The following is a 40,431-nucleotide window of genomic DNA, read 5'->3' on the forward strand; positions in this document are numbered from 1 at the left end:
AATTTTTTCAGGCAGATTCTTGCATATTGTAAATAAAATGTCGTATTTTGCGTTATGAAATCTAATGCAGGCTCACACAAGCCGTGACTTCGTCATGTCCCAAGGTCTGATCATTGGCCTCTCAGGAAACTCTCTCGTATTACTTAGACATCTAAAAATCAATCATAAAGACTTAATTATAAACCATCAGAAATATAATAATAGACAATCAATATGAAATTCCGTACATTCTTTTCCTTCGTCCTCGGAGGTATGGCCATGACCGCTTTCGCACAGGGCGGCGGTTATCAGGACGGCGTTGACTACTACAACGCCGAGCGTTTTGAAAAAGCTAAAACCATTCTTGAGAAAACCCTCAACGACCCCTCGACCGACAAGGCTGTATCCTATTTCTACCTCGGTTCACTCGAACTTGACAACAACAACGCATCTGCAGCCGCCGACTTCTTCAACAAAGGTGTGCAGGCAAATCCCGCCTATGGTTATAACTATGTAGGTCTCGGTCAGATCGCCCTCAAAAACGGCAACAAGAGCGAGGCCGAGCGCAACTTCAAGCAGGCTTTCGAGTCAAACAAGAAGGACGCATCGCTCATGGCAGCTATCGCACGCGCTTACTTCAACGTAGATCCCACCACATACGCAAAAGAGATCGACAAGTACATCGCCAATGCGATGAAAGTTTCCAAAAACAAGGAAGCACAGATCTACGTCCTCAAGGGTGACATGGCCAAGGGTTCTGACATCGGTCAGGCTGCCGGTTTCTACGAGCAGGCCATCATCTATGACGAGGAAGGTGGCGACATCAACCCGCAGGCTTACGTGAAGTATGCCAACCTTTACAATAAAGTAAATCCTGAATTCGCTATCGGCAAGCTCGTCGAGCTCAACCAGAAGCTCCCCAACTCAGCCCTCGCACAGAGCGAGCTCGCCGAGAAGTACTATGACGGCAACCAGTTCACCAAGGCTGCTGAGCAGTACGGCAAATATATCAAGAACCCCAACCACTTCCAAGGTGACGAGCAGCGTTACTCAGGTCTCCTCTACTTCGGCAAGAAGTATCAGGAATCACTCGACGTGGCTAATCAGGTGCTTGCAGCTGACCCCGACAACGAATACATGCAGCGCATGGTGATGCTCAACAAGGCAGCCCTCAATGACTACGCCGGCGCAGAGGAAGCAGCCAAGAAGCTCTTCGCTCACACCAATGCCAAGTTCACAGCTACGGACTACACTACATACGGTGACATCCTCGGCGAACTCAAGCGTCCGCAGGAAGCTGTCGAGGCCTACACCAAGGCTTACGAGCTCAACCCTGAAAAGAACAAGCAGATCCTTGCCAACATCTCGTCTATGTACACCGATCTTGAGGACTATCAGAAGGCTGCTGAGTTCATGCAGAAATATGTAGATGCCGGCGATGCATCGCTCAATGACTACTTCCTTCTCTCGAACCGTTACAAGAACCTCGGTGTGTCACTCCCCGAAGGATCACCCGAACGTGCAGAAGCCGCCAACAACGGTATCAAGTATGTGGAACTTGCCATCGAGTCAGCTGCCAACAAGGGTCCCCTCTACCGCAACAAGGCCACTCTCATGATGATCCGCGACGGTGCTGAAATCACTCCCGATCTCGTTGAGACTTATCAGCAGATGCTTGCAGCTTACGATGAGAATCCTGAGAACAAGACCAAGTATGCCGACGCTTACAAGAGCGCATACAACAACCTCGCCAACTATTACCTCAAGGCAGGTGACAAGGAGCAGGCCCGCGCATACTTCGAGAAGTTCCTTGAAGTAGATCCCGAAAACGAGGCTCTCCGCGAATATCTCAAAAAGTTTTAATGACTGCGGCTGACATGCCGTAACATTCATTCAACCCACACCAAACCCGGAACTGACGGATGCGGACACCGCAACGCAGTTCCGGGTTTGCTTTTTATCAGTCGGTCATCACTGGGAAGCGACACAAACGGAAAATGAGATTTGGATATTCGGGCGTTTTTTAGTTATTTTGTATCATCCTTATGGATTCACGTTTCAAAAGAGCTGTCAGCCAAAAACAATGGTCTCGTAATCAGCGTTAGAAGTGTGTGAACATACTTCATTAAAAAGTCAACTTTTATTTATGAGCAACGATAACCTACTCAATATATACGCTGCAAGTTTCCGCAAAAACTGGGAGCTTCCGGCTCTTTCGGAGTTCGGTATGGGCCAGACGATGACTTACGCTGATCTTGCCCGCAGGATTGCCGCACTCCATCTCCTGTTCAAGGAAAGCGGGATCCGTCAGGGCGACAAGATAGCCCTCATGGGTAAGAACTCATTCTCTTGGGTGGTGGTCTATATGGCCACTCTCACCTACGGTGCTGTTGTCGTGCCCGTGCTGAACGATTTCAATATTCAGGATGCCCAGCATATCATCAACCACTCCGACAGCGTGATGCTCTTCATCAACGAGAGTATCTTTGACAGCATGGAGTTTGAAAAGATCCCGAAAGTAAAGTCTGTACTGTCGCTTGACCGGCGCGCTGTGCTTGCCGAACATCCCGTCACTAACCGTGTAGCAGAAAAATTCCTTGCCAAACTCCCGGAAAAAATGCGGCGCACTTATCCTCACGGATTCACTACCGCCGACATCGACTATCCTGAGATCAGCGAAGACAAGCTGGCGGAGATCAACTATACATCCGGAACCACGGGGTTTTCAAAAGGCGTGATGCTTACGCTCGGAAATCTCGGCGGCAACGTGCGTTTCGGTATTCGTTCGCGTCTGCACTATCGCGGTTCACGTGCGCTTTCATTCCTTCCGCTGGCCCATGCCTACGGATGCGCGTTCGATATGCTGACACCCCTCGCTACCGGTACGCATATCACCATCCTCGGTAAACTCCCGACACCCAAACTCCTTCTCAAAGCCTTTGCCGAGGTAAAGCCCAACCTCATCCTCTGTGTGCCGTTGATCCTTGAGAAGATCTACCGCAACAAGCTGCGTCCGATTCTCGACAAACCGGCCATACGCCGTTCGCTCAAGATACCCGGACTCAAGACCATCATCTTCCGTAAGATCCGTTCGCAGCTCATCGAAGCCTTCGGTGGAGAGTTTGAGGAAGTGATTGTCGGCGGTGCGCCGTTGAACCACGAGGTGGAAGAATTTCTCCATCGCATCAAATTCCCCTTCACGGTAGGCTATGGCATGACTGAATGCGGCCCGCTCATCAGTTACACTCCTTGGCGTAAATTCCTCATCGGATCATCAGGCCGGACACTTCCCAATATGGAAAGTAAGATTGCCGACAGCAATGATCCGGAGCATATCCCCGGCGAGATCTGTGTCAGAGGTGAAAACGTGATGCAAGGCTACTTCAAGAATCCCGAAGCGACGGAGGCCGTGCTCGATGCTGAAGGCTGGCTTCACACGGGCGATATGGGCACGATCTCACACGACGGAACAATATTCATCCGTGGACGCTACAAGACCATGATTCTCGGTGCAAGCGGACAGAACATTTATCCCGAAGAGATCGAAGCGAAGCTCAACAATATGCCATACGTTGCGGAGAGTCTCGTCGTAGAGCGCGGAAAGCATCTCATAGCCCTTGTATATCCCGACTATGAGGCAATGGACCGCGACAAGATCACAAACGAGAAACTTCCTGAGATCATGGAGCAGGTTCGCACGGATCTCAACAAACTTGTCGCTCCCTACGAGCGTATCGATCGCATCCAATTGATCGCCAACGAGTTTGAAAAGACCCCTAAACGTTCGATCAAACGCTACTTATATAATGCTTAATTCTTATTTTCATGCATAATTCATAATGGGCCGACACAATCAACTGCCGATGCCTCTGACAATTATGGATGCATCGCCCATCAACCAAATATTATGAATTATGTATTGTGCATTATGAATTGACCAGATATGGATTATGAATTAAAGATAAAAGTCCGCGATTATGAGGTTGACTCACAAGGAATAGTCAACAACGCGAACTATCTGCACTACCTTGAGATAACCCGACATGATTTCTGTGAATATGCCGGGACTTCTTTCCGCGCAATGCAGGAACAGGGTCTCGATCCGGTAGTGAGAAAAATAGAAATCGAATACCTCACGTCACTGACGCTCGGCGAGACAATGACATCACGCCTGAGCATGAAGCGCGAAGGTGCGCGTTTCATCTTCGTTCAGGACATCTATAACGCCGCTACGGGAGCACATGTGGTCCATGCTCTCGTGACGGTGGTCTGTCTGGAGAATGGCCGTCTGTCACGTGGCGACCTCCTTGCCGAAGCGTTCCGCGAATATCTGACATGAATACGGATGAGCTGACATACCGCATCGCTTTCGCATCCCTGCGATCGCTGACTCCCGCTCTTGCAACGTCGATCCTCGACCGTGCCGGATCGGAAGAGAACTTTTTTGAGTTCTCGGAGTCACAACTGTCAGCCATGATGGGCTTTTCCAACCGCCTCTTCAAATCATCCACCCGCTCCGAGGCTCTTGAAGCCGCAAAGACGGAAGTCAGCTTCATAACTGAAAATTCAATCTCCGCCACCTACTTCCGCGACCATGACTATCCGCACCGTCTGCTGGAATGTGACGATGCCCCTCTGATGATCTACGGCCTCGGTGACTGTGACCTTAACCATTCGCACTTCGTCTCGATCGTAGGTACCCGCCATGCCACGGCTTACGGCGTTGATTTTGTCAACCGGCTTGTCGAGGATCTGTCGGCACTCATTCCCGAAAAAGTGATAATTGTCAGCGGGCTTGCCTACGGAATAGACATCGCCGCCCACAGGGCTGCCCTGAATGCCGGACTTCCTACCATCGGTGTGCTCGCCCACGGCCTCAATACCATCTACCCGGCGCAGCACCGCCAGACCGCCGTGGAGATCATACGCAGCGGTGGAATGCTACTGACTGATTATCCATCGTCAGCTCAGGTTCACAAAGGTAATTTCCTTGCACGCAACCGTATCATAGCAGGTCTGTCCGACGCGCTTGTGGTAGCCGAATCCGCGTCCAAGGGTGGCGCGCTCGTCACCGCCCGGCTTGCCGCCGGCTATAACCGCGATGTGTTCGCGCTCCCCGGCCGCACATCCGACCGATATTCGGCGGGATGCAATGCACTGATCGCCGAAAACACGGCGGCACTCATCACCTCTGCCGAGGATCTATGCCGACATCTCGGCTGGCAGATGGCCGATGCAAAGGCCGAGACTCCAAGCCTCTTCCCTACCCTGACTCCCGAAGAGGAAGCTGTGATCGATGTAATGACCGCGCGCGGCGAAGTCACGCTTCCCGAACTCAGCAGCCGCATAGACATGCCTATCCCCCGCCTGATGGCAATGCTGATCGACATGGAATTCCGGTCACTGATCATGAATATCCCCGGTGGCCGCTATCGCCTGCGGTGATCAGGGTTCACGGCTACTGTATCATACTTCCACCATTCAAAAAAACACTTCTGTATAAAGACACACATAAAAAAATACCACTATCATGGAAAAACAAATCATACCACCCTCCGAACTCATTATCAACCCTGACGGGTCAGTGTTTCACCTCCATCTCCGTCCCGAACAGCTCACCGACCGTGTGATCCTTGTCGGTGATCCCGGCCGCGTCAACATGGTGGCATCGTTTTTTGACACCACTGATTTTGAGGTGTCTTCACGTGAATTTCACACCATCGGCGGTACTTTCAATGGCAAACCTATCATGTGTCTCTCACACGGCATCGGCCCTGACAACATAGACATCGTGATCAATGAGCTTGATGCACTTGCTAACGTCGATTTCAAGACCCGTGAGGTCAAGGACGAGAAACGCCGGCTCACACTCGTACGCATAGGCACCTCCGGTGCACTCCAGCCGGAACTGAAATTGGGCACTCCTGTCATTGCCGAGAAGGCTATAGGATTTGACGGCGTGCTCAACTATTATGCCGGACGCGACCTCGTGGCAGATCTTGACTTCGAGCATGATTTCTGCGAGGCCGTCGGATGGAATCCTCTTTGGGCCAAGCCATACGTGGTCAATGCCGATGAGGAACTTGTCAATCAGATCGGCCGTGACGACATGGTGCGCGGCAATACCATTTCAGCCGTCGGTTTCTACGGACCTCAGGGGCGCAAACTCCGTCTGCCGCTCGCTAATCCAGATCTCAACCGCCGCATCGAGGAGTTCCGTCACAATGGTCGTAAGGTGACTAACTATGAGATGGAATCGGCGCCGCTCCAAGGTCTCGGACGCCTCATGGGACATCGTGCGATGACCGTATGCTCCATCATCGCCAACCGCATGAACAACGATGCGAATCCCAATTACAAGACAGCCGTTCAGGATCTCGTGGCCACAGTCCTCGAACGCATTTGACGTCAATCGTGATCTTGTGATCAGGTTAATGCATCCTACTCTCAAACAATAGACACTAAACAAAAAAACATGCTCCGTTCCGCTTCCGATCTTGAGACCTGCGTGCTTGAACTCGGTTTCCTACCATTCTTCCGTAACTCCGTGCGTGGTTTTTCCATTGAGGAAATGGTCGATCCACGTCTCTGGTTTTCAGAGGAAGAAGGTCCTTGGGAGTGGAAAGGACAGGTGATACGCAATCTCAATTGCGCCTACGGTAAATTTTTCAACGGCAAAGCCGGGTACATCAGCCTCGACTGGTTTCCCGACTTTGCCAATCACCGTCGCGCTCTTCATCCGGTCACTTCCACGGTAGCCGATCCGGAGACAGGCATAAGCGAAAAAATGATCCTTGAAACAGTCAGGGCACATGAATCACTGCTGTCCAAGGAACTGAAAGATCTCTGCGGACTGACATCAAAACGCCGACGCCGCTCATTTGACCTCATCGATACCCTTGAACCTATCCCTGTAACCAAAAACCGCCGGCGGGGAGGTCTTGAACCGGCCTTGACCGGACTTCAGATGGCAACGCGTATCGTTATCGCGGATTTTGAATACAACATTTCCCGATCGGGCGAGCCATACGGCTGGGGTATAGCCCGCTACACAACTCCTGAAGCCCTTTATGGCGAAGAACTTCTGTCGAACTGCGAAGGGCGTAGCTCCGATGAGTCGCGACAGCGTATCCTCAGCCATTTATTATCCTTGTTTCCTGACGCGCCGCAATCAAGGCTATTAAAACTAATAGAATAAATTAGCACCTAATATTGTTAATTTAATTAAAATCTAATACCATCACCTTGCGCATAGTAGATTTTGGCTATAATTTTGTGCATCGTTAGATTTAGTCAATCACCCATATTTATAACCCATCACAAAAATCAACTATTTTTTTCTACCATGAGACTTCCTCTCTTTTTCACTCTCCTCCTCTCTGTCGTGATGAATCTATCCGCTTCCGACACGACGAACTATACGCTCGATGTCCAGTTCAAAAACATTCCCGACAGCGTACGCTTTACCCTCGGCTCCGATGATGACGCCTACAAACAGAAAGTCTCCACCTCCGGCAACCGTCTGCATTTCGCGCTTGATATTTCAGAGAATTATCCTGTCCGTTTTTATCTTATCGGTAAAAATCCCGCTGATCCGAAAAACGACCGCTTCCTCATCCATTTTTATGGAATGAAAGGTCTCGATCAGATCATCGTTTCAAACGCTAACGGTTTCTCAACTGACAGCATCGTTTATTCAGGCACTCCATGGGATAAAGCAAAAATGAAATGGGAAAGATACCGCGACCAAAACAATCGCGAAAAGACAAGGATAAGAGAGGAGAGTGACCGGTTGAGTAAAAATTATCTTATTGAAGGATCGGAAAGCAGGGTTAAATTTGATTCTATCGGCAAAATAAGATTTGATTCACTGTCCAATATCATTTTTAAGCTTCAGGATGATTATTTTGCGACGCAGCATGACCACATACTGGCTAATCCCAATAGTCCGGATGCCTTATCAGATCTGAAATGGAGATACAAATACTTCACAGATGATGAAATCGGGACTATCCTGCCGAAGATACCGGAATATATGAAAGGTAGCCCTGAAGAAGCGTATGTCAATAAAATTCACTCCACAAAGAGGATCAAAATGGGCGATAAACTTGACAACTTTGACATTGTCGGTGAAAATGTGGATGGGACTCCAATCCGGCTCTCACAGTTCACTACCCCCTACATCATTGTCGATTTCAATTCACTCGGATGCGGGGCTTGTCGCGGCGCCGCTAAAAAAGAGCTGCCGGGCTTCGTTGAAAAATACGGCGACACGGTCACGGTCGTCAGCTACTCGACCGATGAAAGCCGCAAAGATATGGAACGCACACATGAAATAGACAAAGCAACATGGCCTACCATCTGGGACGGCAGCGGACCTGACGGCGAAACCTGTCTGAAATATGGTGTTACAGGCTACCCGACGTTCTTCATCTTCGGTCCGGACCGCACTCTTATAGATGCTTGGTCAGGTTGGGGACCCAATATTATCACACACAAATTCAACAGTGCTGTCAAGAAATATGAAGATAAGGACACTAAAACAGTTGATCTCCATTAAAGGGATTGACCACAAAAGAGTCCGGACTTCTACACATCCGGTATAATATTTCTAACGTAAACGGAAGCACACCGGTAAACAACTATTTACCGGTGTGCTTCTTGTAAACGCGTGTAAAATAATAGGGATCGGTGTAGCCGCAAGCCTCAGCGACTTCTGCCACCGGTCGAGTACCGTCGGCGAGTAGGGCTGTAGCGCGGTTCATACGCGCTTCGAGAAGAAGGCGCGCGGCTGATACACCCATCAGCGACCGCAGGCGACGGTTTAGCGTGGCGCGGCTCACTGCCGAAGCCTCTGCCATACGGTCGATATTAGCTTCAGGATTAGAAATATTTTCCTCGATATACGCCTGTACCCGCTTCAGGAAGGCTGCATCCTCAGCTGATTCCACCACAGGTACTTCCTCCGGTTCGGACGTAACAGCCGCCACCGGAGCTTCAAGGAGTGCCATATACTTGGCGAGGAGTTCGCGACGCTGACGGTTGACGCGGCGTATATAAACCGCGAGCCATACTCCGGCAGCTACCGCTGAAACTCCGACAAGGATAAACAGTATCATTGCCCACCAAGTCTCATACCACAACGGTGACACATTGACCGTGAGCGTAAGCGTATTGTCGATCCGTCGGCCATAACGGTCAGTCGATTGCAGTTCTACGGTATGACCGCCGGCTGAAAGATTAAAGAGCGTCAGGGTGCGTGCGGAACGTAAGGCCGACCACGGAGAACCATCGACACGATAGCGGTAAAGAATATGGGTATTATCCACGTAGTCTATCGCGGCAAAACGCAAAGTGACATTGCGGCTCCGACTGTCGAGATCGAGACACCCCTCAGGCAGAAAGTTAAGCCGATACGGCCCACCGTTGACCGATACGGCCGTGACAACGAGAGGGGGTATATATTCACGCGAATAAAGCGAGCGTGCCGAGGCGGTCAGCACGCCGCTTGAAGTCGCGAAAGCCCACGAACCATCCGGCAGTCGGGCGGGCGTACCTTCGACAAAAGTAAGATCCTCGCCCCAGAACGGCATACTATAGCCTGTACTGACACCGGTGGCAGGATTGAGGATAGTCACCCTGTCCGGCCCGGTAATGATTAGGGTGGTATCGTTTTCGATAGCCATACCATAGATCTCATCGCGGTCAAGTGACGAGTTTCCCACATTATAATGGCTGAATGCAGGTTTGTGACTGAAAAGCGACTCTTCAGTCACACGGCTTACGCCCGAACTCTCGGTTGCCACATAGATATTCCCTGCTGTATCCTGCGCAAGACTCATGGTAGCATTAGAACTGAGACTCGCCTCATCGGAGGGGACACGGCGAACTATTCTCACCGTCAGGCTGTCGATGGTGACGGCGATAAGCCCGTCGGAAGTTGCCGCCACGAGATTTCCACCGCGTGTCGCAAGGATATTCCTCACTTTGCGCCCCACACCGAGGGGAGTGACAACGGGATTAGTCCCTGCCGCATCTGTGACATACTTCAGACCCTCGCCCCATGTGGCGATCCACAGCCGTCCGGCATTATCTTCGGCAATGTCATAGACCACATCGTCACTTATCTTCTTTCCGTCGCTTCTCACGAATCCACCGGGCTTACCTCCGATGAATATTGGTCCGGCCGAACTTTCATATATACAATACGGTGTAAATCCGAGCGACAAAGAATCGATCCGCACATCATTTTCATATACCGAAAGCTGTGGATAATCCCGCGCTCCTACCCACAGCCTCCCCATGTGGTCAGCCATTACTGACCGCGGTGCTGTCCCGTCGCTTCCCGCCAAGAGCCGGGCCGGGTTATGAGGTTCAAATTCCTTACCGATACCATTTGTCGAACCCGTCCAAAGAATATCTGTATCGCCCTGACGGATCATAGTGCCATGCCATACCCGGCTCAACAACCGCATGAGCGAGTCGGCATCGGAGGCCGGGATGTCACGGAACGACATTGTGGAGAGATCAAATTCATACACACCGTCATCTGTCCGGCAGAGGATGTTCCCCTCCGGTGACTTGGCGATAGTCCGGATAAGATTGGTATTTATTGTGGCACTGTCGCCGGGAGCGATACTGACGCGGTAGAAATCATATCCGTCAAAACAGTGCAGTCCGTTCCATGTAGCGAACCACATCAGCCCATTGTCACCCTGCACTCCACCTCCCACAATCGGGCTGGACAAGCCATCGGTACGGCCATAGTGCACCACGTCAGCCCATGAGGTCATAAGCGAGAAAAACAGTCCGAAAAGAAGGCAGAGCCGACATAGATTCATAGGTATCCGATTTTCGGCTCAAAGATAGTTAATTTTCTGTCATTCTGAGGCAATTTGAGCCGATTTTCAAGGTCATTGAGCCGATTTTTACCTGATATACCCCCCTATATAGCTACTTTTGCCAGAAATTTCTTAACCTTAAACTCCATATTATTTCCTCCAATGAAGACCCTTCAGACAATCCTGTTGGCCGCACTTATCTCGACACCGGTATCACTCCGGGCAGCCGAGCAGTCGGTGGTGGCACACTGGGAATTTACATCCGGTTACGACGAGGCAAAGGACGGCACAACCGCTACCTATACCCCCAACAATGCCGGATGGTCAGCAACTGCCAATGTGGCATGGAAAACCATTCAGCCACAGTTACGACCCAACACTTGTGCGCTTGACATTGACAAGTGCAGTGTGTCGCTCAAGACATCAGATGGAAAATGGCAAATCACATCCAGCGGTTCCACTCCAAGCTATCTACTGCGACTCAACACTGCATCGACAAACAAATTCACGGCCAAAGCCGACTATACCGACGGCTCGAAACACGACCAGTATTTCGAGATCTCGATGCCCACGACCTCACTCGCCAACGTAAACATCAATTTTGCCATAGGCGACGGCTCAAGCTCTTCTACGAAATTCGGTGTGGTCTATTCCACGGACGGTGGCACCACATGGACAGTGCTCCCCGACTACACTGCCGCATCGCACTGGAACACATATAACGAACAAAGCTACAGTCTTAACGCCGACAACAAGGATAGCCTCATCGTACGCATGCTCATCCAGTCCGCCACCAAGACAAGCAACTACAACCTTAAATATGTGAACGTACTTGCCGATGACCGGCAGGCTCCCGCATTGCTCAGCTCAACTCCTGCCGGCGGTGACACATCCGTATCACCCACAGGCCGTGTCTCGCTCGTCTTCAACGAGAGTATAGTTCTCAAAGAGGACGTGACGGCCGCCCTCACGTGCAGTAACGTAACCAAGACCGCTACCCCAACCGTGAGCAACAACAAACTGATCATGGACTTCGGTGACCTCGACCTCTCTACCCTATATACTTTCACCCTACCCGGCTCATCGCTGACAGATCTTGCAGGAAACGTAGCTACAGAGCCGGTGACCTTCACGTTCACTACCGGTGACAAGCGACCCGTCCCTCCGCCTGTACTCGACAGTCATAACCGCCTGTGGTACAACCGTCCCGCAACCTATTGGGAAGAGGCTCTACCACTCGGCAACGGTCGGCTCGGCGCAATGGTAAGCGGCAGTGTCGCATGCGATACGATTCAGCTCAACGAAGACACTTTCTGGGGACAATCACCTAACAGTAATCACAATTCCGCCGCCAAGGGTGTCCTCTCACAGGTCCAGCAGCTCATTTTCGAGAAAAAATATACCGAGGCTCAGAAACTCGCCATACCCGCTTGGCAGTCAAAGGCTTCGCATGGTGCTCAATATCAAGCAGCCGGATGTGTGCTGGTAGGCTTCCCCGGACATCGCTTCAACGATGAAGAACGCGGCGCAACCGAGAATGCAACCGACGCCGAGGGATACGTGCGCGATCTCAATATGAACACCGCCGTGGCCACGACAACTTATGTGGTCGATGGCGTGACCTATACCCGTAGAGTATTTACTTCGATGGCCGATAACGTGACCGTAATGCATATTGAAGCGTCCGAACCGGGCAAACTCAACTTCAATGTTTGCTTCGCTGCCCCCATTAAAGACAATATGGCAAAGGCCGGAGTCAATACTATTGCAGACGAAGGTCTCATCAAGGCTTCGCTCGTTCCCGCCAAGACCCAGACCGAAGGTGTCAACAACAAACTCAACTGCTTCACCTTCATCAAGGTAATCAATAACGGTGGTAAACTGTCATCCTCAAAAAGAAATGTGATCCACTATGGTATTGTCGCCGGGCAGAACAATGTACCTTCCATCGAGGTCAGCGATGCCAATTCAGCCACTATCGTAATTTCCTCGGCGACCAACTTCGTAAACTACGCTGACATAAGCGGCAATGCCGAAGCTAAGGCTCTCGGTTATCTCAACGACTATCTTAACAAGAATATCGACGCAGAAGCAGCTATGACCGCACACTCGGACCGCTACAGCGAGCAGTTTGACCGCGTGAGCATAGATCTCGGCCACAATCCCGCGCAAGAAGTCAAGGATACCGAGCAGCGTATAAAGGAATATTACACCTATGCTGACGATCCCCAGATCATAGCCAACTACTTCCAGTTTGGCCGTTATCTTCTCATCAGTTCATCGCAACCCGGAAGCCAGCCTGCCAATCTTCAGGGACTCTGGAATCCCAACGCACGCCAGTATCCGGCATGGGACTCCAAATATACCACCAACATCAACGTCGAGATGAACTACTGGCCCGCCGAAGTCACTAATCTCGCTGAATGTCACAATCCGTTCATCGAGATGGTAAAAGACGTAGCAGTGACAGGTGCCGTGACAGCAAGCGAGATGTATGGAGCACGCGGTTGGACTCTACACCACAATACCGACATCTGGCGCACTACCGGCGCAGTTGACAACGGTTCTGTAGGCGTATGGCCCACCTGTAATGCATGGTTCGCCTCACACCTTTGGGAAAAATATCTCTTTTCGGGCGACAAGGAGTATCTTGCCTCAATCTACCCTGTGCTGAAAGGTTGTGCCGAATTCTATCAGGATTTCCTCGTCACAGATCCCAATACCGGCTACAAGGTGGCTGCTCCATCCAACTCTCCGGAAAATCATCCCGGCTTATGGTCGTATGAGAACGCTGATGGCAAGAGCATGAACGTTGCCCTCTTCGGCGGAGTAGCGATGGACAACCAGATGATCTATGATGTGCTGAAGAATACTGCCGAAGCTGCCCGCATCCTCAACACCGATCCGCAATTCGCCAACGAACTCGATGAGCTGAAAGCCAAGCTTGTACCATACAAGATAGGAAAATACGGTCAGATACAGGAATGGCAGGAGGATTGGGATCGCGAGTCGTCATCTCACCGTCACCTCTCACATCTTTGGGGAGCATATCCCGGAAATCAGGTATCGCCCTACGTCAACACAACCATATTCCAAGGGGTGCATAAGTCACTCATAGGTCGCGGTGACGCCGCACGCGGATGGTCGATGGGATGGAAAGTATGTGAATGGGCACGTATGCTCGACGGTGACCATGCCCTCGACATCATCAAGAATCAGATGCGTCTCGTGTCTCCCAACATCACTTCATCTGATCCCAACGGCGGAACGTATGCCAACATGTTTGACTCGCACGCACCGTTCCAGATCGACGGCAACTTCGGCTGCACTGCCGGCATAGCCGAGATGCTTCTCCAGTCACACGCTGGATTCGTACACCTGCTTCCCGCGCTTCCGGCCAAGTGGACCGACGGTAATGTCAGCGGTCTGCGTGCCCGCGGCGGTTTTGAAATTAAGGAAATGAGTTGGAAAAACGGCAAACTTGAGCGCGTCGTAATCAAGTCGAACCTTGGCGGCAATCTCCGTCTGCGCTCACTGACACCCCTGAAGAATGCCGACGGTTCCGCGCTTACCGCCGCATCAGGCGAGAACAGCAACGAGCTCAACCGTCCATATATAATGCCTGATCCAATAGTAGCCAATATGAAAAAGATACCCGAAACCCGTCTGCCGGAGACATGGCTATATGACATTCCCACCGAGCCCGGTCAGGAAATCGAACTTACGGCAATCGGCGCATCGGCAATATCCGACGTTACTGCCGACACAGCTACCGCCACACAGGGCTATGATATACTCGGCCGACCGGTTTCATCCGATGCAAAAGGTATCGTCATTACCCGTAACCACAAATATATCAACCGATAAAAAACTTTCAGGTACTTAATTAAGGCATGGATGACTTCACGTGAAGCCGTCCATGCCCTTTTTCATAATGTTTTTCAATAACCGGTGCCCGCAGTGCTCACCTATTAATCCACTGGCCGGAGCTATTCCGGAAATAACGATACAAAATTAAAGTGAGACCCGGAATCCGGATCTCACTTCTTAGTGGCGGGGGCAGGACTCGAACCTGCGGCCTTTGGGTTATGAGCCCAACGAGCTACCACTGCTCCACCCCGCGGTGTCATTTTCGTGGTGCAAAGGTAGATATTTTATAATTACTGACCAAATTTATGAGGATATTTAATAGTTAATTAAAGTTAATAGCTCATTTTTAGCCTTATTTTCAAATTTATCGGAGACCATACGCGCCATAAAATAAAATTTCACCATAGGTGAGAGGGATTATTCAACGTGGATTTCGTAAATTTGCACTTATGCAAAACGGTACATCATTTTTTTCACAGATTCCGCCGGTGACAAAGAATCTGATCATCATCAATCTGATCGTATGGCTGGCGATGTTCATCCTGCCCGGACGACTGGGCGTAGGACTCGAAAATTACGGAGGTCTCCACTATTTTCATGCTGCCGACTTCAATCCCGCGCAGCTGATCACCTACATGTTCATGCACTCGACGCAGAGCTTCGCCCACATATTTTTCAATATGTTCTCCCTGTGGATGTTCGGTATGACGCTCGAACGCACCCTCGGCAGTGCACGTTTTCTTTTCTACTACATCTCATGCGGTGTGGGAGCGGCACTCGTTCAGGAATTCATCTGGATGCTGACATGGGAAGATACATTCGTCCGCCTCTTATCAACCAATTTCCATCTTGACTTCCCTGAAGCCAAGGAATATCTGCAACAGATGACCGCTTCAGCCGAAGGAAAGGAATGGCTGGCGCGAAACATGAACATATTCATCACCATCGGTGCATCAGGCGCAGTATATGGCGTTCTTCTCGCTTTCGGTATGCTCTTTCCCAATGCCCCGCTCTATCTCTTCTTTATCCCCGTACCCATCAAGGCCAAGTGGATGGTGATCGGCATGGGTGCGATCGAACTCCTCATCGGACTAAGCGAATCGGCAGGCAAAGCCGACGGAGTGGCCCACTTCGCCCATCTCGGAGGCATGATATTCGGCTTCCTGATAATCCTCTACTGGAAAAAGAAAGGCACATTCCATGGGATTTACTGATACCGTCAAGCGGATGTGGCGTTCGTTTGACGCCTCATCGACGCTGATGAAGATTATTTGGGTGAACATCGCAGTATTCGTGTTGCTGCGTCTGGCAGCCATAATCTGCGTATTCGCAGGCAATCCCGCCTTCCTGATCACCATAATGTCCTATGTGCAACTGCCCAGTTCACTGCCCTCGCTGCTGACCCATCCTTGGACACTCGTGACCTACATGTTTGCCCAGTATGATGTGCTCCATATCCTGTTCAATCTCCTGTGGCTCTACTGGTTCGGCACACTGTTCATGATGGTGGCCACGAAGCGTCAGCTATTCGCCCTGTATCTGCTCGGCGGCCTCGGCGGTGCGGCCCTGTTCCTGCTGAGTTATGCCCTGCTCCCTGCATTTGCTTACAGGAGCGCGGTGCTTATCGGATCGTCAGCTTCGGTTATAGCCATCGTCACCGCCACGGCTATCCTCATGCCCGATTTCAGGATGCACCTGCTGCTCATCGGGCCGATATCATTGAAATGGATAGCAATCGCCACGATAGTGCTTGTGCTGATAGGTGTCACGGGCAATAATGCCGGTGGCGAGATCGCACACATAGGAGGTATCGCCGTCGGCGCGATCTACGGTCTGCGCATGAAACGCGGCCACGATATCACGCGCCCGCTGAACAATGCTTTCGACCACATTGCCAACCTGTGGAGAGGTCTTGTATGCTCCGTCAGCGGAATGTTTTCCTCATCACGGATACCCAAAACTAAAATCGACCCGCAACGTACAGCCACTTCGACGGACTCCGGCAGGAGACAGGCGGCTGCGACAGAAAGACCCAACTGCTCTAAGGCCGACCGCGAGACCCTTGACAAAATTCTCGATAAGATAAAGAAATCGGGCTATTCGGCCCTCACACCCGAAGAGCGTCAGCGTCTCTTCGACGTAAGCCGTAAGATAAAGTGAATTTTCCCAAACGACATAGACCCGTCAGATCAACCGTGCTCGCCATAGGAGTAGGGCTGAATCTCTTTGTGGCCATGCTGACGGTATTTTCGGCATACGGAGGAATGTTTGATCCTGAAGAGCGTGTCATAGCGGCGATGGCCGCCATGGTGCTTCCTCTGCTTCTGATAGCGGGTGGATTGCTATTTATCATCAATCTATTCTTTGACCGCCGTCTCATACTCATCCTTATTGCAGGATGGGCCATATCCGCACCATCTATCAGAGTGTTCGCACCTCTCAACGGCTGGAAACCGACCCTCACAGCCGAACAGCGCAAACACTCGTTCACATTCATGACCTACAATGTGCTCCATTTCTGGGATTACCGAGGCGAGAATCATACCGGCGTTATGCAGAACGCCACGCTTGACTACATACTCGACACCGATCCGGACATCGTAAGCATTCAGGAATATGACGTGCTCGATACCAAGGGTCCGTGGAAGATCATGCAGGCTCAGATAGATTCACTCTACGCGCGCTATCCACACCGCTACGAATCCCGTTATCTAAGCTACGCCCTTTATTCGAAATATCCTTTCCAGCCGATCGACATCGGTCTCAAGCAGTTCAGTCAGCTTCCTGCCATGGGCTTCCGTCTCGACATCCAAGGCCATGAAGTCCATCTCCTGAACCTTCATCTCAAATCCATCGGTCTGACCGACGAGGACAAGGAACTTTACAAGGAGGCTCTTGCCGTCCCCCAGACCAAGGGCGAACTGAAACGCGAGATAAAGGAGGTGAAATCGCAGCTGCTGTCCAAACTTGCCGAGGCATTCAAAATCCGTGCGCAGCAGGCTCATGCCATACGCCATATCATCGACTCTATCGGCGGACCGTTCATCGTGGCCGGTGACTTCAACGACATCCCCGACTGTTATGCCGTCCGGACAATACGTGGCAAAGACATGCATGACGCATACGCGGACGCCGCTTTCGGCCCCACAATCACCTATCACGCGGACCGCTTCTATTTCCGCATTGACCAAGTGCTCTACCGCGGCCCGTTCAAGGCCATCGATACCGAACGCGGCGACATCGATTCGAGCGACCACAACCCGCTTATCACCACCTTCCTGTTTGACAAAGGTGTCATCCCGGCTCCAAAACGTTACGATATGCCAACGGCAGAGCCGACCGACTCAACGACTAATCATATACCTTAATTATATACCGATCAGCCAATGAACAAATTAGTAACAGCCGCCCTCGGAGCACTGCTCCTGCCGGTGGCACTCAGCACACCCAACGACATGATCGCACAGACACGCCAGAATCCCTTCATGGTCCCATACGAGACTCCGTTCGGGATTCCTCCCTTTGAGCAGATCTCTTACGAGGATTACATGCCTGCCATCGAGAAAGGCATAGCCGACAAGAGAGCCGAGATCGAGGCCATAGCCAACAATCCCGCGACTCCGACATTCGACAACACCATCCTTGCGATGGAAAAGAGCGGTGATCTTCTCCAACGCGTCATGCTCGTGTTCGGAGCTCTCGATGAGACTGACAACAACGAGCAGATGCTCGCCATCTCCGAAAAGGCTTATCCCATGGTGTCAGCCGCTTCTGACGAGATCATGATGAACGACAAGCTGTTCCAGCGCGTGAAATATCTCTATGACCGCCGCGATCAGCTCGGACTCGACGGCCCGCAGAAACGTGCCCTCGAACTCGCCTACAAGGATTTCACCCGCAACGGTGCACTCCTCTCACCCGAAAAGAAAGAGGAACTGAAAGCCCTCAACAATGAACTTTCACTCCTCTTCCTGACATTCAACAAGAATCTCCTCGCATCGACCAACAGTTTCGAGATCGTGGTCGATGATCCCGCACAACTCGCAGGTATTCCCGCCGGCATCGTAGCCACAGCAGCCGAGGAGGCAAACAAGCGTGGCAAGAGCGGCAAATGGGTGTTCACCCTCCATGCACCGAGCCGTCTGCCCGTACTGAAGTATGCCGACAACCGCGACCTGCGCGAAAAGATGTATCAGGGCTACATGAATCTTGCATCCACCGCCCCCTACGACAACCGTCCCGTCATTGAAAAGCTCGTAAAGGCACGCGCCAAGAAGGCTCATCTTCTCGGCTATGACACCTTCGCAGCCTACATGACCGACAATGTAATGGCCAAGACCCCCGATGCCGCCCGCAATCTACTCCTTCAGATCTGGGGTCCGACCAAGGATCGCGTTAAGGAGGAGGTCGCTGAAATGCAGACCTACATCGATCAGTCAGGCGAGAAATTCACCCTCGCTCCATGGGATTACTACTATTATGCGGAAAAGGTGCGCCAGAAGAAATTTGATCTTGACGAGAACGAAGTCAGCGCATACTTCTCTGTCGATAACGTCCGCAAAGGTATCTTTACCCTTGCCGAACGTCTCTATGGCGTCACTTTCACCGAACTGCCCGACGCACCAAAGTACAATCCCGAAGTCAAGGTCTATGAAGTCAAGGACAAGGACAACAATCACGTGGCTGTCTTCATGACCGACTATTTCCCGCGTCCCTCAAAGCGTCAGGGCGCATGGATGAGCGAATTCAGAAGCGCGTATGAAGACGCCGACGGCACATCGGCACGCCCCATTGTCTATAACGTCGGAAACTTTACACGTCCGACTGCCGATACTCCCGCCCTCCTCACACTTGATGAAGTAGCCACCATGTTCCATGAGTTCGGCCACGGTCTCCACGGTATGCTCACCAAGGCCAAGCTCCGCAGTCAGGCCGGCACAAATGTTGACCGCGACTTCGTCGAACTTCCGTCGCAGATCACCGAGCACTGGGCTCTCGAACCCGAACTGCTCAAGGAATATGCCTTCCACTACAAGACCGGTCAGCCCATCCCTGAAAGCCTCGTGAAGAAGGTGCAGGCCGCATCCACCCACAATCAGGGCTTCGAGATGACCGAACGCGTCACCGCCGCTCTTCTTGACCTCGAATGGGGTGAGCTCAATCCTACCGACAGTGACAAAATTGACGTTGATGCTTTCGAAGAGCAGGTGGCCGCCAAACTCGACAAGCCCTCCCAGATCGCTTACCGTTACCGCTCGCCCTATTTCAAACATATATTCGGAAGCGACGGTTATGCCTCAGGTTACTACACCTACATGTGGGCGGAGGTGCTTGACACCGATGGATTCGAGCTTTTCAGCGAAAAGGGAATATTCGACCCCGCAACAGCCAAGTCATTCAAGGAAAACATCCTCGAAATGGGCGGTAGCGAAGATCCCATGACCCTCTTCAAGCGGTTCCGCGGACATGAGCCTAAGGTCGATGCCCTCCTCCGCGCACACGGCCTCACTCCGCGTCCAGAAGGAGCCAAGGGTGGCGACATCAATACCCCCGGCGGAAAATAACCGATGCGCGAAACAAGCGCATACACAATGCTGAATAATTGTTAAAAGAAGCCCTATATGCTTTTTAACATACCGGTAAAGGTAGGCTTTCTCGCAAGAAAAGCCTACCTTTGCACAAGCAATTAAATCGGATACATAACAATTTGCAAGACCCTGAAATTCACAAAATGTATAACGTATTATTCTAAACTATTGCATATGTTAGAAAATCAACCTACGTTAACTAATAAGTGAATCATAGGTTATGATCAGGCCACTCGTGAGAGTAGCCTGATTTTATTTTATAAGACTGGCAGCGTTGATCAAATGCCCTCCGCTTGCAGCATTTCACGGTCCGAACACTACCGGAACCACGCCTGACGCATCAGCTGCTACTGACTTGGATCGATTTTATTGTGTCACCGCTGATTTTTCAGTGGTTAAATTATGCAAACCCGTTTGGAAAAATGCATGGAATTTGGTACTTTTGCATAGGTAAGTTCAATTTATTGTGTGCCAGACATTGAAATTTTAATTTTTTAATATTTTTAACCAATCTTCGTTGCCTATTGACTATATCTACTCTAACCAATCAAACGAACAAAATGGAACAACTGACTAAGCTTGCGGACCGTGAACTGGTCGCCGCTTACGCCAATAACAACAATGAGGCTTTCGACGTGCTTCTGCAACGTCATCAGCAAAAAGTATATTCCTATATCTTACACATTGTGAAAAACAAGGATGTCGCCGACGATATCTTTCAGGAAACCTTCGTAAAGGCCATCATGACAATCAAGCAGGGCCGCTATATGGAGCACGGGAAATTTTCCGGCTGGCTCACACGTATAGCCCACAACCTCATCATCGATTATTTCCGTCAGGAGAAAACCGAGAATGCCATTTCGGCCGATGAAGAAGGATCTGACATCCTCAACCGCCGCGATCTCTGCGAAGGCAATATCGAGGACGCACTCGTCAGCACCCAGATTGACGAGGATCTCCGCCGCATAGTAATGGCTCTTCCCGACGCTCAGCGTGAAGTGCTCGTGATGCGTTTCTACCGCAACATGTCGTTCAAGGAAATTGCCGAAGCCACATCCGTCAGTATCAATACCGCTCTCGGACGTATGCGCTACGCTATAATGAACATGCGCCGCATCGCAGCTGAAAACAATATTGCATTGGCCATCTGACCTAAGGTCAGGCGGCCAACGCTTTTTATGGTGCATCGCGTGCCCTGTCCGTCTCCTGAAGCTGCTGTCAGTTCATTCCGTTCCTACACTTATCCCCCACTCCTCACGTCTCATACACAACATCAATTCAGATCCATTCCATTTCATCAATCCATGTCCGCTATCCGATTACGCTCCTCTATCCTCCTTCTGCTTCTTTCTATAATCCCGCTTACATCATCCGCCGAAGAGACGGAAAAAGTCAACATCGTCCCGCAGATCCACGGCGTGATCCGCCCGCGCTGGGAGATGGACACCAAAGGTGGCGAGAGTCGTTTTCAGCTGCGCGATGCGCGCGTCACCATCAACGGTAAGCTCGCCCCCGAAATCGATTACTTCTTCCAGACAAATTTCTGTGACCGCGGAAAAATCCTCTTTCTCGACGGATGGGGACGCATAGCCTTCACCCCAGCCCTCAAACTTCAGGCCGGCCAATTCCGTCTGCCATTCGGCACGGACTGTTTCCGCGCACCGCTCAACTACATCTTTGCCAACCGTTCATTCATCGGCGGTACGATGAACAATGTCCGCGGTGTCGGTGCGAAACTCAGCTATGAATTTGCGTTGCCCGAAAGCTCCTCGCTCCTTCTCGAAGCCGGAGCATTTAACCCTACAGTAATGAGCGAGCAAAACGTATGGGTCAAGAAACTCGCATACGCCGGTAAGGCCCACTATACCGTAGGAAACGTTCAGCTCTCGGCCGGTGCGGAGACCCTCATACCCGATTCAATCCGCATCAACTCAGTCACCGGTTCTGCGACTTGGACTCACGGAGGATGGACAGTCGAAGGCGAATATATCAACAAACACTACGTCAACCACGCTTACAAGACCGCCCACGGCTACAACTTCTTTATCGACTACGGTTTCCCCGTGAAAGCAGGAGTGTTCAACCGTGCTTCGGTGCAGACGCGCTTCGACGGTATGACTGACTACAGCAACGGCATCCGAAACTCACTCGGCAAACTAACCACTACCAACGACGCACGCAACCGCGTGACCGTCGGCGGAACTCTCACCTATACTTACAAGGCCGTCCACTGCGATCTGCGTCTCGACTATGAGAAATACTTCTACCACCACGACGCTTTAGTAGCCGTCGGTGCTGGAGACAAGATCTGCGCGGAAATGGTCATCCGCTTCTAAGAGGGCGTCCAACATTTGTCATGAAACGCCCTATAAGCAACCGGAAGCCGCATCAAAATAATTAAAATTCCCCCGGTTGTATAGCCTGCGCCCGCACCGGTCGAGTTTCAAGTATTTGTGATAATCAATCAATTATCGCATGTAACTCGGCCGGTGCGGGCGCAGGCTATACAACCGTTTTTATTGACATTGAACCCGTTCCGCCGTAGCAAATAGAGGAAATATACGGGCACAAAAAAAGGGTAAGCTGGCTACATCGCACCGCTACAACCTGATACCGTTGCTTCGATCAAGACCTGGCGGAGTTCTCAGGGAGCTGGTCGTGTAGGACTTACCCGACTGCAAAGGTACGACTTTTTTCCGAATCCGCAAGGATTTGCAGCAGGATATTTTCAACCATATCTTTATTCACTTGCTAATAAGCCGTTTACAGAGCACAATCTTTTCTTAAAAACACTGTTTTGAAAAAATGAATTGCCGTTTACAGTTTTCGGAGCATCTTCCGGAAGCGGCGGATCTGATTCATGGCGAAAAGGAATACGGGGTTCGGGGGCGAAACAATGTCGGTAGCCATAGTCTCGGCCATAGTCATGGGCGGCTCTGTACCGAACTGACCCGGATAGATTATGATAAGGTTATTGGCGGCAAGATATTTCTGAAGATATTCGGGGACAGCATCCATGTCGCTGTCAAACGAAACTGACGATCGGCGTGCGCTGACGACAACCAGCAGATCGTCATCGTTGATATCGGTGGTTCTAAGTACAAAGTCATCATAGCTCGCCACGGGCATGAATGACATGCGTATGCCGAGCTTGCTCTGCCTTATTACTGTACGGATAAGGGGCTCAGTGGCTTCGTCGCACCAGAATTCCACACGGCAACCTATCTGACGGCAAAGATTGCCTACAGCCTGTACCCATCGGCGGAAACCGGTTTCGAACTGAGCTTTTTTAGGGACGGCTACAAGCAGACGTGTGACGGTGGCAAGGGGGATGAAGCAGCGTGAGAGGACTATCATACGATTGGTGCTTCGCAGGAGCTGTTCGATCTTGTCGCCAAGGAATGAATCGATGATGCGCGTGCGGCGGTGGAGACCGAGGACAAGCTCGGTGATGTCACGTTCCTCCATCGTGTTGAGCACACCGGTAATGAAATTGAGATCGAAACGCTCTATGGTGGTGAGCTGAGTCTCGACAGCTGCCGATGCGCGCTCGGCCACGTCAAGCGAGTTTCGGCTGATGGCCTTTGACGAGGCGGAATTGTCGTTGCGCACATGCAGGGCATAGAAGTCACCCGGAACGGATGAGTCAGGGAAGCGCATGGAGAGGGCAAGATCTACGATACCGGGGGCTATGAGAGGATTGGAGATGGCTATAAGCGTGCGCGGGTGAGTCGTGGAGTCATCCTTGGCATTCTCCTCGTCGGCCTGTTCGAGAAGCTGAACCTTGAGACGAGAAGCTGCATGCTCCGTGCCGAACGATGACACTGTACATGTCACGAGTATCATAACGACCGTGCCGTTGAGCACCGTGACGTCGAAGAGGTGCATATCATAGCCGATCATGACCACTGCCAACGCAACGGCGGTGTGGGCATTGGAGAGCTGATACATGATCGAACGGTCAATCGAAGTAAGTCCATAGACCTTCTGCGTGATCCTCGCGGCAAGCCATTTCGACAGCATCGCCACGGCACTCATGACAGCGGCAGTGTAGAGCGTACCCCAACCGTCCATCACCACGTGGAGGTCGATCAACATTCCGACTCCGATAAGAAAGTAAGGGATAAAGATGGCATTGCCGACAAACTCCAAGCGACCCATAAGCGTGGATCGCGCAGGGATGAAGCGGTTTAGCACGAGTCCCGCGAGGAAGGCTCCAAATACTCCCTCGATGCCGATGAACGATGCGAGCGCAGCCGCCCCGAACACCATCACCATGACGTAGATGAACTGCGATATGCCGTCGTTGTAACGCTTGAAAAAATAGCGCGTCAGACGCGGATAGACATAGATCAGCCCCGCGCAGTAGAGCACCAGATAGCAGAGCACGGGTATGAGCGAGGATACAGAACCGTCACGATAGACCCCAAGCACTCCGGCAAGCACTATGAGCGAGCCTAACACGGCCACTATAGTTCCGGCAATGACTATCACCACGGCCGGTGCTTTTGTGACACCGAAACGCGTTACTATCGGATAGGCGATCAGCGTGTGGGCGGCAAACATCGATCCGAGCAGCATGGCCTCGATCAGATGCATGTTGAGAGCGGCCATCGCTGTCAGCGCGCCAAGCAGGAGTGGGATAATGAACGTAAGTAAGCCGAACGAAAGTCCTTTGCGCATATTCTTGCGCAGATGGTACATGTCGATCTCTATACCCGCAAGAAACATCAGGTAGAGGATGCCGACCTGTCCGAAGACTTCAAAACTCATGTCGCGCGCAAGCAGGTTGAACCCATGAGGGCCCACCACCACTCCGGCTATGATAAGACCGATGACATGGGGAATCCTCAGACGGCTCATGACGAGCGGGGTCAACAGGATTATAGCCATCACGGTTAGGAATATCGGGACGGGGGCAGTGATCATCGGCGCCGTGGCCGGTATGGCAAGCGATAGCAACATAGCACTGCAAAATTAACGAAAACCCCGCAAAATCCGAAATCCCACCACTGGAAAATGGAAAATCAAAAGTTTATCAGAGAGATCGGAGCGATCAGAGGAATCAATGAGAAAAGTTTCGAGTACAATCGAAACTTTCATCAAAGAGGATAATTTTTTCGAGTACAGTCGAAAATTTCGCCTTAAATACCAAAAGTTTCGACTGTGGATGAATTTTTCGTATATTTGTGAAAAAGTTTCGAGTATGGATGAATTTTTAGACATAATTGCACCATATAACCTATGGAACGGCAACACTCTGCCGATCGGATTCAACAGACGCAGCTACACCGAACGTCTGATGCGTTACACAGGCAACCGTCTTGTAAAGGTACTTACCGGTCAACGGCGTGTCGGAAAGAGCTATATCATGCGTCAGATAGCCGTAGAACTTATCAGTAACGGTGTCAAGGCGGAAAACACACTTTTCATCAACCGTGAGCTCGCAGTGTTTGATTTCATTCAGAATGCCGACGATCTCAACCGCCTTGTGGATGCCTACAAATATCGTTTCAAACCGAAGGGTACGATCTATGTATTCATCGACGAAGTGCAGGAGATCAACGATTGGGAACGTGCGGTAAATTCAATGTCGCAGGACTACACCGTAAATATCGAGGTATTCATATCCGGTTCAAACTCACGTCTGCTTTCAGGCGAACTGGCCTCACTGCTCTCCGGTCGATACGTCGAACTGTCGGTATTCCCGTTCTCATTCGCTGAATTTACTGAAGTCCACGGCTTACCGTCTGACCGCCAGTCATTCCTGCACTATATGCATGAGGGAGGCCTCCCGGAACTCATCAATCTTCCTGACGAGGAGGTAAAGCAACGCTACATTGCCGGTTTGCGGGATTCAATCATGCTCAAAGATATAGTGAAACGCTATTTCATAAAGGATGTGAGCCTGCTCGAAAACCTATTTGCCTATCTCGTAAATAATGCGTCAAGCATGATTTCGATCAACGGTATAGTCAACTATTTAAAAAGCCGTGGAAGCAAATCAAGCTACGACACTGTGGCATCTTACATGATGTATCTTCAGGAAGCCTATCTCATCCATAAGTCCGAACGTTACAATGTGGCAGGAAAGGAATTGCTTGCAGGAAATTTCAAAGCTTACATTAACGATCAGGCATACCACAATTACCTCTTTCCCACAGCCCGATTTGGAAACGGATATCTGCTTGAAGGCATTGTATATATGGAATTGCTCCGCAAGGGATATAAGGTAAACACGGGCATCATCCGTGACAAGGAGGTGGATTTTATAGCTACTAAAAATGATATGACACTATATGTTCAGGTAGCATACATGCTCACTGACGATGCGACCGCCCAACGTGAGTATGCCTCACTTGAAAGCGTGAACAGTATTGGTGAGAAACTACTCGTGACCCTCGATGACATCACCTACCCTACGCGGAACGGAATCCGCCATGTTCAGGTATGGAGATTGGACGAGGTGATCTGAGAATTTTGATAATTATAAATAAATGCAGCGGGCGTCACTACCGGTAGTGACGCCCGCTGATATTTGGGATAGCTATGTTATATGCTTAGAGTTCGGTGTGAGCTACGTCGATGACTTCGGGAGCTTCCTGACGGGGAACGACAGGCATGTCAAAGGCGTCCTCGATGTCATCCTTACCACCCACGACGATGCGCTCGTAAGAGCGGAGACCTGTACCTGCGGGGATAAGGTGACCGCAGATGACGTTCTCCTTCATGCCCTGAAGGTAATCGACCTTGCCGTTGATAGCTGCTTCGTTGAGTACCTTGGTGGTCTCTTGGAATGATGCAGCCGACATGAACGAAGATGTCTGGAGAGCGGCACGGGTGATACCCTGAAGGATCTGTTCGGAAGTGGCGGGCTGGGCGTCGCGCACGACGATGGGACGGAGGTCACGACGCTTGAGCGATGAGTTCTCGTCGCGGAGCTTGCGGGCAGTGATGATCTGACCGGGCTTGACGTTCTCGCTGTCACCGGCATCGGTAACGACTTTCTTGCCCCAGATACGGTCATTCTCGTCCATGAAGTCACGCTTATCGACAATCTGCTGCTCAAGGAAGCCGGTGTCACCCGGATCAAGGATGTTGACCTTACGCATCATCTGGCGGACGATCACTTCAAAGTGCTTGTCGTTGATCTTCACACCCTGCATACGATAGACGTCCTGAACCTCGTTGACGATGTACTCCTGAACGGCTGTCGGACCCATGATGTTGAGGATGTCGGCGGGAGTGATGGCACCGTCCGAGAGGGGTGTGCCTGCACGCACGTAGTCGTTTTCCTGAACAAGGATCTGCTTCGACAGAGGAACGAGATACTTCTTGGTCTCGCCGAGCTTGGAAGTGACAGAGATCTCGCGGTTGCCACGCTTAACCTTACCGAAGCGCACCTCACCGTCGATTTCGGAAACGATGGCGGGGTTGGACGGGTTGCGGGCCTCGAAGAGCTCGGTGACACGGGGAAGACCACCGGTGATGTCACCGGCAGAACCTGCGGCACGAGGAATCTTGACGAAGATCTCACCGGCCTTGAGGTGTGCGCCGTCATCGACCATAAGGTGTGCGCCCACAGGGAGTGCGTAGGTCTTGACGATGTCACCGTTGGCATCGATGATATTTGCTTCGGGCACTTTGCCACGTTCCTTGGACTCGATGATGATCTTCTCGCGGAGACCGGTCTGCTCGTCGGAATCGACTCGGTAGGTGACGTTTTCCTGAAGGTTGACGTATTCGACCTTACCGCCGACTTCGCTGACGATAACGGCGTTGAAGGGGTCCCATTCGCAGATGACATCGCCTTTCTTGACGGTAGCACCGTTGTCGAAGAAGAGCTTGGCACCATAAGGAATGTTGGCGTTGGTGAGCATCATCTTGGTGGTGGGGTCGATGATACGCATTTCTGCGAGTCGGCCGATCACCACATCGACGTTGCGACCGTTGGCATCGACTTCGTCGGTGCGGACAGTACGGAGTTCCTCGATTTCAAGGATACCGTCGTAGCGTGAAGTGAGCGAGTTGACAGCCGCGATGTTCGAAGCCACACCACCGACGTGGAATGTACGGAGTGTAAGCTGTGTACCCGGCTCGCCGATGGACTGCGCTGCGATCACGCCGACAGCTTCACCCATCTGCACCATGCGGTGAGTGGCAAGGTTACGGCCATAGCACTTGGCGCAGACACCCTTCTTTGACTCACAGGTGAGCACTGAACGGATCTCGACAGATTCGATGGGCGAATCATTGATACGGTCAGCGGCAATATCGTTGATCTCCTCACCGGCAGCCACGATAAGCTCACCGTTGGTGGGATCGACAATGTCATGGACGGACACACGGCCGAGGATACGTTCGCCGAGCGAAGCGACAACCTCGTCGTTGTTCTTGATCTCGGTGCAGACGAGGCCACGGAGAGTACCGCAGTCCTCCTCGTTGATGATGACGTCGTGAGCCACATCGACAAGACGGCGGGTAAGATAACCGGCGTCGGCTGTCTTGAGCGCGGTATCCGCAAGACCCTTACGAGCACCGTGGGTAGAGATGAAGTATTCGAGCACCGACAGACCTTCCTTGAAGTTCGCAAGAATCGGGTTCTCGATGATCTGACCACCCTCGGCACCACTCTTCTGCGGCTTGGCCATAAGACCACGCATACCGGAGAGCTGACGGATCTGGTCCTTAGAACCACGGGCACCGGAGTCAAGCATCATATACACAGGATTGAAGCCCTGCTTGTCGGCAGAAATCTGCTTCATGAGCGTGTCGGCCAGACGGGAGTTGACGTGTGTCCAGATATCGATGATCTGATTGTAACGTTCGTTGTTGGTGATGAAGCCCATCGAGTAGTTGTTGAGGACTTCCTGTACCTGCTCGTAGCCTTCCTTGACGTACTGCTCCTTCTCTGCGGGGATGAGCACGTCGCCGAGGTTGAATGACAGACCACCCTTGAAGGCCATGTAGTAACCGAGGTTCTTGATATCGTCGAGGAACTGTGCCGAACGGGGAATACCGCAGCGTTTGATAACGCGCGAGATGATGGTACGGAGCGATTTCTTCGAGAGGATCTCGTTCACATAGCCGATTTCCTTGGGGACGTACTGGTTGACGAGCACACGACCTACGGAGGTGTTCTCGACAAGGTGCTTGATGGGATTGCCGAACTCGTCGATGTCATCGACAACGATCGAAACGGGAGCGTGGAGTGTCACGCGACCCTCGTTGTAAGCGATCTCGGCTTCTTCAGGTCCGTAGAATTTGAGACCTTCGCCCTTGTCGCCCTTGCGGAGTTTGGTGATATAGTAGAGACCGAGCACCATGTCCTGTGAAGGCACGGTGATAGGTGCGCCGTTGGCGGGGTTGAGGATGTTGTGAGAACCGAGCATGAGGAGCTGGGCTTCCAGCACGGCCTCGTTGCCAAGGGGAAGGTGAACCGCCATCTGGTCACCGTCGAAGTCGGCGTTGAATGCCGTACATGCGAGCGGGTGGAGCTGGATGGCCTTGCCTTCGATCATCTTGGGCTGGAATGCCTGAATACCGAGACGGTGAAGTGTCGGGGCACGGTTGAGGAGCACGGGATGGCCCTTCATCACATATTCGAGGATGTCCCAAACGACAGGTTCCTTGCGGTCAACGATCTTTTTGGCTGACTTGACAGTCTTCACGATGCCACGCTCGATGAGCTTACGGATGACGAAAGGCTTATAAAGCTCGGCTGCCATGTTCTTGGGGATACCGCACTCGTGCATCTTGAGCTCAGGACCAACGACGATAACCGAACGTGCGGAATAATCGACACGCTTACCGAGAAGGTTCTGACGGAAACGTCCCTGCTTACCCTTGAGAGAATCGGAAAGCGACTTGAGAGGACGGTTGGCCTCGGTCTTGACAGCCGATGACTTGCGGGAGTTGTCAAGGAGCGAATCGACAGCCTCCTGAAGCATACGCTTCTCGTTGCGGAGGATGACATCGGGAGCCTTGATCTCGATGAGACGTTTGAGACGGTTGTTACGGATGATGACACGACGGTAGAGGTCGTTGAGGTCGGAAGTGGCGAAACGGCCACCGTCCAGCGGAACGAGAGGACGGAGTTCAGGCGGAATCACGGGGACAGCCTGAAGGATCATCCATTCGGGACGGTTGCGCTCACGCGACGCACGGAATGACTCTACGACCTGGAGACGCTTGAGAGCCTCGGTCTTGCGCTGCTGCGAACCTTCGGCATTGGCCTGATCACGGAGAGCGTAAGAAAGGTCGTCAAGGTTGATGTCCTTGAGGAGATCATAGATGGCCTCAGCACCCATCTTGGCGACAAACTTGTTGGGATCAGTGTCGTCAAGGAGCTGATTCTCGCGGGGGAGACGATCGACGATGTCGAAGTATTCCTCCTCGGTGAGGAGATCGAGACGCTGAACGGGGTTCTCACCTTCGGCAGCAACACCGGGGTTGATGACCACGTAACGCTCGTAGTATATGACGGCATCAAGTTTCTTTGAGGGCAGACCAAGGAGGTAACCGATCTTGTTGGGCAGTGAGCGGAAGTACCAGATGTGGGCCACGGGCACAACGAGCTTGATGTGGCCCATGCGCTCACGACGCACTTTCTTCTCAGTGACTTCAACACCGCAACGGTCGCACACAATGCCTTTGTAGCGGATGCGCTTATACTTTCCGCAATGGCACTCGAAATCCTTTACAGGACCGAAGATGCGTTCGCAGAAAAGGCCGTCGCGCTCAGGCTTGTAGGTGCGGTAGTTGATGGTTTCGGGCTTTAACACCTCACCGCTTGACTTCTCCAGAATCTCCTCAGGCGAAGCGAGGCCGATGGAGATTTTAGAGAAACTGTTTTTTTGTTTATTGTCTTTTCTAAAAGCCATATTTTAGATATTCAAAAGCGATGTTAAGTAATTTTTTCGCCCCGCCGGAAAAAACTCCCGGCGGGACAATGAGGGGAGTGATATTACTGCTCAAGGTTGATGCTCAGGCCGAGACCGCGGAGCTCGTGGAGAAGCACGTTGAGTGACTCCGGAATTCCGGCGGGGGGCATGGCCTCGCCCTTGACGATGGCCTCGTAGGTCTTGCTTCGACCGGTAACGTCGTCGGACTTGACAGTGATGATCTCCTGAAGGATGTGGGCGGCGCCGAATGCTTCGAGCGCCCAAACTTCCATCTCTCCGAAACGCTGTCCACCGAACTGTGCCTTACCGCCGAGGGGCTGCTGAGTGATGAGTGAGTACGGACCGATTGAGCGGGCGTGCATCTTGTCCTCGACCATGTGACCGAGTTTAAGCATGTAGATCACACCCACGGTAGCGGGCTGGTCGAAACGTTCGCCTGTACCACCGTCGTAGAGGTAGGTCTTACCGTAGCGGGGAAGTCCTGCCTTGTCGGTCCACTCGTTGAGGTCCTCAAGGGTAGCACCGTCGAAGATCGGAGTGGCGAACTTCTCGCCGAGCTCACGGCCTGCCCATCCGAGAACTGTCTCGAATATCTGACCGAGGTTCATACGCGAAGGCACACCGAGGGGGTTAAGACAGATATCGACCGGAGTACCGTCGGCGAGGAAGGGCATGTCTTCCTGACGGACGATACGCGACACGATACCCTTGTTACCGTGACGACCTGCCATCTTGTCACCGACGGAGATCTTACGCTTCTTGGCCACATAGACTTTGGCAAGCTTCATGATGCCTGAGGGAAGTTCGTCGCCGATTGAGATGTCGAACTTCTTGCGGCGGAGTTCAGCATCGATCTCCTTGGATTTGCGGAGATAGTTGACGATGGTGGCACGGATCATGTCGTTGATGCGCGCGTCGGAGGTCCACTTCGAGAGGTTGATGGTGTCGAAATCGATCTCGCGGAAAGTGGCTGCCGAGAAATTGGCACCCTTGGGGATGATATCAGTTCCGAGGAAGTCCTTCACGCCCTGTGAGGTCTTGCCCTCGGTAAGGGTCATGAGTTTCGAGATAAGAAGATCCTTGAGATCGTTGAGACGATCCTCGTACTCCTCGTCGAGTTTCGGGAGGACTGCGCTCGCGCTCTTCTTGGTCTTCTTCTTCTCAGCTTTCTGGAAGAGGTATGTACCGATGACAACACCCTTGAGCGAGGGAGAAGCCTTGAGTGAAGCATCCTTCACATCACCGGCCTTGTCACCGAAGATGGCACGGAGAAGTTTCTCCTCAGGAGTGGGATCGCTCTCACCCTTAGGAGTGATCTTACCGATCATGATGTCGCCGGGGACGATGTGGGCACCGACACGCACGATACCGCGCTCGTCGAGATCCTTCGTAGCGTCCTCCGACACGTTGGGGATGTCAGATGTGAGTTCCTCCATACCGCGCTTGGTCTCGCGGACTTCGAGGGTGTATTCATCGACATGGACTGAAGTGAGGATGTCCTCGCGCACGACACGCTCGTTGAGCACGATAGCGTCCTCATAGTTGTAACCCTTCCAAGGCATGAAGGCAACCTTGAGGTTGCGGCCAAGAGCAAGCTCACCCTTCTCGGTAGAGTAACCCTCGGTGAGGATGTCGCCACGCTTCACGCGCTGACCCTTGCTGCAGATGGGTCGGAGGTCGATAGTGGTGCTCTGGTTGGTCTTGCGGAACTTGGGAAGGTGATATTCCTTGACGCTGTCCTCGAACGATACAAATTCCTCGTCCTCGGTGCGGTCATAACGGATACGGATGACGGTTGCATCGACAAATTCGATTGTGCCCTCACGCTCGGCCATGATCTGAGTACGGCTGTCGTGGATGAGCTGGCCTTCGATACCCGTACCGACGATAGGCGACTCGCTGCGGAGCAGAGGAACCGCCTGACGCATCATGTTTGATCCCATGAGCGCACGGTTAGCGTCGTCGTGCTCGAGGAAGGGGATGAGCGATGCAGCGATCGAAGCGATCTGGGTGGGCGAAACGTCCATGAGTTCGACCTGATCGGGAGCGACGATAGGGAAGTCGGCATCCAGACGGGCCTTCACGCGGTCGTTGATAAACTCGCCGTCGTCCTTGACAGGGGCATTACCCTGCGCGATGATCTTGCCCTCCTCGATTTCAGCGGTGAGATAGACCACTTCATCGTTCTTGAGGTTGACAACGCCGTTCTTAACCTCGCGGTAGGGAGTCTCGATGAAGCCGAGATCATTGATCTTGGCATAGACGCAGAGCGAGGAGATAAGACCGATGTTAGGACCTTCAGGGGTCTCGATCGGGCAGAGACGGCCGTAGTGGGTATAGTGTACGTCACGCACCTCGAAACCTGCACGCTCACGCGAAAGACCGCCGGGGCCAAGGGCCGACATACGACGCTTGTGGGTGATCTCAGCCAGAGGGTTGGTCTGGTCCATGAACTGCGAGAGGGCGTTGGTGCCGAAGAATGAGTTGATAACGCTCGATATAGTCTTCGCGTTGATAAGGTCGATCGGAGTGAACACCTCATTGTCACGCACGTTCATGCGCTCACGGATCGTGCGCGACATACGTGCGAGGCCGACGTTGAACTGATTGTAGAGCTGCTCGCCCACAGTGCGGACGCGACGGTTGCTCAGGTGGTCGATATCATCGACGTCGGTCTTTGAGTTGATAAGCTCGATGAGGTATTTGATGATGGCGATGATATCCTCCTTGGTGAGGACCTTCACGTCCATCGAGGTAGTGAGACCGAGTTTCTTGTTGATACGGTAGCGGCCCACTTCGCCGAGGTCATAACGCTTTTCAGAGAAGAAAAGGTTGGTGATGACTTCGCGCGCACTTGCATCGTCCGGCGGCTCGGCGTTGCGCAGCTGTCGGTAGATGTACTGGATAGCCTCCTTCTCAGAGTTGGAGGTATCCTTCTGGAGAGTATTGAATATGATTGAGTAATCCGAGGTGTTGGCATCCTCTTTGTGAAGAAGGACGGTCTGCACACCCGAATCAAGAATTTCCTGAATGTTATCCTCTTCGAGCACTGTCTCGCGGTCAAGGATGACATCGTTACGCTCGATGGACACAACTTCGCCGGTATCCTCGTCAACGAAGTCCTCGACCCAAGTCTTGAGGACACGTGCAGCGAGCTTGCGGCCTACGGCTTTCTTGAGGTTGGTCTTGTTGACCTTGATTTCCTCGGCAAGACCGAAGATCTCGATGATGTCCTTATCGCTTTCGAGACCGATGGCACGGAGAAGTGTGGTTACGGGGAGTTTCTTCTTACGGTCGATGTAGGCATACATCACGTTGTTGATGTCAGTCGCAAACTCGATCCAGCTACCACGGAAGGGGATGATACGTGCACTGTAAAGCTTGGTTCCGTTGGCGTGAGTGCTCTGTCCGAAGAACACACCGGGTGAACGGTGAAGCTGCGACACGACAACGCGCTCGGCACCGTTGATGACAAAAGTACCCTTGTCAGTCATGTAGGGGATCGGGCCGAGATACACGTCCTGAATCACGGTGGCGAAATCCTCGTGGTCAGGGTCGGTACAGTACAATTTAAGCTTCGCCTTCAGGGGAACGCTATAGGTGAGTCCACGCTCAAGACATTCGTCAATCGTGTAGCGCGGAGGATCGATGTAGTAGTCAAGGAACTCAAGAACAAAGTTGTTGCGGGTGTCAGCGATGGGGAAGTTCTCGGCAAACACTTTGAAGAGGCCCTCGTTTTTTCTTTTTTCCGGAGGAGTGTCAAGCTGAAGGAAGTCTTGGAATGACTTCAGCTGCACCTCAAGGAAATCGGGGTAAGGAAGAGGGTTTTTAACCGACGCGAAGTTTACGCGGGGTTTTGCTAAAGTTATGTCTGACATCTAATCTTGTGGATTAAACATTAAAAAAGAAACTCGTAGGTGGGGGGATGAAAGAGGATAGAGAGGGCCGGAGGTCAGGATTGACTCCTCCAGATCCGGCTTTTGTCAGGACTCTGACCGGTGATAATTCCGATTGGCTTTGAAACCGCCCGATTAACATTATTTAACCACAAAATCATCCCATTCAAATATCCGAATTTCAGCGTAAAAAGCCAAAACCGCTTAAATGAAGGGATTACGAGATTAAAAGTGATTAAATTTTTATTTATAAATATAAATATTTATGTTTTTTTATACCGACCCGTCCATTTTAACGCAAATAGGTTAAGAAACTCCCGTGAGGGAGAATCTTAACCCATTGTACCTGATAAAGGGTGATATTATTTGAGCTCAACCTCAGCACCAGCTTCTTCGAGCTGCTTCTTGAGGCCTTCAGCGTCAGCCTTAGCCATGCCTTCCTTAACAACGCTGGGTGCGCCGTCAACCATTTCCTTAGCTTCCTTGAGGCCGAGACCAGTGAGTTCCTTCACGAGCTTAACAACGGCGAGCTTAGAAGCGCCGGCAGCCTTGAGGACTACATCGAAAGAGGTCTTCTCTTCTTCAGCGGGAGCACCAGCAGCGGGGCCAGCAGCAACTGCAACTGCAGCAGCAGCGGGTTCGATGCCGTAAGTTTCCTTGAGGATCTGAGCAAGTTCGTTTACTTCCTTAACGGTAAGGTTAACAAGTTGTTCTGCAAAAGCATTAAGATCTGCCATGATATTATAGTTTTATTTTGTTGTTTTTTTAATTTTGATGATTGTTGAGTGTGAGCAGAGAGGTCGTCTGGGATAACGGCTTACGCTTCCTTCTTCGAAAGTGTTTCGAGGATGCCATGAAGCTTGGTGCCACCTGAAGTAAGGGCGGAAACAACGTTCTTGGCGGGAGACTGGAGAAGAGCGACAACATCGGCGATGAGTTCGTTCTTGCTCTTGATAGCCACGAGGGTGTCGAGCTGATCTTCACCCATGTAGATAGTCTCTTCTACGTAAGCAGCCTTGAGGCGGGGAAGGGTGGCATCCTTGTCAGCCTTCTTGATGTCCTTGAGGAGCTTCGCAGGAGCGTTGCCCACATTTGCAAGCATCAGTGAAGTTGAACCGTGGAGAGCTCCGTAGAGTTCTGAGTAGTCACCTTCGAGTGATTCGAGTGCCTTGTGAAGAAGAGTGTTCTTCACGACCATGAGCTTGATATCGGCCTTGTTGCAGGCACGACGGAGAGCTGTGGTCTTTTCGGCATCGAGACCGGCAGTTTCAGTAAGATAGAAACAGCTGTACTCTTTAAGAGTCTTAGCTATATTCTCAATAGCAATGATTTTATCTTCCTTTTTCATTTTCTACAGTCAGCTTTAGAAGTTATTCATCGATTGACTTGGGGTCAATCTTGATACCGGGACTCATAGTGCTCGAAAGATAAATGCTCTTGATATAGGTACCCTTAGAGGCAGCAGGCTTGAGCTTGATGAGGGTATTGACAAACTCGCGTACGTTGGCAGCAGCGGCGGGAGCCTCGAAAGAGACCTTACCTACTGATGAGTGAACAATACCGTTCTTGTCAACTTTGAAGTCGATTTTACCCTTCTTCACTTCCTCAACGGCCTTGGCGACATCGTTGGTCACAGTACCGCTCTTGGGGTTAGGCATGAGGCCACGGGGACCGAGTACACGGCCGAGGGCACCAATCTTACCCATGATAGCGGGCTGAGTGATGATAACATCGACGTCAGTCCAACCGCCTTTGATTTTTTCGATATATTCGTCCAGACCGACATAGTCTGCACCGGCAGCCTTAGCGGCAGCTTCAGCATCGGGGTTACAGAGCACGAGCACGCGCACCTGCTTACCTGTTCCGTGGGGAAGCGTTACGACGCCACGCACCATCTGGTTTGCCTTACGGGGGTCAACGCCAAGACGAACATCCACATCAAGAGAAGCGTCAAACTTAGTGAAGGTGATGTCCTTCACGAGCTGTACGGCTTCAGCAAGCGAATACACTTTACCAGCTTCAACTTTCTCTTGGGCAATCTTTTGATTTTTCGTAAGTTTACTCATGTCAATTGAAGTTTAAATGTTTTCGGGGAATGTTCCTTTAACGGTGATACCCATGCTTCTGGCTGTACCGGCAACCATACGCATTGCCGATGCTACGGTGAAACAGTTCAAATCGGGCATTTTGTCCTCAGCAATTGCTTTTACCTGATCCCATGTCACTTCACCGACTTTCTTACGGTTAGGCTGAGCCGAGCCGCTCTTGAGCTTGGTAGCTTCGAGGAGCTGGATTGCCACCGGAGGAGTCTTGACTACGAAGTCGAAGCTCTTGTCAGTGTAATAAGTGATGACTACCGGAAGAACCTTACCGGCTTTGTCCTGAGTGCGGGCATTGAATTGCTTGCAAAACTCCATGATGTTGATACCCTTGGAACCAAGAGCAGGACCAACAGGAGGCGAAGGATTAGCGGCTCCGCCTTTGATTTGCAATTTGATCTGTCCAGCAATTTCTTTAGCCATGATAAATCTAAATTTTTGTTAATGATTCGGTTAAAACGATGTCCTCTGTTCTTTCACCATGATGTCTCCCCGACTGCTTTCGTAACCAAGAGCCGGAGAGCCGTCATTATTTATTTTAGGCTCGGAAACTGGAACATCTCCCGTGATTCCGCCGCCGGATAAACGCCGGCAGAATCGCGCGATGATTATTCACGCTCTACTTGAGAATTTTCGAGTTCAAGCGGGGTTTTACGCCCGAAGATCTTGACCATTACCTTCAGCTTCTTCTTCTCACGGTTAACTTCTTCGATAGTTCCTGAGAAACCGCTGAAAGGACCGAAGGTCACCTTCACGGTCTCACCTACCATATAATCGTTTCCGTCATCGGTCGTGTCACTCATTTCATCGGCCGTACCCATCATGCGGAGCACTTCGCTTTCGCGGAGAGCCTCAGGGGCGGCGTTCTTGCCACGTCCACGGAGGAAATCAATCACATTGGTAGTGTTGCGGAGTTCATAAAGAACTTCACCGGTAAGAATGCACTCCACAAAGACATAACCGGAGTAAAGGTTCTTTTCCTTTACAACCTTCTTGCCATTGCGGACGGACATAACCTTTTCAGTCGGAATCAAGACCTGAAAAACGTAATTGCCGAGGCCGGTGTTACGGATGGCTCCATCCAATACTTCTTTGACCTTAGCTTCTTTACCTGATATCGCACGAAGCACATACCAAGCTTTCTTCAATTCTTCTGCCATTGATTTCTTTCGTCTAAAAAGATTACTGACCGAGGCTGTAAATAAAGTGCATTACGGTATTGACCACCTGATCCATCACAAAGATTATCGCTGCTATAATGATGGAAGCTATCAGCACGATAACCGCGCTTTTGATCAGCTGTGTCTTAGTAGGCCAAGTAGTCTTATACCGAAGTTCGGTATAAGACTCCTCAATATCTGTAAGTAGTTTAAGTTTACTCATTTGTCGTGTTTTTAGCACGGGACGAGAGACTCGAACTCCCGACACCCGGTTTTGGAGACCGGTGCTCTACCAACTGAGCTAGTCCCGTAGGTAGAAAACCGACCCTCATGTTTCAGAATCTTATTCCCTCGGCAATGAGGGTCGGTTTCGTGTGGTTTATCCAGAGATCCGTCTCAGACGGATTCGTGAATGGCTTTGGTTAAGATACCTCAGGTATTATTCGAGGATCTCGGTGATCTGACCAGAACCTACTGTGCGGCCACCTTCACGGATAGCGAAGCGGAGACCTGCGTCGCAAGCAACCGGGTTGATGAGCTCAACGTTGATCTCAACGTGGTCACCGGGCATTACCATCTCTACACCTTCGGGGAGAGTGATCTCACCTGTTACGTCAAGCGTACGGATGTAGAACTGGGGACGATAGTGGTTGTGGAAAGGAGTGTGACGGCCACCTTCCTCTTTCTTGAGGATATAGACAGAAGCTTTGAACTTGCTGTGGGGCTTAACAACTCCGGGGTGGCAGATTACCATACCACGCTTGATATCTTTCTTATCGATACCGCGGAGAAGGAGACCTACGTTGTCACCGGCTTCACCCTGATCGAGGAGCTTGCGGAACATTTCGACACCGGTTACAACCGACTTCATGTCTGCGCCAAGACCCATGATCTGAACTTCGTCACCAACCTTTACGATACCAGTTTCGATACGACCGGTAGCAACGGTACCACGACCGGTGATTGAGAAGACGTCCTCAACGGGCATAAGGAAAGGCTTATCGATATCGCGGGGAGGCAGGGGAATCCAGTTGTCAACTGCATCCATGAGTTCCATAACCTTCTCTTCCCACTGGGGTTCGCCGTTAAGAGCACCAAGAGCAGAGCCACGGATGATAGGAGTTTCGTCGCCATCATATTCGTAAGCCGAAAGAAGGTCACGCATTTCCATCTCAACGAGGTCGAACATTTCTTCGTCGTCAACCATGTCACACTTGTTGAGGAACACAACGAGACGAGGAACGTTCACCTGACGGGCGAGAAGGATGTGCTCGCGAGTCTGGGGCATAGGACCATCAGTTGCAGCAACTACGATGATCGCACCGTCCATCTGAGCAGCACCGGTAACCATGTTCTTAACGTAGTCAGCGTGTCCGGGGCAGTCAACGTGTGCATAGTGACGGTTAGCGGTCTCGTATTCTACGTGTGCGGTGTTGATTGTGATACCACGTTCCTTCTCTTCGGGAGCGTTGTCAATCTGGTCGAATGACTTCACTTCAGAAAGACCTTTCTTAGCCAGTACAGTGGTGATGGCAGCGGTCAGAGTAGTCTTACCGTGGTCAACGTGACCAATGGTACCGATGTTAACATGCGGTTTGGTTCTTTCGAATTTCTCTTTAGCCATAACTTTGCTATTATTATTTTTTTTTGATTAATGATTGACTTTTCTAACAAGACGCCACGATAGCGTAAATGCACTATCGGGGCTGTCACTTCGTTGTTCGGTTGAGCCGATGGCGGGATTTGAACCCGCGACCTCTTCCTTACCAAGGAAGTGCTCTACCCCTGAGCTACATTGGCAGTATGTCGTAGAGCGGAAGACGAGGCTCAAACTCGCGACCCTCAGCTTGGAAGGCTGATGCTCTATCAACTGAGCTACTTCCGCATTGTTAGTGTGGGCGAAGATGGATTCGAACCACCGAAGGTAAAAACCAGCAGATTTACAGTCTGCCCCATTTGGCCACTCTGGTATTCGCCCTTTCCAGTGAACCGCCGAGCGGTTTCAGCTGTTGTTAGATTAGTTGAGCCTCTTGTCGGATTCGAACCAACGACCCCGAGATTACAAATCACGTGCTCTGGCCAACTGAGCTAAAG

The 40,431-nt window shown here is 51.5% G+C and carries 26 protein-coding genes, 5 tRNA genes and 1 other RNA gene; 15 read left to right on the forward strand and 17 right to left on the reverse strand.

Annotated features, from left to right (window positions below; translation table 11 throughout):
* Positions 1–213 precede the first annotated feature (213 nt).
* The 7 genes from K2G41_RS10600 to K2G41_RS10630 all read left to right on the forward strand — a co-directional run bounded on the left by K2G41_RS10600 (position 214) and on the right by K2G41_RS10630 (position 8,539).
* Positions 214–1,842: a tetratricopeptide repeat protein gene (locus K2G41_RS10600; RefSeq protein WP_300118003.1), complete on the forward strand. Its 1,629-nt coding sequence runs from the start codon at positions 214–216 to the stop codon at positions 1,840–1,842.
* Positions 1,843–2,125: 283 nt separating this feature from the next.
* The gene (locus K2G41_RS10605) at positions 2,126–3,793 is read left to right on the forward strand and encodes an AMP-binding protein (RefSeq protein ID WP_300118005.1); all 1,668 of its coding nucleotides are present in this window, start codon (positions 2,126–2,128) and stop codon (positions 3,791–3,793) included.
* Positions 3,794–3,922: 129 nt separating this feature from the next.
* Positions 3,923–4,318, forward strand: coding sequence for an acyl-CoA thioesterase (locus K2G41_RS10610; protein ID WP_300118007.1), 396 nt, complete (start codon positions 3,923–3,925; stop codon positions 4,316–4,318).
* Complete coding sequence (gene dprA / locus K2G41_RS10615; protein WP_300118009.1) at positions 4,315–5,424, forward strand: DNA-processing protein DprA; 1,110 nt, start codon at positions 4,315–4,317, stop codon at positions 5,422–5,424. The genes K2G41_RS10610 and dprA overlap by 4 nt, the downstream gene beginning before the upstream one ends.
* Before the next feature lie 85 nt (positions 5,425–5,509).
* Positions 5,510–6,385, forward strand: a complete 876-nt coding sequence (locus K2G41_RS10620; RefSeq protein WP_300118011.1) for a nucleoside phosphorylase — start codon at positions 5,510–5,512, stop codon at positions 6,383–6,385.
* Positions 6,386–6,454: 69 nt separating this feature from the next.
* Positions 6,455–7,177 carry a hypothetical protein gene (locus tag K2G41_RS10625; RefSeq protein ID WP_300118013.1) on the forward strand — a complete coding sequence of 241 codons (723 nt, stop codon included), beginning with the start codon at positions 6,455–6,457 and terminating at the stop codon, positions 7,175–7,177.
* 147 nt (positions 7,178–7,324) lie between these two features.
* Positions 7,325–8,539, forward strand: a complete 1,215-nt coding sequence (locus K2G41_RS10630; protein WP_300118015.1) for a TlpA disulfide reductase family protein — start codon at positions 7,325–7,327, stop codon at positions 8,537–8,539.
* Positions 8,540–8,621: 82 nt separating this feature from the next.
* On the opposite strand, the gene K2G41_RS10635 is transcribed toward K2G41_RS10630, so the two are convergent.
* Complete coding sequence (locus K2G41_RS10635) at positions 8,622–10,820, reverse strand: helix-turn-helix domain-containing protein (RefSeq protein WP_300118017.1); 2,199 nt, start codon at positions 10,818–10,820, stop codon at positions 8,622–8,624.
* A gap of 162 nt (positions 10,821–10,982) precedes the next feature.
* Between K2G41_RS10635 and K2G41_RS10640 the strand changes: the two genes are divergently transcribed.
* Complete coding sequence (locus K2G41_RS10640; protein ID WP_300118019.1) at positions 10,983–14,687, forward strand: glycoside hydrolase N-terminal domain-containing protein; 3,705 nt, start codon at positions 10,983–10,985, stop codon at positions 14,685–14,687.
* 184 nt (positions 14,688–14,871) lie between these two features.
* Here the strand turns inward: K2G41_RS10640 and K2G41_RS10645 are convergent.
* A tRNA-Met gene (locus K2G41_RS10645) sits at positions 14,872–14,943 on the reverse strand.
* A gap of 196 nt (positions 14,944–15,139) precedes the next feature.
* Between K2G41_RS10645 and K2G41_RS10650 the strand changes: the two genes are divergently transcribed.
* The 6 genes from K2G41_RS10650 to K2G41_RS10675 all read left to right on the forward strand — a co-directional run bounded on the left by K2G41_RS10650 (position 15,140) and on the right by K2G41_RS10675 (position 22,614).
* Positions 15,140–15,904: a rhomboid family intramembrane serine protease gene (locus K2G41_RS10650; RefSeq protein ID WP_300118021.1), complete on the forward strand. Its 765-nt coding sequence runs from the start codon at positions 15,140–15,142 to the stop codon at positions 15,902–15,904.
* Entirely contained in the window at positions 15,891–16,850 is a 960-nt protein-coding gene (locus tag K2G41_RS10655; RefSeq protein WP_300118023.1) for a rhomboid family intramembrane serine protease, read from the forward strand. The genes K2G41_RS10650 and K2G41_RS10655 overlap by 14 nt, the downstream gene beginning before the upstream one ends.
* 35 nt (positions 16,851–16,885) lie before the next feature.
* Entirely contained in the window at positions 16,886–18,058 is a 1,173-nt protein-coding gene (locus K2G41_RS10660; protein ID WP_300118025.1) for an endonuclease/exonuclease/phosphatase family protein, read from the forward strand.
* A gap of 18 nt (positions 18,059–18,076) precedes the next feature.
* Positions 18,077–20,254, forward strand: a complete 2,178-nt coding sequence (locus K2G41_RS10665) for a M3 family metallopeptidase (protein WP_300118027.1) — start codon at positions 18,077–18,079, stop codon at positions 20,252–20,254.
* A 584-nt stretch (positions 20,255–20,838) separates the two neighbouring features.
* A complete protein-coding gene (locus tag K2G41_RS10670) occupies positions 20,839–21,429 on the forward strand; it encodes a sigma-70 family RNA polymerase sigma factor (RefSeq protein WP_300118029.1) in 591 nt (196 codons plus the stop codon).
* Positions 21,430–21,582: 153 nt separating this feature from the next.
* Complete coding sequence (locus tag K2G41_RS10675; protein ID WP_300118031.1) at positions 21,583–22,614, forward strand: hypothetical protein; 1,032 nt, start codon at positions 21,583–21,585, stop codon at positions 22,612–22,614.
* A gap of 237 nt (positions 22,615–22,851) precedes the next feature.
* Here the strand turns inward: K2G41_RS10675 and ffs are convergent.
* Both ffs and K2G41_RS10685 read right to left on the reverse strand, forming a co-directional pair.
* Positions 22,852–22,951: signal recognition particle sRNA small type (gene ffs / locus K2G41_RS10680), an RNA gene on the reverse strand.
* Between the two features lie 144 nt (positions 22,952–23,095).
* Entirely contained in the window at positions 23,096–25,243 is a 2,148-nt protein-coding gene (locus K2G41_RS10685) for a cation:proton antiporter (RefSeq protein ID WP_300118033.1), read from the reverse strand.
* 241 nt (positions 25,244–25,484) lie between these two features.
* Between K2G41_RS10685 and K2G41_RS10690 the strand changes: the two genes are divergently transcribed.
* The gene (locus tag K2G41_RS10690) at positions 25,485–26,753 is read left to right on the forward strand and encodes an ATP-binding protein (RefSeq protein WP_300118035.1); all 1,269 of its coding nucleotides are present in this window, start codon (positions 25,485–25,487) and stop codon (positions 26,751–26,753) included.
* A gap of 85 nt (positions 26,754–26,838) precedes the next feature.
* On the opposite strand, the gene rpoC is transcribed toward K2G41_RS10690, so the two are convergent.
* From rpoC to K2G41_RS10755, 13 genes are all read right to left on the reverse strand, one after another.
* A complete protein-coding gene (rpoC, locus tag K2G41_RS10695; RefSeq protein ID WP_300118037.1) occupies positions 26,839–31,161 on the reverse strand; it encodes a DNA-directed RNA polymerase subunit beta' in 4,323 nt (1,440 codons plus the stop codon).
* An 83-nt stretch (positions 31,162–31,244) separates the two neighbouring features.
* Entirely contained in the window at positions 31,245–35,060 is a 3,816-nt protein-coding gene (gene rpoB, locus K2G41_RS10700; RefSeq protein WP_300118039.1) for a DNA-directed RNA polymerase subunit beta, read from the reverse strand.
* A 380-nt stretch (positions 35,061–35,440) separates the two neighbouring features.
* The gene (rplL, locus tag K2G41_RS10705; protein ID WP_300118041.1) at positions 35,441–35,815 is read right to left on the reverse strand and encodes a 50S ribosomal protein L7/L12; all 375 of its coding nucleotides are present in this window, start codon (positions 35,813–35,815) and stop codon (positions 35,441–35,443) included.
* 80 nt (positions 35,816–35,895) lie between these two features.
* Positions 35,896–36,426 carry a 50S ribosomal protein L10 gene (rplJ, locus tag K2G41_RS10710; protein WP_300118043.1) on the reverse strand — a complete coding sequence of 177 codons (531 nt, stop codon included), beginning with the start codon at positions 36,424–36,426 and terminating at the stop codon, positions 35,896–35,898.
* 22 nt (positions 36,427–36,448) lie between these two features.
* Positions 36,449–37,144, reverse strand: a complete 696-nt coding sequence (gene rplA, locus K2G41_RS10715; protein ID WP_300118045.1) for a 50S ribosomal protein L1 — start codon at positions 37,142–37,144, stop codon at positions 36,449–36,451.
* Positions 37,145–37,156: 12 nt separating this feature from the next.
* Entirely contained in the window at positions 37,157–37,600 is a 444-nt protein-coding gene (gene rplK, locus K2G41_RS10720) for a 50S ribosomal protein L11 (RefSeq protein ID WP_123613571.1), read from the reverse strand.
* A 185-nt stretch (positions 37,601–37,785) separates the two neighbouring features.
* Positions 37,786–38,337 (reverse strand): transcription termination/antitermination protein NusG, encoded by a 552-nt coding sequence (gene nusG, locus K2G41_RS10725; protein ID WP_300118047.1) that lies wholly within the window; start codon positions 38,335–38,337, stop codon positions 37,786–37,788.
* 22 nt (positions 38,338–38,359) lie between these two features.
* Positions 38,360–38,560: a preprotein translocase subunit SecE gene (gene secE, locus K2G41_RS10730; protein WP_300118049.1), complete on the reverse strand. Its 201-nt coding sequence runs from the start codon at positions 38,558–38,560 to the stop codon at positions 38,360–38,362.
* 15 nt (positions 38,561–38,575) lie between these two features.
* Positions 38,576–38,648: transfer RNA gene (locus K2G41_RS10735), tRNA-Trp, on the reverse strand.
* Positions 38,649–38,776: 128 nt separating this feature from the next.
* Complete coding sequence (tuf, locus tag K2G41_RS10740) at positions 38,777–39,961, reverse strand: elongation factor Tu (RefSeq protein WP_300118051.1); 1,185 nt, start codon at positions 39,959–39,961, stop codon at positions 38,777–38,779.
* Between the two features lie 104 nt (positions 39,962–40,065).
* Positions 40,066–40,137, reverse strand: a tRNA-Thr gene (locus K2G41_RS10745).
* 12 nt (positions 40,138–40,149) lie between these two features.
* Positions 40,150–40,222: transfer RNA gene (locus K2G41_RS10750), tRNA-Gly, on the reverse strand.
* A 10-nt stretch (positions 40,223–40,232) separates the two neighbouring features.
* Positions 40,233–40,315 (reverse strand) — tRNA-Tyr (locus K2G41_RS10755).
* Positions 40,316–40,431 lie beyond the last annotated feature (116 nt).

The organism is Duncaniella sp. (assembly GCF_029056165.1).
Taxonomy (GTDB): Bacteria; Bacteroidota; Bacteroidia; order Bacteroidales; family Muribaculaceae; genus Duncaniella.

Excerpts from the sequence above, each read along its gene's own strand:
- K2G41_RS10600 (WP_300118003.1), top strand. The coding sequence starts at position 214 with ATGAAATTCCGTACATTCTTTTCCTTCGTCCTCGGAGGTATGGCCATG.
- K2G41_RS10605 (WP_300118005.1), top strand. The coding sequence starts at position 2,126 with ATGAGCAACGATAACCTACTCAATATATACGCTGCAAGTTTCCGCAAA.
- K2G41_RS10610 (WP_300118007.1), top strand. The coding sequence starts at position 3,923 with ATGGATTATGAATTAAAGATAAAAGTCCGCGATTATGAGGTTGACTCA.
- dprA (WP_300118009.1), top strand. The coding sequence starts at position 4,315 with ATGAATACGGATGAGCTGACATACCGCATCGCTTTCGCATCCCTGCGA.
- K2G41_RS10620 (WP_300118011.1), top strand. The coding sequence starts at position 5,510 with ATGGAAAAACAAATCATACCACCCTCCGAACTCATTATCAACCCTGAC.
- K2G41_RS10625 (WP_300118013.1), top strand. The coding sequence starts at position 6,455 with ATGCTCCGTTCCGCTTCCGATCTTGAGACCTGCGTGCTTGAACTCGGT.
- K2G41_RS10630 (WP_300118015.1), top strand. The coding sequence starts at position 7,325 with ATGAGACTTCCTCTCTTTTTCACTCTCCTCCTCTCTGTCGTGATGAAT.
- K2G41_RS10635 (WP_300118017.1), bottom strand. The coding sequence starts at position 10,820 with ATGAATCTATGTCGGCTCTGCCTTCTTTTCGGACTGTTTTTCTCGCTT.
- K2G41_RS10640 (WP_300118019.1), top strand. The coding sequence starts at position 10,983 with ATGAAGACCCTTCAGACAATCCTGTTGGCCGCACTTATCTCGACACCG.
- K2G41_RS10650 (WP_300118021.1), top strand. The coding sequence starts at position 15,140 with ATGCAAAACGGTACATCATTTTTTTCACAGATTCCGCCGGTGACAAAG.
- K2G41_RS10655 (WP_300118023.1), top strand. The coding sequence starts at position 15,891 with ATGGGATTTACTGATACCGTCAAGCGGATGTGGCGTTCGTTTGACGCC.
- K2G41_RS10665 (WP_300118027.1), top strand. The coding sequence starts at position 18,077 with ATGAACAAATTAGTAACAGCCGCCCTCGGAGCACTGCTCCTGCCGGTG.
- K2G41_RS10670 (WP_300118029.1), top strand. The coding sequence starts at position 20,839 with ATGGAACAACTGACTAAGCTTGCGGACCGTGAACTGGTCGCCGCTTAC.
- K2G41_RS10675 (WP_300118031.1), top strand. The coding sequence starts at position 21,583 with ATGTCCGCTATCCGATTACGCTCCTCTATCCTCCTTCTGCTTCTTTCT.
- K2G41_RS10685 (WP_300118033.1), bottom strand. The coding sequence starts at position 25,243 with ATGTTGCTATCGCTTGCCATACCGGCCACGGCGCCGATGATCACTGCC.
- K2G41_RS10690 (WP_300118035.1), top strand. The coding sequence starts at position 25,485 with ATGGATGAATTTTTAGACATAATTGCACCATATAACCTATGGAACGGC.
- rpoC (WP_300118037.1), bottom strand. The coding sequence starts at position 31,161 with ATGGCTTTTAGAAAAGACAATAAACAAAAAAACAGTTTCTCTAAAATC.
- rpoB (WP_300118039.1), bottom strand. The coding sequence starts at position 35,060 with ATGTCAGACATAACTTTAGCAAAACCCCGCGTAAACTTCGCGTCGGTT.
- rplL (WP_300118041.1), bottom strand. The coding sequence starts at position 35,815 with ATGGCAGATCTTAATGCTTTTGCAGAACAACTTGTTAACCTTACCGTT.
- rplJ (WP_300118043.1), bottom strand. The coding sequence starts at position 36,426 with ATGAAAAAGGAAGATAAAATCATTGCTATTGAGAATATAGCTAAGACT.
- rplA (WP_300118045.1), bottom strand. The coding sequence starts at position 37,144 with ATGAGTAAACTTACGAAAAATCAAAAGATTGCCCAAGAGAAAGTTGAA.
- rplK (WP_123613571.1), bottom strand. The coding sequence starts at position 37,600 with ATGGCTAAAGAAATTGCTGGACAGATCAAATTGCAAATCAAAGGCGGA.
- nusG (WP_300118047.1), bottom strand. The coding sequence starts at position 38,337 with ATGGCAGAAGAATTGAAGAAAGCTTGGTATGTGCTTCGTGCGATATCA.
- secE (WP_300118049.1), bottom strand. The coding sequence starts at position 38,560 with ATGAGTAAACTTAAACTACTTACAGATATTGAGGAGTCTTATACCGAA.
- tuf (WP_300118051.1), bottom strand. The coding sequence starts at position 39,961 with ATGGCTAAAGAGAAATTCGAAAGAACCAAACCGCATGTTAACATCGGT.